Source organism: Pseudomonas sp. MWU318 (assembly GCF_016756945.1).
Taxonomy (GTDB): domain Bacteria; phylum Pseudomonadota; class Gammaproteobacteria; order Pseudomonadales; family Pseudomonadaceae; genus Aquipseudomonas; species Aquipseudomonas putida_A.
Window position 1 is genome coordinate 1 of the sequence record NZ_JAESJL010000015.1, and the last position, 57551, is coordinate 57551.

Below are 57551 nucleotides of genomic sequence, written 5' to 3' on the forward strand. Positions count from 1 at the left end.
GGACTACTCGACTTCGAGCGCGGCCGTGAATATCGACATCCGACCGGGCACCAGCCTGCCTGGCGTCGGTGGCGATTCGCAGGGCGTGACCCTGACCAATATCGAGAAAGTCATCGGTACGGCGTTCAACGATACCTTCACCACGGATGCCTACCTCTTTGCAACTTACGATGGTGGTGCGGGCGATGACATCTACTACGTCAACGGCGGAGGCGTAACGGTCATCGAGCAAGTTGGCGGCGGCAACGATGAAGTGCGCGTCAGCTACAAGGACCATACGCTGGCAGCCAACGTCGAGCGCCTGACCTACACCGGTACCGGCTCGTTCACCGGCGTGGGTAATGCGATCGACAACATCATCACCGGCGGCAATGGCAATGATCTGCTTTACGGTGGCGGTGGTGCCGACCAGTTCATCGGTGGTGGAGGCATGGACACGGTGTCCTACGACGACAGCACGGTAGGCGTCAGCATCAACTTGAAAACCGGTGTCAGTAGCGGGATCGCGACGGGCGACACCTACAACAGCATCGAGGCGTTCACAGGCTCGAAGTACAACGACATCTTCGTTGGCAACTCCGTAGCGCTGGCAATCAACGGCGGCACCGGCCTGGATATGGTCAGTTACGAGTCGTCAGACAGTGCCGTTACTATCGACCTGAAAACCAACGTCAATGCCGGTGATGCTGCTGGCGATACCTTCACCAATATCGAGATCTTCCAGGGCAGCGGCTTTGCCGACACCTTGTCCGGAACGGCGATCAACGACAATTTCATCGGTGGCGGCGGCGCCGACGTGATTGACGGGCGTGAAGGGATCGACACGGTCTGGTACATCAACAACACCACAGCGGTGAACATCAACCTGCAGACCGGCGTCAATCAGGGCGGTGATGCACAAGGCGATGTGCTCATCAATGTCGAAAGCATCATCGGTACCAACTTCAACGACACGCTGACCGGCAACGCGCTGGCCAACGGCCTTGAAGGTGGTCTGGGCAACGACACCATTTACGGTGGCGATGGCAATGATGTCATTTACGGCAGTTTCTACACCCAGCTCGGGCCGTTCGCGGTCGACGTCGCTGCCGCTGGGCCGCAGGCCGACATGCTCTACGGCGGCAATGGCAACGACCTCATCATCAGTGCGCCGGACGACCGTGGAACGTTCGCCTTCGGTGAAGCTGGCAACGACACGATCTACGTCGTCAGCGGCACTGCCGATGGTGGCGACGGTAGTGATGATCTGCTCGGTACCGGCGAAAACTTCGTACTGCTTGGCGGGGCGGGCAACGACGCGCTGACTTTCGGCGCCATCAATAATTACCCGTGGCAAAATAAAGCCACCGGTTTTGCCAACGGCGGCGAAGGCGGCGACACCTATGTCGTCAATACCGGCCTGCTGGTAACCATCCGTGATGATGGCACTAGCGGTACGGACACGCTGATCCTGAACAACATCCGTTCGGCTGATACGTTGCAACTGGAACGGGTGGGCAACGACCTGTACCTCAATGACGGCAGTTTCCCACCGTCTGATCCAACCGCCCAAGGCGTAAAACTGCAGGACTGGTTCGCTGGCTACAACACCATCGAGCACTTCATGGCAGCCAACGGTGATGTTCTGCCGATCAATGACGGGTTCAGCATGTTTGGCTGATCCGCTCCAATCGTTGAAATAGCTCGATGAAAGGGATGAGTCCGGTGACGGATTCATCCCTTTTTTCATGGCCGCACGTCCTGCCACACACTGCGCACCGAGCTGGCGCGTTTCCTGCAAGTCCCCCTCAAATCGCCATAAAACGAGCGCTTGCGGTCATCGCTGCGGCGTCGCAAGCGGCAAAAGGTTTAGCCAGATGGCCCGCATCGCTCAAGAAAGCTCTGCGCAGCCCGGTGAAGAACAAGAGGGGAGACGATGAAGGCAGTAATTTTGGCGGGTGGCCTCGGCACGCGCATCAGTGAAGAGTCGCACCTCAAGCCCAAGCCGATGATCGAGATCGGCGGCAAGCCAATTCTCTGGCACATCATGAAGCAGTATTCCGCTCACGGAATCCACGACTTCGTGATCTGCCTGGGCTACAAGGGCTACGCGATCAAGGACTTCTTCGCCAATTACTTCCTGCACACCTCCGACGTCACGTTCAACATGCGCGAGAACCGCATGGACGTGCATCAGAATTACAGCGAACCATGGAGTGTCACCCTGATCGACACCGGCGAGGAAACCATGACCGGTGGCCGTCTGTTGCGTGCCGGCCGTTATCTGAAGGATGAAGAGGCGTTCTGCTTCACTTACGGCGACGGTGTTTCCGATTTGAACATTCGCCAGTTGGTCGACTACCACAAGGCCCATGGCCGTCTGGCGACCGTGACGGCGGTGCAACCACCGGGTCGTTATGGCGCCCTGGAACGCCAGGGCGATCAGGTGCTCGGCTTCACCGAAAAACCCCGTGGTGATGGCGGCTGGATCAATGGCGGCTTCTTCGTGCTGTCGCCAAAAGTGTTGCCGTATATCGCGGGTGATGAAACCACCTGGGAGGCTGAGCCATTGGCACGGCTGGCCCAGGATGAGCAGCTCAAGGCGTTCGAGCACGACGGCTTCTGGCAACCCATGGACACCCTGCGCGACAAAAACCACCTCGAAGCGCTGTGGCAGAGCGGGGAGGCCCCATGGAAGCAATGGGCCTGAGTGCGGATTTCTGGCGCGGCAAGCGCGTACTGATTACCGGCCACACCGGTTTCAAGGGCAGTTGGCTGACCCTGTGGCTGCAAAGCCTCGGCGCGCAAGTCAGCGGTTTTTCGCTGGATCCGTCGACCGAACCGAGCCTGTATGAACTGGCGCGGGTTCACGAAGGGATCAACGATCAGCGCGGTGATCTGCGCGATCTCGGCGCGTTGCTGGAGATCATCGCCGACACCGAGCCGGAGATCGTCCTGCATCTGGCCGCGCAGCCGCTGGTGCGTGAAGGCTATCGCGACCCGCTGGGTACTTATTCCAGCAACGTCATGGGCACGCTGAACCTGCTCGAAGCGATTCGTCAGGTCGGTTGCGTGCGCGCCTGCGTGCTGGTGACCACCGACAAGGTTTACGCCAACAAGGAATGGTTGTGGCCGTACCGCGAAGACGAAGCCCTCGGCGGGCACGATCCTTACAGCAGCAGCAAGGCTTGCTGCGAACTGTTGGCGCAGTCTTATGCCGCGTCGTTTTTCCCGGCCGACAAGTACGCCGAGCACGGTCTGGCCCTGGCCACCGCGCGCGCCGGCAACGTGCTGGGTGGCGGCGACTTCGCCCCGGAGCGACTGATTCCCGACGTGCTCAAGGCCTGGACTGCAGACGAACCGGTGACCCTGCGTTACCCGCAAGCCGTACGCCCGTGGCAGCACGCGCTGGAACCGCTGGCCGGTTACCTGCAACTGGCTGCCGGCCTCTACGAACAAGGCCCGGAATACGCCGGGGCGTGGAACTTCGGCCCGGGCGAGGCGGACATGTGCAGCGTCGGCGAAGTGGTCGAGCTGCTCGCCAGTCGCTGGCCACAGGCACGCGGTTTGCGCATCGAAAAAAGCGAACTGCACGAGGCCGGCCTGTTGCGTCTGGATAGCAGCCGCGCCCGTCAGGTCCTGGGCTGGCAGCCACGCTGGACCTTGCAGCAATGCCTGACCCAGACCCTCGACTGGCACCTGGCGTGGCAGAACGGTGACGACATGCGCAACGTCACTCTCGGCCAACTGAACCTGTACCGAGGCGCGCTGTGAGCGAGTTTTCCTTGAAACCGTTGCCGCTGGCCGGGCTGTTCAGCGTCCAGCACAGACGCTTCGAAGATCAGCGCGGGCATTTCGCCCGACTGTTCTGCGAAGGCAGCCTGAGTGCGTTCGGCAGCGAATTTCACATCCGCCAGATCAACCATTCCTGCACCCGTGAAAAAGGCAGTGTGCGCGGTCTGCATTATCAGAATGCCAATGCGCCGGAAGCCAAGCTGATCACTTGCCTGCGCGGTGAAGTGTGGGACGTGGCGGTGGATCTGCGTCCTGATTCCGAAACGTTTCTGCACTGGCACGCCGAGCATCTCAAGGCTGGCGATGGTCGCAGTCTGTTGATTCCGGCCGGGTTTGCTCACGGCTTCCAGACTCTGACGGAAGACGCCGAACTGCTTTACCTGCACAGCGCCGACTACGCGCCGGAGCATGAGGGCGGCTTGTCGGTGAACGATCCACGGCTGGCGATTGCCTGGCCGTTGCCTGTCAATAATTTGTCAGCGCGTGATTCCAGCCATCCCGCGCTCGATCAACACTTTGCCGGAGTGCGTCTATGAACTGCCGTGGGTGCGCCGCACCGCTGAGCCTGCCGCTGATTGACCTCGGCACCTCGCCACCGTCCAACGCCTACGTGCATGCCGAGCGCCTGGAGCAGGCCGAGCAATGGGTGCCGCTCAAGGTCGCCGTGTGCCAGCAATGCTGGCTGGTGCAGACCGAGGACTACACCCGTGCCGACAGCCTGTTCGACGCCGAGTACGCCTACTTCAGTTCGTTCTCCAGCACCTGGCTGGCCCACGCCGAGCGTTATGTCGCCGAGATGGTCGAGCGCTTTGCGCTGAACGCCGACAGTCGTGTGGTCGAAATCGCCGCCAATGACGGCTACCTGCTGCAGTACGTCGCTGCTCGCGGCATTCCGTGCCTGGGTGTCGAGCCGACCCGCAGCACCGCGCAAGCGGCGCGGGAAAAGGGTCTGCAGATTCGTGAAGTGTTCTTCGGTCGCGATAGCGCAGCGCAGTTGAAAGGCGAAGGTTGGGGCGCCGACCTGATGGCCGCCAACAATGTGCTCGCGCATGTGCCGGACATCAATGATTTCCTCGGTGGTTTCGCCACGCTGCTCAAGCCGACCGGCGTCGCTACCTTCGAATTTCCGCAACTGCTGACGCTGATGGCCGGCGCGCAGTTCGACACGCTGTACCACGAGCACTATTCCTACCTGTCGCTGACCGCGGTGCAGACTTTGTGCGAGCGCAATGGTCTGGAAGTGTTCGACGTCAGTCAGTTGAGCACTCACGGCGGTTCGCTGCGGGTGTTCGTGCAGCGCCAGGACGGTGAGCGTCGTGCGGTGCAGCCGGCGGTGCAGCAACAACTGCAGGCCGAACTGGATGCCGGGGTGAAAACGCCGGAGTACTACGCGACCCTCGCGCCGGCTGCCGAACGTATCAAGCATGACCTGCTGCGTTTCCTGTTGCAGGCCAAGGCCGACGGCAAGCGAGTGGTCGGTTACGGCGCGGCGGCCAAGGGCAACACCTTGCTCAACTACGCCGGGGTCAAACCGGATCTGCTGGCGTGGGTGGCCGATGCCAACCCGCACAAGCAGGGCAAGTTTTTGCCGGGCAGTCGTATTCCAATTGTCGCGCCGGCACAAATCGACATCGAAAAACCGGACTACGTGTTGGTGCTGCCGTGGAACCTGCTGCACGAAGTCAGTCAGCAACTGGCGCAAGTACGTCAGTGGGACGGGCGCTTCGTGATCGCCGTGCCTGAGATGAAAGTCCTGTGAAAGTCCTGGTCACCGGGGCCACGGGCTTCGTCGGTCGGCATTTGGTCGCGGCGTTGCTCGCGCGTGGCTGCGCCGTGCGCGCGGTGGCGCGCAATACAGATACGGCTGCGACCATGCCATGGGTCAACCACGTCGAATTCGTCGCGGCGGATATTCATGCGGCGGAGCTGGACATTGCGGCGCTCACCGACGGCATCGACGTGCTTGCCCATCTCGCCTGGCCGGGGTTGCCGAACTATCGGGCGCTGTTCCATTTCGAGCACAACCTGATGGCCGACTACCGCTTTATCAAAGACGCGGTCGAGGCGGGTGTGCCGCAAGTGCTGGTGACCGGCACCTGCTTCGAGTACGGCATGCAAAGCGGCCCGCTCAGCGAAAGCGTCGAGCCGCGGCCGAGCAATCCTTACGGGTTGGCCAAGCACACCTTGCACCTGTTTTTGCAGAACCTTGCGCAAGAACATCCGTTCACTTTGCAGTGGGCGCGCCTGTTCTATTTGCATGGCGCAGGGCAGAACCCCAGCAGTCTGCTGGCAGCGCTGGATCGGGCGATCGATAGCGGCGACGCGTCATTCAACATGTCTGGCGGCGAGCAGTTGCGGGACTTTTTGCCGATCGCCAGCGCCGCCGATTACCTCGCCGCGATCGTCCATCAGCGCGATTTCAACGGCGTGATCAATTGCGCCAGCGGCCAGGCGGTTTCGGTAAGAACCCTGGTCGAGCAACGCCTGCGTGAACGCGGTGCTTCGATCGATTTGAATCTGGGGCATTACCCCTATCCGACACACGAACCCATGGCGTTCTGGGCGGTGGTCGACCGTTTGCAACAGTTGCTCGAGGTGCAGCGAACCCATTGATGCGCTTCGACGCGAATGCCTTTTGGCAGCGCGACTATCCAATGACTTTTCAGTGAGACCGGACAATGAGCGATAACGTAATCAAAGCTTTCGAGGCGGAGTGCCACGCCGAAGTCAATGCCCAGGGCCAGGACAAGGACCTGAAGGCGCTGGCCCAGGAGTTCTACAACCAGTCGGCCAGACACAAGTACACCTATCACTTCTCGTGGATGGGCCGTCCGATCATTCAATTGCCACAAGACATGATGGCGATGCAGGAACTGATCTGGCGCATCAAGCCTGACCTGGTGATCGAGTGTGGCATTGCCCATGGCGGTTCGATCATTTACTACGCCTCGTTGCTGGAGCTGCAGGGCCACGGCGAAGTGCTGGGTATCGATCGCGACATTCGTGCGCACAACCGCGAAGCCATCGAAAGCCACCCGATGATCAAGCGCATCAGCATGATCGAAGGCTCCAGCCTGGATCCGGCCGTGGTCGAGCAAGTGCGTCAGGCCGCTGCCGGCAAGAAAGTGATCGTGGTGCTCGACTCCAACCATACCCACGAACACGTCCTCGAAGAGCTGCGTTTCTACGCGCCACTGGTTTCGCTGGACAGCTACTGCGTGGTCATGGACACCGTGGTTGAAGACATGCCGGCCGATGCCTTCCCGGATCGTCCATGGGGGCCGGGTGACAACCCGAAAACAGCGGTCTGGGCCTACCTCAAGGAGAACGCTGATTTCGAGATCGACCAGCACATGCAGGACAAGCTGCTGATCACCGTTGCTGCGGATGGCTATCTGCGTCGGGTTCGTTAATCGGTTCCATCATCAAAGCGTTTTTCGGGCGGTTTCGCCGATTGTGGGAGAAGTTATGCAAGGCAAGTACGGTTCAGAAAACAGGCTGCCATTGAGCGAGTTGCTGACGGTGGTTCTGATCACCCACAACCGCCCGGCTTTTTTGCGTCGAGCGCTGCAGTACTACAGCAGCCTGCCTTGCAAGGTGCTGGTGCTGGACTCTTCTCCCGAGCGCCCGGAAGGTGACTTTTCCTCGGTCGATTATCAGCACCTGCCGCAATTCGCCTATTGGGGCATGCAGGCCAAACTGACTTACGGCGTCGAGCAGCTGACCACGCCGTATATGGTGTTCGCTGCCGACGACGATTTCATCCTGCATGAGTCACTGGCCGAGTCGGTGAGCTTCCTTGAAGCCAACCGCGACTACGGTTTGTGCCACGGCTATTGCCTGATGTACCTGGCGCTGGCCGGGAGTGTCAGTTACTACCGCCGCGACAAGAAAATCTGCGAAGACTACGCCTCGGAACGTGCCGAGGATCGCGTCCTCGACTTCATGCATCAGTACGTACCGCCGTTCTATGGCGTGTGCCGAACCGCGATCATCCAGGACTGGTATGCGGCATTGCCGGCGGGCACCAGTTTCGAATGGCAGGAGATTGGTCACAGCTACTATCTGCTGGCGAACGCCAAGGCGCGGGTGCTGCCGATCCCGTATGTCGTACGCGAAATCAACGTCGGTTTCTCTGACCACAACACCGAGGTGTATCACGCGCTGTCTTACACCGATGCCAAATCGGTGGCCGAGCGTGAAGCCTTCGCCGAATTCCTCGCCTCGCTGCCGACGGGCATCACCGACCTCGACCAGGCGCAGCGCAAGGCGTTCGCCCTGGAAAGCTTCGCGGCGATGACCGATAGCCTGGTGACCGGTCGCGCACTGACGGCCGAGCTGATTTTCCAGTCCATCTGGAACAACGTAAGCAAAACCCCGGAGCGCCGCTTCGGGCCACTGCAGTACGTCGAGATGCCGTTCTACAACCAGCGCTTTTTTGATTTGCTGGCCGAGTTTGAATTCCTGTTGCACGCGATGCCGGCCGGCCGTGTGCAACTGGAACAGCTCGAGGGTGTCTGGACCCGGCAGGAATACCTGCAGCAGGCCCGCAATAACGATACCCCGGAAAGTGTGCTCGATCGCTTGTGGCAGGCCCATGACAGCAATGCGTTCAACCGTCGTGTGGTCAAGCGTCTGGTCGAGCAACTGCAGGCGTCCGGCGATGACACACAAGCTCAGGAAATGGCTGCCTGGGACGCGCGTCTCGAGACGGTGTCGAAAGCCGATCACTACCCGGTCTTCAGCAAGATGCGTTCGGGGCGTTTGCTCGAATGGCTGGCGTGCCGTACGCCGGACGCCGAGCAGCGGGCGTTGATTGCCGCGCACCTGGCGGCGAACAACGGCGGGCCACAGTTCGGCATTTTCCTGCTGGACCTGGACAACGACGTCGACAAGTTGCAAGTGACCCTCGACAGCCTGGTTGAAGGCCACAGTAAAGCCTTCAAGATCGTGGTCTTCACCACGGGCGAACCGCAGGCTGCGACCACTGCGCAGAACACCTTGCACTTTGTCCGCGTCACCCCGGGCAATTTCGTCGACAAGCTCAACCTGAGTGCGGCCCAGTCGCCATGCGACTGGCTGCTGTTGGCACAAGTGGGCGATGAGTTCACGGCGGGTGGTCTGTTGCGCGCCGGCCTGGAATTGATGTCGGCCACGGGCCTTCGCGCGGTCGCCACCGATGAAATCCAGCGCAATGAAGAGGGCGCGCTGATCGACGTGTTCCGCCCCGGCTTCAATCTCGACTTGCTGCAAAGCAACCCGTCGTTGATGGCGCGCCACTGGCTGATTCGTCGTGACGTGTTCCTTGAGACGGGCGGTTACCAGGCTGATTTCAGCAAGGCGCTGGAGTTCGACCTGTTGTTGCGTCTGATTGAGCAGGGCGGTCTCGAGGGGCTGGCGCATCTTGACGAGCCACTGCTGATTACCCAGGTTCCGGCGCAGGAAGAGGTGGCCCACGAGCGTCAGGCGCTGCTGCGTCATTTGACCCATCGCGGCTACAAGGCCAAGGTCACGTCGTCGCTGCCGGGCACCTGGCAGGTTGATTATCGCCATACCGAACAGCCGCTGGTGTCGATCATTGTGCCGGCCATCGACGACCTGCCGGCACTGCGTCGTTGCCTGGAAGGCGTTTTGCTCAGAACCCGTTACAGCCGCTATGAAGTGCTGATTGCGGCGAATCCGAATCAGTCGGCCGAGGTCAATGACTGGCTGGGCACGCTGCGTAACCCTAAAGTCAATGTGCTGCGTGCCGATCAGCCGCTGAGCGAAGTCGCGTTGTACAACGCCGCCAGCGAGCAGGCGCGGGGTGAATATCTGGTGCTGTTGGCCGCTGACAGCGAGATCGTCAATCCGAACTGGATCGATTCGTTGCTCAACCATGCGCAACGGCCGGAGGTCGGTATTGTCGGCGCCAAACTGGTCGACCGCGACGGCAAGGTCTCTCAGGCCGGTTTGATTCTCGGGATGAACGGCGGCGTCGGCTCGGCCTTCATCGGCGAAAAACATGCGGCAGCGGGTTACATGCAGCGTCTGGCGGTCGAGCAGAACTACTCGGCGGTGTCGAAGGTGTGTCTGATGGTGCGCAAAGAGTTGTTCGACGCACTGGGCGGTCTGGACGAAGTCGATTTCGCCGGCGGTTTCAGCGATGTCGACCTGTGCCTCAAGGCCGGGCAGGCGGGCTACCTCATCGTATGGACGCCGTCGGTGCAGGTACTGCATACCGGCGAGCTGCCGCAAGCACCCGAGGCGCTGCAGGCTTTGCGGGAGAAATGGAGCGGCGCCTTCGCGCAGGATCCGGCTTACAACGCCAACCTGGCCCTCACCGGCAAAGGTTTTACGCTGGCTGAAAATACCTCGATCGACTGGTCGCAGTTACTCGCTTGAGTCCGCCGGACAAGGAACAGGAATCAGCACATGTTCAACGGTAAATCGATCTTCATCTCCGGCGGCACCGGCTCGTTCGGGCGCAAGTTCATCGCCCGTCTGCTTGAGCAATACCAGCCCAAGCGCGTGGTGGTGTTCTCCCGCGATGAGCTCAAGCAGTACGAAATGCAGCAGACGTTCAACGCGCCGTGCATGCGTTACTTCCTTGGTGACGTGCGCGACGCCGACCGTCTGCGGCAGGCCATGCGCGGCATCGACTACGTGGTGCACGCGGCGGCGCTCAAGCAGGTGCCGGCGGCGGAGTACAACCCGACCGAATGCATCCGCACCAACGTCAATGGCGCGGAGAACATCATCGCCGCCGCCATCGACAACGGCGTGAAAAAGGTTGTGGCGCTGTCCACCGACAAAGCGGCCAGCCCGATCAACCTGTACGGCGCGACCAAGTTGCTCTCGGACAAGTTGTTCGTCGCCGCCAACAACATTGCCGGTGAACAACAAACGCGTTTTGCCGTGGTGCGCTACGGCAACGTGGCGGGCTCTCGGGGGTCGGTGGTGCCGTTCTTCAGCAAGCTGATCGCCGACGGTGCGCAGGAATTGCCGATCACCGACGAACGTATGACCCGATTCTGGATCACCCTCGATCACGGCGTGCAGTTTGTCCTCGACAGCTTTGCGCGGATGCACGGCGGCGAAGTGTTCGTGCCGAAGATCCCGTCGATTCGCATCGTCGATCTGGCGCGGGGCATGGCCGAGCATCTGCCGCACAAGAACGTCGGTATTCGTCCGGGGGAAAAACTGCATGAACTGATGGTGCCTCTGGACGATGCGCGGATGACCCTGGAATTCGCAGACCACTACACCATCCAGCCTTCAATCCGCTTTACCAGCGTCGATGTCGATTTCTCCGAGGACAAGCTTGGCGAACGTGGCCGGCCCGTAAGTGAAGACTTCGAATACCGTTCCGACACCAATCCGCACTACCTCTCGATCGGGCAGATCGCCGAGCTGCACGCGAAGTTGTCGGCATGATTCCCTACGGTCGGCAGAGCGTTGATCAAGCGGACATCGATGCAGTGGTCGAGGTTTTGCAATCGGACTGGCTGACCCAGGGCCCGACCATCGAGCGTTTCGAGCAGGCAATGGCCGAGCGTTGCCAGGCCGACTTCGCCGTGGCGGTGTGCAACGCCACGGCGGCGCTGCACATCGCTTGCCTCGCGGCCGGCCTAGGCCCGGGTGATCGCTTGTGGACCACGCCGAACACCTTTCTGGCCTCGGCCAATTGCGGGCGCTATTGCGGCGCCGAAGTGGATTTCGTCGACATCGATCCGCTGACCTGGAACCTCGATGCCTTCGCCCTTGCCGCGAAACTCGATCAGGCCGAACAGGACGGCACGTTGCCGAAAGTGTTGGTGGCGGTGGCGTTCTCCGGGCAAAGCTGCGACCTGCGCAAGATTGCCGAACTGGCCGAGCGCTACAACTTCACCGTGATCGAAGACGCCTCGCACGCGGTGGGCGCCAGTTACGCCGGGCGCCCGGTGGGTTGCGGGGACTTTGCGGCGATGACCGTGTTCAGTTTCCACCCGGTGAAGATCATCACCAGCGCCGAAGGCGGCATGGTCCTGACCAATCGCCCGCAACTGGCGGAGCGTCTGCAACGTCTGCGCAGCCATGGCATGACCCGCGATCCGCAGCAGATGAGCGAGCCCAGCCACGGCCCGTGGTATTACCAGCAGATCGAGCTGGGTTTCAATTACCGGATCACCGATTTGCAGGCGGCGCTGGGTCTGTCGCAACTGGCCAGACTGGACGGCTTCATCGCCCGTCGCCGCGAACTGGCGGCGCGCTACGACCGGTTGCTGGCGTATCTGCCGCTGACCTTGCCCAGCGCGCAGCCGGAGGCGGAATCGGCGTGGCATCTGTATGTGGTGCGCCTGCAGACCGAGCGCATCGGCCTGACCCACCGTCAGGTGTTCGAAGGCTTGCGTGCCGCCGGCATCGGCGTGAACCTGCACTATATTCCTGTGCATTTGCAGCCGTACTATCGCGACCTGGGTTTTGCCGAAGGCGATTTCCCCGAAGCCGAACGTTATTACGCCGAGGCGATCAGCCTGCCGCTGTATCCGCTGCTCAGTGACGAGCAGCAGGATCATGTGGTCGAGCAATTGCGCCGGCTGACCGAATAAATCCCGCTGCGGCGGCGAATGAGACTGTGCAATGCGTGATCTGAGTGAACAGGAAAAATTCTGGCAGGGCGATTTCGGCAACCAGTACGTCGATCGCAACGTCGGTCAGCCGTTGGTCGCGGCCAACCTGGCGTTGTTCGCCAAGGCCCTGAGCCGCGCCGGGCGCATCGACAGTGTGCTTGAGCTGGGCACCAATGCCGGCAACAACCTGCAGGCGCTGCATCAACTGCTGCCGCACAGTGAATTGTTCGGCGTCGAGATCAATGAAAGCGCCTGTGCTCAGGCGCGGGCACTGGGCATCGCGCAGATCTGGCACGGCTCGCTGTTCGACTTTCCGCGCGAGCGCAGTTACGACCTGACTCTGAGCAAAGGTGTGCTGATCCATCTGGCGCCGGAGCTGCTGCCGACCGCCTATGCGCAGTTGTATGCGTTGAGCCAGCGCTACATCCTGATCGCCGAGTACTACAATCCGGCGCCGGTGGAAGTGGCCTATCGCGGCAACAGCGGCAAACTGTTCAAACGCGACTTCGCTGGGGAAATGCTTGATCGCTATCCGGATCTGCAACTGCTCGATTACGGCTTTGTTTATCACCGTGATCCGCAATTCCCGGCGGACGACGTCACCTGGTTCCTGCTGGAAAAACGTTCTTGAGCAGCGTTGCAATCATCCCGGCCCGTGGCGGCAGCAAGCGCATCCCGCGCAAGAATCTGCTGCCGTTCGACGGCGTGCCGATGATCGTTCGCTCGATCCGTACGGCGCTCGACAGTGGCCTGTTCGAACAGGTCGTGGTCAGTACCGATGACGCCGAAATTGCCGAGCTGGCGCTGGCACACGGTGCGCAAGTGCCGTTCCTGCGTCCTGCTGAACTGGCGGATGATTTCACCGGCACCGCTGCGGTGATCGTGCATACCTTGCAGCAACTGCCAGCCTTCGATTACGCCTGCTGCGTGTACGCCACGGCGCCGTTGTTGCAAGGTCGTTTTCTGCGCGAGGGATTCGATTTGCTGCAGCAGCACCCGGACAAAGCCTTTGCGTTCTCCGTGTGCAGCTTTGGTTTCCCGGTACAGCGGGCGCTGACGCTGGACGGGCAGGGCGCATTGACCGCGTTGTACCCGGAATTTCGCCAAACCCGCTCGCAGGATCTGCCCGAGGCCTTTCAGGACGCCGGCCAGTTCTACTGGGGCCGCAGCGAGGCGTGGTTGCGCGGTGAAGTGTTGTATTCGTCCGCGAGTCTGCCGGTCATTCTGCCGCGACATCTGGTGCAGGACATCGACACACTGCAAGACTGGAAACGCGCCGAATACCTCTACGCCGCGCTCAAGGCCGGCGGAGAACTGCAATGAGAGTGTTGATCCGCGCTGACGCTTCGCCGACCATTGGAAGTGGCCACATCGCCCGTTGTCTGACGCTGGCGCGAGTACTGCGCAAGCAAGGCAGTCATGTCGCCTTTGCCTGCCGGCGGTTGCCCGGGCATCGGCTCGATGCCTTGGCTGCCGAAGGTTTCGAGACCTTCGCCTTGCCGGACGTCTACCCCGACGAAGACCCGCAGCAAGCCATCGAATCGATGCTGCCGTGGCAGGCGGACATTGAGGCGCTGGACGCGCTGGCAGGTCACGCTGCATTCGACTGGATCATTGCCGACCACTACGGCCTTGACCATCAGTGGCAGACCGCTGCCCGTCGTTGGGCGCCTCGGATCGCGGCAGTGGACGATCTCGCCACCCGCCGTTACAGCGTTGATCTGCTGCTCAATCAGAACCTGTCCGGTCTCAGCGCAAACTATGCGCCGCTGCTGCCCGAAGGCTGCCGCACCTTGCTCGGCCCGCGCTACGCCATGCTGCGCGAAGAGTTCGTCTGCCCGGCCATTGCGATCAAACCCAAGGCGCGGCGGGTGCTGGTGAATTTCGGTGGTTTCGATGCGGCGATGCAGACCCACCACGCGATGTTGGCGCTGAAGGATTTCGCAGAGCTGGAAGTGGATTTCGTCGCCGGTGCAGACAATCCTGCGTGGGCGCAAATGCAGGCACTGGCCGCAACACGGCCGCATTGGCGCCTGCACAGTTTCGTCAGCGATTTCCAGCAACGCATGACCGCGGCCGATCTGTTTATCGGCGCCGGTGGCGGCACCAGTTGGGAGCGTGCAGCCCTCGGCCTGCCGACGATCTGCATCGCGGTATCGAATAATCAGCAGGCCAACGGCGAAGTCATGGCAGCGGCGGGGGCGCATGTGTTCATGGGCGCCCGCGAGCAGGTCAGCGTCGAACAACTGCGCGACGCCATTGGTTTTGTCGTCGACAATTTCTATCTGCGCCAGAGTCTGGCCGAGCGTTCACGGCAACTGGTCGATGGGCGCGGTGCGTTACGCGTGGCGGCGGCGCTGGCCGGTGCGGTGCTCAAGCTGCGCCCGGCGACCCTCGATGATGCGCAATTACTGTTCGACGGGCACAATGCCGAGGCTGTACCCCGTTGGTCACTGGACATTGGCGCAATCGAATGGCCGCAGCACCTGAACTGGCTGAATGCGAGCCTGCGCAATCCGCAGCGTCTGCTGTTGATTGCCGAGGCCGATGACGGCGCGGTCGGCGTCTTGCGTTATGACCTGCGCGGCTTTGAAGCCGAAGTGTCGCTGTATCTGCTGGAAGGACGGCTCGGTCTCGGCTGGGGCAGGGCGCTGCTGGCGCGAGGCGAGGCGTTCGTCCGCGAGCACTGGCCGCAGATGACCGTTATCACCGCTCAGGTGCTGCGGGGCAATCGCCCCTCTTTGAATGTGTTTCGTGACGCCGGATTCACCCAGAATGCCTGCGCGTTCACCAAGGTTTTGAAGGATCACCGCGATGAGTAGTTTCAAGATTGGCGAGCGTCTGATCGGTGCCGATGCGCCGCCTTTCATCATTGCCGAGATGAGCGGCAACCATAACCAGTCGCTGGAGGTCGCTCTGCAGATTGTCGAGGCCGCCGCCAAGGCTGGCGCGCATGCCTTGAAGTTGCAGACGTACACCGCGCAGACCATGACTCTGGATCTGGCCGAGGGCGAGTTTTTCATCAAGGACCCGAACAGCCTGTGGGCCGGTACTTCGCTGTACGACCTGTACGAGAAGGCCCACACCCCGTGGGAGTGGCACGCGCCGATTTTCGCCCGGGCCAAAGCGTTGGGCATGCTCGCGTTCTCGACGCCGTTCGATGACACGGCGGTGGACTTTCTCGAAAGCCTCGATGTGCCGGCTTACAAGATCGCCAGTTTCGAAAACACCGATCTGCCATTGATCCGCCGTGTGGCCGCGACCGGCAAACCGCTGATCATCTCCACCGGCATGGCCAGCATCGCCGAGCTCGACGAAACCGTGCGCGCCGCCCGCGAGGCAGGGTGCAAGGATCTGGTGCTGCTCAAATGCACCAGCACTTACCCGGCAACCCCGCTCAACAGCAATGTGCGCACGATCCCGCATCTGCGTGAACTGTTCGGTTGCGAGGTAGGTCTTTCCGATCACTCCATGGGCGTTGGCGTGTCCGTGGCCGCTGTGGCGCTCGGGGCGACGGTGGTGGAGAAACACTTCACCCTCGACCGTTCGGCGGGCGGGGTCGATGCCAGTTTCTCGCTGGAACCTGCAGAGCTGGCCAGTCTGGTGGTGGAAACCGAACGTGCCTGGCAGGCCATGGGCCAGGTGCATTACGGCGTCACCGAGGCCGAGCGCAAGTCGCTGATCTATCGCCGTTCGCTGTACGTCACTGCCGACATGGCGGCCGGGGAAGCCTTTTCCGGGGACAATCTGCGCGCCATTCGCCCAGGTCTCGGTCTGCCGCCCAAGCACACCGATGCCGTCCTCGGTCGCCGCGCTCGTCAGGCGATCAAACGTGGCACGCCGCTGGACTGGTCGTTGGTCGAATAACCCGATCTGCAACCGATTCGGCAAAATAGCGTGACCTGCGAGTCATAACGCGCATCTTCACTGTATTGTATTGACCGGGGAGATGGCGCCTGGCCGTGTAATCGGTTCCAGTGATAGCCCTTTGCGCTCCCCGTGGCTGCCCGTTGTGGCGGCCGTTTTCTGTTTGTCGGCGCCCCTCGAATCCTTGCGAGCGGTGGTTTTGGGCTGTTTTTTATTGGGAAGCCGTAATGATTGGCATAAAAAGCATTGCGAGCTACGTTCCTGTAGCCGGCGTGGACAATTACGCACAAGGTGCAAAATTCGAGAAGGATGAAGAATTCATCCTCGGCAAAATCGGTTCGGCCTTCCTGCCGCGCAAAGACGCTGAACAGGAAACCTCCGATCTGTGCGTGGAAGCGGCCAATGCGCTGTTTGCCAGCAACCCTGAACTGAAGCGTGAATCGATCGACGCACTGATCGTCGTCACCCAGAACGGTGACGAAGAAGGTCTGCCGCACACCGCTGCCATCGTCCAGGACAAGCTCGGTCTGCCGACTAATGTCGCGGCGTTCGACATTTCTCTGGGTTGCTCCGGTTACGTCTACGGCATTTACGCGATCAAGGGCTTCATGGAAGCCGCCGGCCTGAAGAATGGCCTGCTGATCACCGCTGACCCGTATTCGAAAATCGTCGACCCGGAAGATCGCAACACCACCATGCTCTTCGGCGATGCCGCCACGGCGACCTGGATGGGCGAAGATCCTTCATGGGCGCTGGGCAAGGCCAAGTTCGGCACCGACGGTTCGGGCGCACCGCACCTGAAAGTCACCGATGGCGTGTTCTTCATGAACGGCCGTCAGGTGTTCAACTTCGCGCTGCTCAAAGTCCCGGCGCACTTGCACGAATTGCTCGACGACTCCGGCCTGAAGGCTGATGACATCGACGCCTTCTGCATTCACCAGGGCAGTGCGGCGATTGTCGATGCGGTGGCGCGGCGTTTCGAAGGCGAGCCGGAGAAGTTCATCAAGGACATGGTCGAGACCGGTAATACCGTGTCGTCGAGCATCCCGCTGCTGCTGGAGAAACACGTACTCGATTCCGACTGGCAGCGCATTGCCCTGAGCGGTTTCGGTGTCGGTCTGTCGTGGGGCTCGGCGATCATCTATCGTCCTTGAGTCGGTCAAAAACGGCGGATACAAAAATAGCGTTCAAGGTTACCCTTGAACGCTATTTTTTTGCCCGAACGAAACGCGAGGCGTCATGAGCGAGTTTTTCCAACCCAACGCCCAGGTCATCCAGCAACGCTGGCCGGCGTTGTTCGAGCGGTTGCTGGCTGAAGACACCTCAGTCGTTCAAGCCGAACTGGTGCAGGGCTCGGGCTCGACGCTCAGCGTCAATGGCATTCAACTGACCAGCCGCCACGACCGGGTCCACGAAGCCCGCATCCAGGCGGCCAGCCTGGCGGAAAAACCGCAGTTGCATGTCTACGGCACTGGCCTCGGCGATTTGCCGACGGTGCTGCTGGAGCGCGCTGGCCTTGAGCGGTTGTACGTGCACATCCTCAATGGCGCGTTGTTTGCGCTGGTGCTGCAGCTGCTCGATCAGCGCCAATGGCTGGAAGATCCGCGCGTGCAGCTGTTCCATGCCGGTGATCTGTCAGACATCTGCACACCGTTTTTCGCCCTGCCGGCGGAGATGCTGCTGGCTGATGACTTCAATGCGAAGATCCGCGATCGGCTGGTCAGCGAAGTGCACCTGAGCTTCAACAATCGCGAGTTCGATCCAAACTTGCCGTTCATTCAACAGCGCTTGCAGGACTGCCTGCCGGTTTTGCTGGGCGATGACGATGTGGCGCAGTTGTTCGGCAGCGCCATTGGCCGGGAAATCTATGTGATCGGCACCGGGCCGACGCTGGAAGGGCATTTCCAGCGTCTGGCGGCGGTGCACGCGCAGGCTGAACGTCCATTGTTGATGTGCGTCGATACCGCTTACCGGCCACTGCGCGAACACGGCATCGTCCCGGATCTGGTGGTCACCATCGATCAGCGCATCAGCTTTCGGCATTTGCCGTTCGAGGACTCCGCTGGCATCCCGCTGGTGTATCTGCCCATGAGCGATCCTGCGGTGCTGACCGCGTGGAAGGGCAAGCGCTATGGCGGTTACTCGGCCAGCCCGGTGTACGCCGCGTTGCGTGAGCAATATCCGCGCGGGCAGCTGCATGTCGGCGGCAGCGTGATTCATCCGGCGGTGGATCTGGCGGTGAAGATGGGGGCATCGCGCATTACCCTGTTCGGCGCCGACTTCGCCTTCCCGATGAACAAGACACATGCTGGCTGGAATGACGGTGATCTGGGGCCGGGGGTCGATCAGGCGCGGCACTGGGTACAGGACGGCCATGGCCAGCGGGTCAGCACCCAACTGAACTTTCGCGGCTATCTGTGTGTGCTGGAGCGCTATATCGCCGCGCATCCGCAGGTGCAGTTTTTCAACAGCAGTCGCGCGGGCGCACTGATCGCCGGGACGCAGTTCAATCAGGAGTTTGTGCAATGAGGACGATTGAGCAGTGCGTCGACGAGTGCCGTCAGTGCGCCGGGCTGTTTCGTCTGGGGCGTGATGTCGAGGCGGCGCTGGATATGGTCGATGTGTTCGAGGGCGCTCAACAGTTGCTGATAGTTGCGCCTGCGCCGATTCAGCAGGACTGGGCCTTTGTACTCACGCACATGCTCGATTGTCAGGAGCGTCAGGACTGGTTGGGGCTGGCGGACTGGATGGAATACGAGCTGATCGAAGTGTTGCAAAAAGCACGATCGGCAAAGTGAGCGACCGCACTGGCCCGCGGCTTTACGCGCGGGTCGGTTTTATGGCGTCATTTTTTCGCAGGTGGGAGGGCGCTAAGCCCTTGTTTTCTCGGGGGTGGCAGGGTGATGGCAAATTTTTTTCAAAAAACCCTCAAGCAACCTGCCAACCCGACGATAACTATTACGAAGGTTCTCTAGGCCATTCCAGGCGGTTGCCAGGGCCGGAAGCCGCAGTACCCAACCAACGAGGAATTCGTCATGGCTTTAACAGTAAACACCAACACCACGTCGCTGAACGTTCAAAAGAACCTGAACCGTGCTTCCGACGCTCTGTCGACTTCGATGCAGCGCCTGTCTTCCGGCCTGAAAATCAACAGCGCTAAAGACGACGCTGCCGGCCTGCAGATCTCCACTCGTATGCAATCGCAAATCCGTGGTGGCAACCAGGCTATCCAGAACGCCAACGACGGTATCTCCGTTGCTCAGACCGCTGAAGGCGCTCTGCAAGCGACTACCGACATTCTGCAGCGTATGCGTGAACTGGCTGTTAAAGCACGTACCGGCACCAACGGCACTGCTGACCAAGCAGCGACCAACAAAGAATTCGCCGACATGTCGGACGAAATCACCCGTATCGCAGCTTCTACCAACCTGAACGGCAAAAACCTGCTGGACGGTTCGGCTGGTACTGTGACTCTGCAAGTTGGCGCAAACACCGGTACTGCCAACCACATCGACCTGGTACTGAGCTCCAAGTTCGACGCCGTCAGCCTGTCCGTGGACAAAGGTACTCTGGCTCTGACCGGTACTGACGCTGCTACCGCTGGCTCCAACATCGACAGCGCTATCACTGCAATCGACGCTGCTATCGCTGCGATCGGTGATACCCGTGCCAGCCTGGGTGCTTCGCAAAACCGTCTGACCAGCACCATCGCCAACCTGCAGAACATCGTTGAGAACACCACTGCTGCACAGGGTCGTGTACAAGACACCGACTTCGCCGCAGAAACTGCTAACCTGACCAAGCAGCAAACTCTGCAGCAGGCTTCGACCTCCGTTCTGGCTCAAGCCAACCAACTGCCTTCCGCTGTACTGAAGCTGCTTCAGTAATTTCGGAATGAGTTCGGGCGGGGGAGTGCGCTAGTCGTGCTCTCTCGCCTTTTTACGTTAGGAGGTGATGAGCATGGACATGAGCGTGAAGCTTAACCAGTCTTATCCGGCTCCCAGGCCAGTAACACCGGTTGCTGACAAACCGTCAGAGACGCCTGAAGTTGCCAAGGTGCAAGCGCCGGTCGCGGCCAAGAGTCAGGACACGGACGGTGCCAAGTTGAAACTGGCGGTGCAGGAGATCGAAAAGTTTGTTCAGTCGATCAAGCGCAATCTGGAGTTCTCTATCGACGAGCATTCCGGGAAGGTCATCGTCAAGGTGATCGCAAGCGAGACGGGTGAGGTCGTTCGACAGATCCCTTCCGCAGAAGCCCTCAAACTGGCAGACAGTCTCGCCAACGCGAGCCACGTATTGTTCGACGCCAAGGTCTGAGAGCTGGCATGAATAGTGTTTGTCTTTCTTGATGACGCCGGGAAGGGTCAAAAGAACGGCAGCAAATTGAAGGGAGATGCACATGGCAAGTCCAATTTTACCGGGTACGGGCCTGGGTTCCGGCCTGGACATCGGTGCGATCGTTACTGCGCTGGTCAATGCCGACAAGTCGCCGAAGCAGACGCAAATCGATACTGCGACCAAAGCCAATACGCTGAAGATTTCCGGCATCGGTTCGTTGAAGAGCGCGCTGACGGCGTTCCAGACGGCAATGACCAATCTGAGCAGCAAAACCAACCCTGCGTTTGCCGGCTTCACCGCCACTTCGGCCAATACGTCGGTTCTGAACGCCACTGCCGACAGCACCGCGGTAGCGGGAAGCTACAACGTTGTTGTGACTCAACTGGCCACGGGCTCGAAAGTCGCCAGTGCCTCTTTCGCCGGCGGCGCCTCCAGTGCCATTCCGAGTGGTACTCTGAAAATCAGTCAGAATGGCATTGATTACAATGTCGACATCCCGGCCGATGCCACGTTGCAGACCACCCGCGATGCCATCAACAAGGCTCAGGGCGCCAACGGCATTTCCGCCAACATCGTGACCGACGCTAATGGCGCTTCGCGTCTGGTGATCAGTTCGAGCAAGACCGGCGAAGGTTCCGACCTCACCGTCAGCGGTATTGCCGGTCTGGAAATCGATGGCACCAAGGCGATGAGCAGCACCCCGGCGGCAGGTGATTCGGGCGCCGTCAACGGCGTTGCAAAAAATGCCCAGTTGACCATCGACGGCCTCCAGGTCAGCAGCAAAAGCAATACGGTTTCCGGCGCAATCAGTGGCCTGACTCTGAATCTGACGACTGTCAGCGCTAACGCGAACTCCCCGACTGTTGTCAGCGTAGATGCCAACACCAAAGGCTTGCAGACCTCGATTCAGTCGTTTGTCGATGCTTACAACACGTTGAAGACCACCATCGATACGCTGTCCAAGGCGACGCCGGACGCCGATGGCAAGCTGACCGTGCAAGCGGCCTTCACTGGCGACGCGATGCCGCGCGCGCTGATTGCCGACGTGCGTGCCGAGTTGACGGCCAAGGGCGCTGGCGGTCCGTTGGCCGTACTGTCCCAGCTGGGCGTAATGACCGATCGCAACACCGGTAACCTGACGTTTGATACCGCTGCTTTCAACAAAACCATGGCCCAGCCAGGCATGACTGGCCAGGTTCAGCAGTTGTTCACCGGCACTGATGACACCAACGGTCTGTTGGCACGCATGAGCAAGGCCGTGGATCCGTACCTCAAGCCTGCGGCGGGTGATATCACCGGCAGCGGTCTGCTTGATCAGCGCATGGCCATCCTCAACAAAAACACGCGCAATCTTACCGATCAGCAATTGGCACTGGATCTGCGTGTAGCTAACCTGACCAAGACACTGACCGCGAAATACAACGCCATGGATCTGTTGGTCGGGCAGATGAAGGCCACGGCGAGCAATATCACGTCGTTCTTCAGCTCGCTGAACGCTCAGCAGTCCGCGAAGTAACAAGCAGGAACGACAAAAACCCGGCTACGCTTTATCGGCGTGCGCCGGGTTTTTGTCTTTTGATCTAAAGTTCTGTGGCTCGTTGGCGATACACTGGTTATACGAGTCAATGTGGCAAATGAGGTAGAACATGAATCCAATGTTAGCCCTTCGGCAATACCAGAAAGTCGGCGCGCACGCCCAGACATCCGAGGCGAGCCCGCACCGTCTGGTGCAAATGTTGATGGAAGGTGGTCTGGAGCGCATCGCTCAGGCCAAGGGCGCTATCGAGCGCAAGGATATTCCCGCCAAGTGCACGGCCATCAGTAAAGCCGTTGGCATCATTGGTGGGCTGTGTGAAGGCCTGGATCTGGAAAACAGTGCTGATTCGGTAGGTGAGCTCAACCAGCTTTACATCTACATGATGAAGCGACTCGCTGAGGCCAACGTCAAGAGTGATCCGAAGATACTTGACGAAGTTGCCGGCCTGCTGCGCACCGTCAAGGAAGGCTGGGACGGCATCGCTCCGCCAGGCCCCCAGTTTTAAGGAGAGCACCATGAGTCTTGTATTGCAGCGAATCGCCGACACCCGTGAAGCGCTGGTCAGTGCGCTGGCCGAACGCAACTGGGAAGCCATTGGCGAGCTGGATCTGGCTTGCCGTTCCTGCATGGAAGACGTCATGGCCGAGGCCTCGCTGGATGAGGAGGCCCTGCGCAGTAACCTTGAGGAATTGCTCCACGTTTACAAGGAGCTTCTGGAGGCGGCCATGGGTGAGCGGCAGGCGATAGCCAACGAGATGTCGCAGATCACCCAAGCGCAAAAGGCGGCAAAGGTTTACCATCTGTTTGGTTAATTAACCCCCAGTTAATCCAGACATGTGCGCCATAAATTTGACTGTGCACGGTTTTTTGACTTAACTAGTGGCTGTTTTCAGATTTCAGGCGTCTACAGGCACAAGGTGTCCTGCAAGCGTCTCGCTTGCCCCATTTTTCGGGCATTGAGTTGACTAGGGAAGTTGCTATTGCATGTGGCGTGAAACCAAAATTCTGCTGATCGATGACGATAGCGTCCGCCGCCGCGACCTGGCGGTGATTTTAAATTTTCTCGGCGAAGAAAATTTACCCTGCGGCAGCCATGACTGGCAGCAGGCTGTCGGCTCTTTGTCATCGAGTCGTGAAGTCATCTGTGTACTGATCGGGACGGTAAATGCTCCGGGTGCACTTTTGGGCTTGTTAAAGACACTCTCGACGTGGGATGAGTTCCTTCCGGTTTTGCTGATGGGCGATAATTCTTCCGTCGACCTGCCGGAAGACCAGCGCCGCCGGGTGCTTTCGACCCTGGAAATGCCTCCCAGCTACAGCAAACTGCTCGACTCCCTGCATCGTGCCCAGGTCTATCGCGAGATGTACGACCAGGCCCGCGAGCGTGGCCGTCATCGCGAGCCCAACCTGTTCCGCAGCCTTGTGGGCACCAGCCGGGCGATTCAGCACGTGCGTCAGATGATGCAGCAAGTGGCTGATACCGACGCCAGCGTGCTGATCCTCGGCGAGTCCGGCACCGGCAAGGAAGTGGTTGCGCGCAACCTGCATTACCACTCCAAGCGTCGCGACGCGCCATTTGTGCCAGTCAACTGCGGAGCGATCCCGGCAGAGCTGCTGGAAAGCGAACTGTTCGGCCACGAGAAGGGCGCCTTCACCGGCGCGATCACCAGCCGTGCCGGGCGTTTCGAGCTGGCCAACGGCGGTACGCTGTTCCTCGATGAAATCGGCGACATGCCCTTGCCGATGCAGGTCAAGCTGCTGCGCGTGCTGCAGGAGCGCACCTTCGAGCGCGTGGGCAGCAACAAGACCCAGAGCGTCGACGTGCGCATCATTGCCGCGACCCACAAGAATCTCGAAAGCATGATCGAGATCGGCACCTTCCGCGAAGACCTCTACTATCGCCTGAATGTGTTCCCGATCGAGATGGCGCCGCTGCGTGAGCGCGTCGAAGACATCCCGCTGTTGATGAACGAACTGATTTCGCGCATGGAACACGAAAAGCGCGGTTCGATCCGTTTCAACTCGGCGGCGATCATGTCCCTGTGTCGCCACGGCTGGCCGGGCAACGTCCGCGAATTGGCCAACCTGGTGGAGCGCATGGCGATCATGCATCCGTACGGGGTGATCGGCGTGGTCGAGTTGCCGAAGAAATTCCGCTACGTCGACGACGAAGACGAGCAGATGGTCGACAGCCTGCGCAGCGATCTCGAAGAGCGCGTGGCGATCAACGGTCATACACCGGACTTCACCGCCAACGCGATGCTGCCGCCGGAAGGCCTGGACCTCAAGGACTACCTCGGTGGTCTGGAACAGGGCCTGATCCAGCAGGCGCTGGACGACGCCAATGGCATCGTGGCGCGTGCCGCCGAACGCCTGCGCATTCGTCGCACCACGCTGGTGGAGAAGATGCGCAAGTACGGCATGAGCCGGCGCGAAGGTGATGAACAGGCGGATGATTGACGCCTGTTTTTCAACGCCTTCATTTATAAGCAGTTTTTTTTAGGCACGGGTATTGCTACAGCCCTCGCAACGTTCCGTTTAACTGACGGTCAGCCAAGCGAGAGAACACAATGCCCCACGCCCAGATGTCTTCTGCCTCCAATGTCGAGGGGCTACCGCCGTCAGTAGAGCAGGCGAGCCGTCAGGGTCTTGAGCAGGCGTTCGCGCTGTTCAATCAGATGTCCAGTCAGTTGACCGACTCCTACAGCATGCTTGAGGCCCGGGTTACCGAACTCAAGGGCGAGCTGGCGGTGGTCAGTGCCCAGCGCATGCAGGAGCTGGCCGAAAAAGAACGTTTGGCCAACCGTCTGCAAAACCTCCTTGATCTGTTGCCCGGTGGCGTCATCGTGATCGACGGCCACGGCATGGTTCGCGAAGCCAACCCGGCGGCAATCGATCTGTTGGGGCTGCCGCTGGATGGCGAGTTGTGGCGCCACGTCATCGCCCGTTGCTTCGCCCCGCGTGAAGACGACGGTCATGAAATCTCCCTGAAAAACGGTCGACGCCTGTCGATTGCCACACGCTCGCTGGATGCCGAGCCGGGGCAACTGGTGTTGCTCAATGACCTGACAGAAACCCGCCACCTTCAAGATCAACTGGCGCGCCACGAGCGTCTGTCATCGTTGGGGCGCATGGTCGCCTCGCTGGCCCATCAGATCCGCACGCCGTTGTCCGCCGCGTTGCTCTACGCCAGTCATTTGACTGAGCAGGAATTGCCGGTCGCCACCCAGCAGCGTTTCGCTGGCCGCCTCAAAGAGCGTTTGCACGAGCTGGAGCATCAGGTGCGCGACATGCTGGTGTTCGCCCGGGGCGAGTTGCCGCTGACCGATCGCATCACCCCCAATGCCTTGATGCAATCGCTGCAGGCGGCGGCGCTGACTCATGTGCAGGATTTGCCCATTCGCTGGCAGTGCGACAGTCATGTCGGCGAATTGCTGTGCAACCGCGACACCCTGGTCGGGGCGATTCTCAATCTGATCGAAAACGCGATTCAGGCCAGCGATGGCAACGTGCGCCTGAAGGTGCATTGCTACACCCGCGACAACAGCCTGCGCCTGTGCGTCAGCGACAGTGGCAGCGGCATCGAGCCGTTGGTGCTCGAGCGTCTCGGCGAGCCATTTTTCACCACCAAAGTGACCGGCACCGGGCTTGGCCTGACGGTGGTCAAGGCTGTGGCGCGGGCACATCAGGGAGAATTGCAGCTGCGCTCACGAGTCGGGCGCGGCACGTGCGCGCAGGTGATCCTGCCGCTGTTTTCCGCTGTACAGGGAGCTGAGTAAACGTCATGGGCATCAAGGTTTTGCTGGTCGAGGATGACCGCTCGTTGCGCGAAGCGCTGGCCGACACGCTGTTGCTGGCAGGCCACGACTACCACGCGGTCGGCAGCGCCGAAGAGGCGTTGCAGGCGGTCGAGCGCGAAGCGTTCAGTCTGGTGGTCAGCGACGTCAACATGCCCGGCATGGATGGCCATCAACTGCTCGGTTTGCTGCGTGCCCGGCAGCCGCAATTGCCGGTGCTGCTGATGACTGCGCACGGCGCGGTCGAGCGTGCGGTCGATGCGATGCGTCAGGGCGCGGCGGATTATCTGGTCAAGCCGTTCGAGCCCAAGGCTCTGCTGGACCTGGTGTCGCGCCATGCCTTGGGCAGCATCAGCATTACAGATTGCGAAGGCCCGGTGGCGGTCGAGCCGGCCAGTGCGCAGTTGCTCGAACTGGCGGCGCGGGTGGCACGCAGCGATTCCACAGTGTTGATCTCCGGCGAGTCCGGTACCGGCAAGGAAGTACTGGCGCGTTACATCCACCAGCAATCTCACCGTGCGAGCCAGCCGTTCATCGCGATCAACTGCGCGGCGATTCCTGACAACATGCTTGAAGCCACGCTGTTCGGTCACGAGAAAGGCTCGTTCACCGGCGCCATCGCAGCGCAGGCCGGCAAGTTCGAGCAGGCCGATGGCGGCACCATTCTGCTCGACGAAATTTCCGAAATGCCCCTGGGCCTGCAAGCCAAGTTGCTGCGGGTGCTGCAAGAGCGTGAAGTCGAGCGCGTCGGTGCGCGCAAGCCGATCACCCTGGACATTCGCGTGGTCGCCACTACCAACCGTGATCTGGCCGGCGAAGTGGCGGCGGGGCGTTTCCGTGAAGACCTTTTTTACCGTCTGTCGGTTTTCCCCCTGGCCTGGCGTCCACTTCGCGAGCGCACTGCCGATATCTTGCCGCTGGCCGAGCGGTTACTGAACAAGCACGTCAATAAAATGAAGCATGCGGCGGCGAAACTTTCGCCGCAAGCTCAGGCTTGCCTGACCCACTACCCGTGGCCGGGCAACGTGCGTGAGCTGGATAACGCGATTCAACGGGCGCTGATTCTGCAGCAGGGCGGTTTGATCCAGCCACAGGATTTCTGTCTGACCGGCGCAGTGACTTTTAGCGCAGCGCCGGCTGTCGCGCCGCCGCAACCGCAGGTGCGCGAGATTGAAGTCGAGACCGAGTCCGCCGGTGCGCTGGGCGATGACCTGCGCCGTCGGGAGTTCCAGATGATCATCGACACCCTGCGCACCGAGCGTGGCCGGCGCAAGGAGGCTGCGGAAAAGCTCGGTATCAGCCCGCGAACCCTGCGCTACAAGCTGGCGCAGATGCGTGATGCCGGGATGGACGTCGAAGGCTATCTGTTCGCTACCTGACACTGCGCCTTCGCGAGCAGGCTCGCTCCCACAGTTTTTTGCAGTGTTTGTAGTTGAGCCACAGCCTCTAGCCGCTTTTATGAAACAAGATCAGCCGAGCTGGCACCCTTGTTGCTAACACCTGTGTACCCGCCGAGTGAGTGTCAAAAAATTGCGGGCCGCCCAAGAGAGTAGACCATGAGCCAAGGTATTGAATTCAATCGGTTGATGATGGACATGAAGGCCATGAAAATGGACGCCATGGCCACGCCGAAATCGACTGCCGCCGTCCCTGAACTGGCAGGCAGCAGCTTTTCCGACATGCTCGGTCAGGCCATCAACAAAGTCAGCGATACCCAGCAGGCGTCGACTCAGTTGGCCAACGCATTTGAAATCGGCAAGAGCGGCGTCGATCTGACGGACGTGATGATCGCCTCGCAGAAAGCCAGCGTGTCGTTCCAGGCTCTGACCCAGGTGCGCAACAAACTGGTTCAGGCTTATCAAGACATCATGCAGATGCCGGTTTAAGGACGAGATTGAGTCATGGCAGAAGCAGTCGCCGATAACGTTCCGGCCAAGGCCACCCCGATAGACGGCAAACCGCCGCTGTTCGGCCTGTCCTTCCTGGAAAACCTCTCCGAGATGACCATGCTGCGTCAGGTGGGCCTGTTGGTCGGCCTGGCAGCGAGCGTGGCGATTGGCTTTGCCGTGGTGCTGTGGTCGCAGCAGCCGGATTACCGTCCGTTGTACGGCAGCCTTGCCGGCATGGACGCCAAGCAGGTCATGGACACCCTGGCCTCCGCCGACATCCCTTACACCGTCGAGCCGAACTCCGGCGCCTTGCTGGTCAAGGCTGACGACCTGTCCCGTGCGCGGATGAAACTCGCGGCCGCTGGTGTCACTCCCAGCGACGGCAACATCGGTTTCGAAATCCTCGACAAGGAACAGGGTCTGGGCACCAGCCAGTTCATGGAAGCGACCCGTTACCGTCGCGGCCTCGAAGGCGAACTGGCGCGCACCATCTCCAGCCTGAACAACGTCAAGGGCGCTCGCGTGCACCTGGCGATTCCGAAGAGCTCGGTGTTCGTGCGTGATGAACGCAAGCCAAGCGCTTCGGTACTGGTCGAGCTGTACTCCGGGCGTTCGCTGGAGCCGGGTCAGGTGGTGGCGATCATCAACCTGGTGGCGACCTCCGTGCCTGAGCTGAGCAAATCGCAGATCACCGTCGTCGATCAGAAGGGCAACCTGCTCTCCGATCAGGCGGAAAACTCCGAAATGACCATGGCCGGCAAGCAGTTCGATTACAGCCGCCGCATGGAAAGCATGCTCACTCAGCGCGTGCACAACATTCTGCAGCCGGTACTGGGCAACGATCGCTACAAGGCTGAAGTCTCGGCCGACATCGATTTCAGTGCCGTCGAATCGACCGCCGAGCAGTTCAACCCGGACCAGCCGGCGTTGCGCAGCGAGCAGTCGGTCAACGAACAACGCACCGCCAGCAATGGCCCGCAAGGTGTGCCGGGTGCCCTGAGCAACCAGCCGCCGGCGCCGGCTTCGGCCCCGCAAACCACCGGTGGCGCGCAGGGCTCTACCGGCATGATTCAGCCAGGTCAGCCACTGGTCGATGCCAACGGTCAGCAGATCATGGACCCGGCCACCGGCCAGCCGATGCTCGCGCCGTACCCGGCGGACAAGCGTCAACAATCCACCAAGAACTTCGAGCTCGACCGTTCCATCAGCCACACCAAACAGCAGCAGGGTCGCCTGAATCGTCTGTCGGTGTCGGTGGTGGTCGACGATCAGGTCAAGGTCAACGCGGCCAACGGTGAAACCACCCGCGCGCCGTGGAGCGCCGACGAATTGGCGCGCTTCACCCGCCTGGTGCAGGACGCGGTCGGATTCGATGCCAGCCGTGGCGACAGCGTCAGCGTGATCAACATGCCGTTCTCCGCCGAGCGCGGTGAAGTGGTCGCCGATATTCCGTTCTACTCCCAGCCATGGTTCTGGGACATCGTCAAACAAGTGCTGGGTGTGTTGTTCATCCTGGTGCTGGTGTTTGGTGTGCTGCGTCCGGTGTTGAACAACATCACCGGCGGCGGCAAGGGCAAGGAGCTGGCCGGTCTGGGCAGCGACGTGGAACTCGGTGGCATGGGCGGCCTGGACGGCGACCTGGCCAACGACCGCGTGAGCCTCGGTGGTCCGCAGAGCATTCTGTTGCCGAGCCCGAGTGAGGGTTACGACGCACAACTGAATGCAATCAAGAGCTTGGTGGCCGAGGATCCGGGTCGCGTGGCTCAGGTCGTGAAAGAGTGGATTAACGCAGATGAGTGATAACCGAGCCGCAACCGTCAAACTGAACAAGGTCGACAAAGCCGCGATTCTGCTGCTGTCCCTGGGTTCGACCGATGCCGCGCAAGTGCTGCGCCATATGGGCCCGAAAGAGGTTCAGCGGGTCGGTGTGGCCATGGCCCAGATGGGCAACGTCCATCGCGAGCAGGTCGAGCAGGTCATGAGCGAGTTCGTCGACATCGTCGGCGACCAGACCAGCCTCGGCGTCGGCTCCGACGACTACGTGCGCAAAATGCTCACCCAGGCGCTGGGCGAAGACAAGGCCAACGGCCTGATCGACCGCATCCTGCTCGGGGGCAACACCAGCGGCCTCGACAGCCTGAAATGGATGGAACCGCGCGCGGTTGCCGACGTGATCCGATATGAACACCCGCAGATCCAGGCCATCGTGGTGGCGTACCTCGACCCGGATCAGGCCGGTGAAGTACTGGGCAACTTCGACCACAAGGTGCGTCTGGACATCATCCTGCGTGTCTCGTCGTTGAACACCGTGCAACCGGCAGCCCTGAAAGAGCTGAACCAGATTCTCGAGAAGCAGTTCTCCGGCAACTCGAATGCCTCGCGCACCACCCTGGGTGGCATCAAGCGTGCGGCGGACATCATGAACTTCCTCGACAGCTCGATCGAAGGCCAGCTCATGGACTCGATCCGCGAAGTCGACGAAGACCTGTCCGGTCAGATCGAAGACCTCATGTTCGTGTTCAACAACCTGGCCGATGTCGACGACCGTGGCATTCAGGCGCTGTTGCGCGAAGTGTCCTCCGACGTGCTGGTACTGGCCCTCAAGGGTTCGGACGAAGGCGTCAAAGAGAAGATCTTCAAGAACATGTCCAAGCGAGCGGCCGAACTGTTGCGCGACGACCTCGAGGCCAAAGGCCCGGTGCGCGTCAGCGACGTGGAAACCGCGCAGAAAGAAATCCTCACCATCGCCCGTCGCATGGCCGAGGCCGGCGAAATCGTGCTCGGTGGCAAGGGCGGCGAGGAAATGATCTAAGCCCATGGACAAGCATGACGAGTCAGTGACGGATCTGATCCGCGCCCGCGATGTCCGTGGTTTCGAATCCTGGGCGCTGCCCAGCTTCGATCCGCCAAAACCGGAACCCGAGCCGGAACCGGAGCCCGAGCCGCCGGAAATGGAAGAAGTGCCGCTGGAAGAAGTCCAGCCACTGACCCTGGAAGAGCTCGAAAGCATCCGTCAGGAGGCTTACAACGAGGGCTTTGGCATCGGCGAGAAAGAGGGTTTTCACAGCGCCACGCTGAAGGTGCGTCAGGAAGCCGAAGTGGCGCTGGCGGCGAAACTGGCCAGCCTCGAGCAACTGATGACCCACCTGTTCGAGCCAATTGCCGAGCAAGACACTCAGATCGAAAAGTCGCTGGTCGACCTCGTGCAACACATCACCAGACAGGTGATCAAGCGCGAGCTGGCCATTGATTCCAGCCAGATCGAACACGTCATGCGCGACGCGCTCAAGCTGCTGCCGTTGGGCGTGGAAAACGTGCGTCTGTACGTCAATCCGCAGGACTTCGAGCAGGCCAAGGCCTTGCGCGAGCGTCACGAGGAATCCTGGCGCATCGTCGAAGACGACTCGCTGCTGCCGGGCGGTTGCCGGGTTGAAACCGAGCACAGCCGCATCGACGCCAGCATCGAGACCCGCGTGACTCAGGTCATGGCTAAACTGTTCGACCAATTGCACGAACAGGCTCTGCACCCGGCCGCGCCGGACCTGAGCCTGGACATTCCTGAAGAAAGCCAACTGGCGGCTGCGCCTGAAGAGCCGCTCGCGGACACCCCCGATGCGCCTTGAACGCACCAGTTTCGCCAAGCGCCTCAGCACCTATGCCGACGCCACTGAAATCGCCGGCGCGCCGATTCTCGAAGGCCGCCTGCTGCGCATGGTCGGCCTCACCCTTGAAGCCGAAGGCCTGCGCGCCGCCATGGGCACGCGCTGCCTGGTGATCAATGACGACAGCTATCACCCGTCCCAGGTGGAAGCGGAAGTCATGGGCTTCTCGGGCAGCAAAGTCTTTCTGATGCCGGTCGGCAGCGTCGCCGGCATTGCCCCGGGCGCCCGTGTGGTGCCGCTGGCCGAAACCGGGCGCCTGCCGATGGGCATGAGCATGCTCGGTCGCGTCCTCGATGGCGCCGGACGTGCGCTGGACGGCAAGGGCGGAATGAAGGCTGAAGACTGGGTGCCGATGGACGGCCCGACAATCAACCCGCTCAACCGCGACCCGATTCACGAACCGCTGGATGTCGGCATCCGTTGCATCAACGGTTTGCTGACGGTCGGGCGTGGTCAGCGTCTGGGCCTGTTCGCCGGTACCGGTGTCGGTAAATCGGTGCTGCTGGGCATGATGACCCGTTTCACCGAGGCCGACATTATCGTCGTCGGTCTGATCGGTGAGCGGGGTCGAGAAGTTAAAGAGTTCATTGAGCACATCCTCGGTGAAGAAGGCCTCAAGCGTTCGGTGGTCGTCGCCTCGCCGGCGGACGATGCGCCGCTGATGCGTCTGCGCGCGGCGATGTACTGCACGCGCATCGCCGAGTATTTCCGCGACAAGGGCAAGAACGTCCTGTTGCTGATGGATTCGCTGACCCGTTTCGCCCAGGCCCAGCGGGAAATCGCTCTGGCCATTGGCGAGCCGCCAGCGACCAAGGGCTATCCGCCCTCGGTGTTCGCCAAACTGCCGAAACTGGTGGAGCGCGCCGGTAATGCGGAGAAGGGCGGGGGTTCGATCACCGCGTTCTACACCGTATTGTCCGAAGGCGATGACCAGCAGGACCCGATTGCCGACTCGGCGCGGGGCGTGCTCGACGGCCACATTGTGTTGTCCCGGCGTCTGGCCGAGGAGGGGCACTACCCGGCCATCGACATCGAAGCGTCGATCAGCCGGGTGATGCCGGCCGTGGTTTCGGCGGAGCACATGCAGCGCGCGCAGTATTTCAAGCAGTTGTGGTCGCGCTATCAGCAGAGCCGCGATCTGATCAGCGTCGGCGCTTACGTCGCTGGCGGCGACCGCGAAACCGATCTGGCAATCTCGCTGCAACCGCAGCTGACTCGCTACCAGCGGCAGGGCCTCAACGACAAGATCAACATGGGCGAGAGCCAGGCTTACCTCGAAACCCTGTTCGCGCCTGCGGCGGGCGGGTAACCGGCCATGGCCGTGAGCCGAGCTGCGCGTCTGGCACCCGTGGTGGAAATGGCCGAACAGGCCGAGAAAACCGCCGTGCAACGCCTGGGTTATTTTCAGGGCCAGGTCAAAGTCGCTGAAAGCAAACTCGCCGACCTCGACGCCTTTCGTCTGGATTATCAGGAACAGTGGATCGTGCGCGGCAGCGACGGAGTTTCCGGGCAATGGCTGCTGGGGTATCACGGCTTTCTGGCGCAACTGGACACCGCGATCGACCAGCAGCGCCAGAGTCTGGTCTGGCACCAGAACAACCTGATCAAGGCGCGAGACGCCTGGCAGGAGGCGTTTGCCAAGGTCGAAGGCTTGCGCAAACTGGTGCAGCGCTACCGCGAAGAGGCGCAACGCCTCGAAGACAAGCGTGAGCAGAAGCTGCTGGACGAGTTGTCGCAGCGCTTGCCGCGTCACGATCCTCTTGAATAATGTCAAAAGATCGCAGCCTTCGGCAGCTCCTACACCGATCCTGTAGGAGCTGCGGCACGCTGCGATCTTTTGACTTTGCTCTGCACCTTGCCCCAACCCTGTCCAGGTGCTAAACCTTGTACACGTTCGTCAATGACAAGGAAGCCAGTCAATGTCAGTCGTTACAGAAGTCTCTCCGGATGGTCAAAAACTGACGATTTCGGTCAGGGGCCGGTTCGATTTTGGGCGCCATCAGGAATTTCGCGAGTCCTATGAGCGGCTTAACAGAAAACCCGACTCCATCGTGGTTGATCTGAAAGATGCCACCTACCTCGACAGCTCAGCGCTGGGCATGCTGCTCCTGCTGCGCGATCATGCCGGCGGCGACGACTCGGACGTGCGGGTGATCAACAGCAACTCCGACGTGCGCAAGATTCTCGCCATCTCCAATTTCGACAAACTCTTCGACATCAGTTGACGGCCATGCAGGCGCAAGAGCCGCTGACGATCCTGATCGCCGAAGACAGCGCCGCCGACCGGCTGCTGTTGTCGACCATCGTCCGCCGTCAGGGCCATGAAGTGCTGACCGCCGCCAATGGCGCCGAAGCGCTGGAGGTGTTTCGGCGTCAGCCACCGCATCTGGTGCTGATGGACGCGATGATGCCGGTGATGGACGGCTTCGAAGCGGCGCGGCAGATCAAGGCGCTGGCGGGGGAAACCCTGGTGCCGATCATCTTTCTGACTTCGCTGACCGAGAGCGAAGCGCTGGCTCGTTGTCTGGAGGCAGGTGGCGACGACTTTCTGGCGAAGCCCTACAATCAGGTGATTCTCGCCGCCAAAATCAAGGCGATGGATCGCTTGCGCCGTTTGCAGGCCACGGTCCTGCAGCAGCGCGACCTGATCGCCAGACATCACGATTACCTGCTCAACGAACAGCGCGTGGCCAAAGCGGTGTTCGACAAGGTTGCGCATTCCGGTTGCCTGAGTGCGCCGAATATTCGTTATCTGCAATCACCCTATGCGTTGTTCAACGGCGACCTGCTGCTGGCGGCCTACACCCCGGCCGGCGACATGCATGTGCTGCTCGGTGATTTCACCGGTCACGGTCTGCCGGCGGCGGTGGGAGCCATGCCTCTGGCAGAAGTGTTCTATGGCATGACCTCCAAGGGCTATGGCCTGGCTGAAACCCTGCGCGAGATGAACGCCAAGCTCAAGCGCATCCTGCCGGTGGACATGTTCTGCTGCGCGACCATGCTTTGCCTGAGCTTTCAGCGTCGCACTGTGGAAGTGTGGAACGGCGGCATGCCCGACGGCTATCTGCACCGCATCGCCACGGGCGAACGGCTGCCGCTGGCGGCGCGCCACTTGCCGTTGGGTGTGCTCAGTCCGCAGGCGTTTGACGATCGCACCGAAGTGCAGGCCATGGCGGTCGGGGATCGAGTGTTCCTGCTGTCAGATGGCGTGATCGATACCACTGACGCCGAGGACCGGTTGTTTGGTGTCGAGCGTTTGCAGCAACTGTTCGCCGCCAATCGCGAGCCGGACAACCTGTTCGCCGAGATCGAGCAGGCCTTGCACGCATTTCGCGGCGAGCCCCGCGACGATGTGAGCATGGTCGAGATCAGCCTGCTTGAGGCGGCGCACGTCGTGCCGTCGGCGCCGGTGTATTCCGACAGCGGCCAGTCGAGCCCGCTGGACTGGTCGGTGAGCTTCGAGTTTCGCGGGGCTACGCTCAGGCGCTTCAATCCATTGCCGTATCTGCTGCAGTTGTTGCAGGAAGTGCATGGTTTGCGCACCCAGGGCGGGGCGATCTACAGCGTGCTCGCCGAGTTGTACTCCAATGCGCTGGAACATGGCGTGCTGGGGCTCGATTCCAGCCTCAAGCGCGATGCGGCTGGATTCGCCCGCTACTATGAACAGCGCAATGCGCGCCTCGAAACCTTGCAGGACGGTTACGTGCGCGTGCATCTACAGGTCAAGCCGCAAGGTGCCGGTGGCTGCCTGCTCATCCGCGTCGAGGACAGCGGCAAGGGTTTTGACGTGGCGCGGGTGATGGAGCGGCCGCTGGACGGTGTCCGTCTGTCGGGGCGCGGCGTCAGTTTGATCCGGCAATTGGGGCATAACGCCAGTTGGTCGGACGAAGGTCGCAGTGCCTGCGTAGAGTTTTTCTGGGAGGTTAAGGCATAATTCGCCGATTCTTGATCAAGGAGTGAACAAGTGACTGACCAACATGTGGATCGCGAAGTACTCGATGCGTTGCGCGAAGTGATGGAAGACAGCTATCCGGATTTGCTGGATACCTTCCTGACCGATTCTGAAAGTCGCTTGCATCAATTGCAAAAGACCGCCGACGCCAAGGTGTTGGCGGAGGTCGCCCATAGTTTCAAGGGCAGCGCCAGCAACATGGGAGCTGTCCGGTTGGCGACGCTCTGTCAGGAGCTGGAGGCGGATGCCAAAGGCAAAAGCCCTGCGGAAATCGTCAAACTGGTGGCCGACATCAGTGGCGAATTCGCGGAAGTCCGTCCTGTCTACGAAGACGAACGCCAGCACGCCCTGACCCATTGAATCCTGCCATCCGGCGCTTTTCGCAAACGCCGGACAAAACTGGCCCGACACTTGCAATAATCCCCGTCAACTGTACCTACGATCCCAGTGCAGCGGAGACCGTGTCATGCCTGCGACCCCCAATGTTCTTCTTCAATCTGGCGCCCAGGCCAAGGCGCAAGCTGCTGCCGCGAAAACGCCGGTCATGGCCGCAGACACCGGGGACAAGGCCTCAAGCTTCGCTCAGGTGTTCGCCGATCAAGGACCGAAGAAGCCCCTTGCGAGCGCTGACAATTCGTTGAAACCGGCGCGCGACAAGGTGGCCGACAACAGCGACAAGAAAGATCTCGCCAAGGATAAGTCTGCCGCCACGCAACCGACCGTTGCCGATAGCGGCAATGCCTTGCCTGCCGACAAGACCGCTTCGACGACCTCCGATGATCAGGCTGCCGCCGACAAGGCCGCTGCCGATGCTGCCGCAGACAGCCTGCAGACCCCAGTGGCGGACACCCCCCCGGTGGATCCGGCACTGGATCCGGCACTGGCGCAAACCGTGCAACCGCTGGTGACCGCGCCAGTGGTGGCAGCACCAGTCGCTGCAGCACCGGAGCCTGTCAAGGCCGAAACACCGGTCGTGGCCGCAACCGTCGCGCCAGCCGTGGTCAAAGATCCGGCGGCATCGACCGACAGCGCTTTCGACCCGGCGGCCGATCCACTTGATTCGTTGCCGGCGCTGCGCATGGCGATGGAGCAGGGCGGGCACATTTCTGCCAGCAGCCAGGCCCAACCGAAAGCTACACCGGCCCAGGCTCAGGCCGACGGTGAATTGACTGCCGCGCAGAACTTCGCCGCCGGCATGGCCAGCATGCTCGACGTGCAGGCCGACAAGGACAGCACCAGTCAGAATGGCGAAAAAGCCTTCAGCGGCCTGATTGACGATGGCCTGAAAGATTTGAAAGCTGCTACCAGCGACACGCGCGTCGATGATTTCGCCAACCGTCTGGCGGCACTGACTCAGGCGGCCACTCCGAAAACTGCGAACGCGGTGCCGGTGAATCAACCGATCGCCATGCACCAGAGCGGCTGGACCGAGGAAATCGTCAACCGCGTCATGTACCTGTCCAGCGCCAACCTGAAGGCGGCGGATATTCAATTGCAGCCGGCGGAACTGGGGCGTCTGGATATCCGGGTAAACATGGTGCCGGACCAGCAGACCCAGGTGACCTTCATGAGCGCGCACCCAAGCGTGCGCGAAGCGCTGGACGGCCAGATGCATCGCTTGCGTGACATGTTCACCCAGCAGGGCATGGGCCAGGTCGATGTCAATGTCTCCGACCAGAGCCGTGGCTGGCAGGGACAGCAAGGTCAGGAACAGGCGCAGCAGGGCCAGAGTGGTCGCACCAGCGCCGCGGGTGGACGCCTTGATTCGGCGGAAGAAGAATTGGCGCCAGCGGCAGTGGCTGAAGCCGCTGCGCAAACCACCAGCGTGATTGGCAGCAGCGCGGTCGACTATTACGCCTGACGATTGCGGCAACACTAAAAGATCGCAGCCTTCGGCAGCTCCTACAGGGTGTACACCTCCCAATGTAGGAGCTGCCGAAGGCTGCGATCTTTTGCTTTTGGCTCTTGGCTATTTCTTGCAGGCCCCTTCCTCCGACACTTCTGGCATAACACTTGCTCTTGCCTTGCCGTGCGACTGTGAAAACCCGATTAGTGACGGATTATTGGCATGGCGAAGAGCGAAGCAGCAGCTGTAAAAGACCCCGCGACCAAAGGCAAACTCAAGATGATCATCCTGATCGTGGTGGCTCTGCTGCTGGCGATCGGTGTGTCCGTGGGCGCGACCTGGTACTTCATGCACAGCGCTCAGAGCAAGCCTGCCGCAGCGGCCGAGGCTGCGCCGGTCGGCAAGCAACCGGCGATCTTCGAGCCGATGGCGCCGGCGTTTGTCGCCAACTACAACCAGAACGGCCGTCAGCGCTACATGCAGGTGAGCATCACCATGCTGGCGCGTAACCAGGCCGATCTGGAGGCGCTCAAAGTGCACATGCCGGTGATCCGCAACAACCTGGTGATGCTCTTCTCCGGTCAGGATTTCGCCACCTTGGCGACTCCGGTCGGCCAGGAGATGTTGCGCCAGAAGGCCACCGCCAGCGTCCAGGAAGTGGCGCAGAAAGAGCTGGGCAAAGTGGTGATCGAACAGTTGCTTTTCACTAATTTCGTACTGCAGTAGGAACACGACATGGCCGTGCAGGATCTGCTGTCCCAGGATGAAATCGACGCGCTGTTGCATGGCGTCGACGATGGTCTGGTACAGACCGATAACGCTGCCGAACCCGGCAGTGTCAAAAGCTACGACCTGACCAGCCAGGATCGCATCGTCCGTGGACGCATGCCGACTCTGGAAATGATCAACGAGCGTTTTGCCCGTTACACCCGCATCAGCATGTTCAACATGCTGCGCCGCTCGGCGGACGTTGCCGTCGGTGGCGTCCAGGTGATGAAGTTCGGCGAATACGTGCACTCGCTGTACGTGCCGACCAGCCTCAACCTGGTCAAGATCAAACCGCTGCGCGGCACCGCGCTGTTCATCCTTGACGCCAAACTGGTGTTCAAACTGGTGGACAACTTCTTCGGCGGCGACGGCCGTCACGCCAAGATCGAAGGGCGTGAATTCACCCCGACCGAACTGCGTGTGGTGCGCATGGTGCTGGAGCAGGCCTTCGTCGATCTGAAGGAAGCGTGGCAGGCGATCATGGAAGTCAATTTCGAGTACATCAACTCGGAAGTGAACCCGGCCATGGCCAACATCGTCGGCCCGAGCGAAGCGATCGTGGTCTCCACCTTCCACATCGAACTCGATGGCGGTGGTGGTGACCTGCACGTGACCATGCCGTACTCGATGATCGAGCCGGTACGCGAAATGCTCGACGCCGGTTTCCAGTCGGACCTCGACGATCAGGACGAGCGCTGGGTCAATGCCCTGCGTCAGGACGTGCTCGATGTCGACGTGCCGATCGGCGCCACCGTAGCTCGCCGCCAGTTGAAGCTGCGCGACATCCTGCACATGCAGCCGGGGGATGTGATCCCGGTGGAGATGCCGGAAGACATGATCATGCGCGCCAACGGCGTACCGGCCTTCAAGGTCAAGATGGGCTCGCACAAAGGCAACCTCGCGTTGCAGGTGATCGAGCCGATCGAGCGTCGCTGAAGCGCCGCTCTCACCCCCACGCATTTAACTGAATTGTTGCCCGCCGAGGACACATGATGAACGACGAAATGAACGCCCAGGACGATCAGGCACTGGCCGACGAATGGGCTGCGGCCCTGGAAGAGACCGGTGATGGCAGCCAGGCTGACATCGACGCGCTGCTGGCCGCCGACGCTGGCGCTGCAAGCTCCAACCGTCTGCCGATGGAAGAGTTCGGCAGCGTGCCGAAGAACAACGATCCGGTGACCCTGGACGGTCCGAACCTGGACGTGATTCTCGACATCCCGGTGTCGATCTCGATGGAAGTGGGCAGCACCGACATCAACATTCGCAACCTGCTGCAACTGAACCAGGGTTCGGTGATCGAGCTCGATCGTCTGGCCGGCGAGCCGCTGGACGTGCTGGTCAACGGCACCCTGATCGCGCACGGCGAAGTGGTGGTGGTCAACGAGAAGTTCGGCATCCGCCTGACCGACGTGATCAGCCCAAGCGAACGCATCAAGAAGCTGCGCTGAGTGAAACGGTTTCTCTGGGCTTTTCTGGCACTGCCATTGAGCGTGCTGGCCGCCGAGCCGTCGACGGCGACGACCGTGCCTGCTGCCACCGCGCCGATGGTCAGCAGCGGCGTGGCCGGGCAACTGACGCAACTGGTGTTCGGCCTGTTGCTGGTGCTGGGGTTGATCTTCTTCCTCGCCTGGCTGCTGCGCCGGGTGCAGCAATCGGGGCCAGCAGGCAAGGGCCAGGTGATCGAGCTGATCGGCTCCCGTGCGCTCGGTCCGCGTGACCGCTTGATGCTGGTGCAGGTCGGCAACGAGCAGATTCTGCTCGGCTTGAGCCCTGGCACCATCACCGCGCTGCACGTGCTCAAGGAGCCGGTGCAAGTGCCGAGCAGCAGCGAAAAAGCGACCCCGGAATTTGCCCAGCATCTGCTGAAGATTCTCGGCAAGGATCAGAAGGATAAGAAGTAATGGGTGCGCTACGCATCGTCTTGACGCTGGCCCTGATGCTGGCCGCGCCGCTGGCGTTCGCCGCCGATCCGTTGTCGATTCCGGCGATCACGCTGGGCACCAACGCCGACGGCGCGCAGGAGTATTCGGTCAGCCTGCAGATCCTGCTGATCATGACCGCCCTGAGCTTCATTCCGGCGGCCGTGATTCTGATGACCAGTTTCACCCGAATCATCATCGTCTTCTCGATCCTGCGTCAGGCCCTCGGCCTGCAGCAGACGCCGTCGAACCAGATCCTCACTGGCATGGCCCTGTTCCTCACCATGTTCATCATGGCCCCGGTGTTCGACCGGGTGAACAACGATGCGCTGCAGCCGTACCTGGCGGAAAAACTCACCGCCCAGCAAGCGGTGGAAAAGGCCCAGGTACCGATCAAGGACTTCATGCTCGCCCAGACCCGCACCAGCGATCTGGAGCTGTTCATGCGTCTATCCAAGCGCACCGACATTGCCACCCCGGATCAGGCGCCGCTGACCATTCTGGTGCCGGCGTTTGTCACCTCCGAGCTTAAAACCGCCTTCCAGATCGGCTTCATGATCTTCATCCCGTTCCTGATCATCGACCTGGTCGTGGCCAGTGTGCTGATGGCGATGGGTATGATGATGCTCTCGCCGCTGATCATTTCGCTGCCGTTCAAGATCATGCTGTTCGTACTGGTGGATGGCTGGGCGCTGATCATCGGCACCCTGGCCAGCAGTTTCGGAGGTGTCTCGCCATGACGCCGGAAGTTGCGGTCGATATCTTTCGTGAAGCGCTGTGGCTGACCACTCTGATGGTCGCGATTCTGGTAGTGCCGAGCCTGTTGGTCGGTTTGCTGGTGGCGATGTTCCAGGCGGCGACGCAGATCAACGAACAGACCCTGAGCTTCCTGCCGCGTCTGCTGGTGATGCTGGTGACCCTGATCGTCGCCGGTCCGTGGATCGTGCAGACGTTCATGGAATACATCATTCAGCTGTACAAAAACATTCCGATGGTCATCGGCTAAGCCATGCAATCGCTGCTTCAGTTGACCGACACCCAGATCAGTACCTGGGTGGCATCGTTCATGTTGCCACTGTTTCGCGTTGCCTCGATGCTGATGGTCATGCCGGTGTTCGGCACCACGCTGGTGTCGCGGCGGATACGCCTGTATTTCGCCGTGGCCATCACCGTGTGCATTGCCCCGGGGCTGCCGCCGATGCCGGACGTCAGTCCGCTTGCTCTCAGCGGCTGGTTGCTGATTGCCGAGCAGATTCTGGTCGGTGCGGTGCTGGGGTTTTCCCTGCAACTGTTTTTTCAGGCGTTTGCCGTGGCCGGGCAGATTGTCGCGATCCAGATGGGCATGGGTTTCGCCTCGATGGTCGACCCGGCCAACGGTGTCTCGGTGGCAGTGATCGGCCAGTTCTTCACCATGCTGGTGACCTTGCTGTTCCTGTCGATGAACGGCCATCTGGTGGTCTTCGAAGTACTCACCGAAAGCTTCACCACGCTGCCGGTCGGCGGCGGCTTGATGACCGCGCAATACTGGGAGCTGGCCGGCAAGCTAGGCTGGGTTCTCGGGGCGGCGTTGTTGCTGGTGCTGCCGGCGGTCACTGCGCTGCTGGTGGTCAACATCGCCTTCGGCGTGATGACCCGCGCCGCGCCGCAGCTGAACATTTTCTCCATCGGTTTCCCGCTGACTTTGGTGCTGGGCCTGTTCATCGTCTGGGTCGGTCTGGCGGATATCCTCAATCAGTATCAACCGCTGGCCTCCGAGGCCTTGCAGTTGTTACGCGAACTGGCACGGGCGCGCTGAGCCATGGCAGAGAGCGAAAGCGGTCAGGACAAAACAGAAGACCCCACGGACAAACGGAAAAAGGACTCCCGTGAGAAGGGTGAAATTGCCCGTTCCAAAGAGCTCAACACCCTCGCCGTGATGATGGCCGGTGCCGGTGCGCTGCTGGTGTTCGGCGGCATGCTGGCCGAAGACCTGATGGAGCTGATGCGCCTGAACTTCACCCTCTCGCGCGAGGTGATCATGGATCAGGGGGCCATGGGCAGGTTCCTGCTGCAGTCGGGGCAGATGGCGCTGTTGGCGATCCAGCCGATCATGATCACCCTGTTGCTGGCGGCGTTGATCGGGCCGATCTCCCTCGGTGGCTGGCTGTTTGCCGCCGGTTCCATGGCGCCCAAATTCAGCCGGATGAACCCGGCGGCAGGCCTGAAGCGGATGTTCTCGTTCAAGGCTGTGGTCGAACTGCTCAAGGCGCTGGCCAAATTTCTGATCACCCTGGGGGTGGCGTTGGCAGTGTTGTCGGCGGATGTCGATGATTTCTTGCGGATCGCCCACGAGCCGCTCGAAATGGCGATCATTCACAGCGTCACGCTGGTCGGCTGGAGTACGTTGTGGCTGGCCTGCGGCCTGATCATCATCGCCGCCGTCGACGTGCCGGTGCAGCTCTGGGAAGCGCACAAGAAACTGCTGATGACCAAGCAGGAAGTGCGCGACGAGCACAAGGATCAGGAAGGTCGGCCGGAGGTCAAGCAGCGCATCCGTCAGACCCAGCGCGAGATGTCGCAGCGGCGGATGATGGCGGCGATTCCCGACGCCGACGTGGTCATCACCAACCCGACCCACTACGCCGTCGCGCTCAAGTACGACTCGGAGAAGGGCGGCGCGCCAGTGCTGCTGGCCAAGGGCAGCGACTTCCTCGCGCTGAAGATCCGCGAAATCGCCGTCGCCAACAACGTCATGCTTCTCGAATCGCCGGGGCTGGCGCGCTCGATCTACTACTCCACCGAACTCGAGCAGGAAATCCCCGGCGGCCTGTACCTGGCCGTCGCCCAGGTGTTGGCCTACGTCTACCAGATCCGTCAGTACCGCGCCGGCAAGGGCAAACGCCCGGACCCACTCAAGGACGATTTGCCGATCCCGCCGGATCTGCGTCGCGATTCCTGACGTTTGCCGTGATCAAAAAAACCGCCGCCCCGAACAAACGGAGCGGCGGTTTTTTATGCCAGATCCAAAGATATTTCGGCTCCTGCCGCAATCATTGTGGTGAGGGGATGAATCCCCTCACCACAGGTTCTTGCCTGCCTTCTTAGGCCGACAATTCCAGGTTATCCAGCGCCCGATTCACCGCCAGTTCGCCGAGCATGATCAGTTGTGCGATGCCCAGTAGCGTTCTGCGCTGCGACGCCGGTATCAGGTGGGCGAAGTCATTGGCGATGGTTCTGGCTGACGCGAGTGTTTCGCAGGCATCGGCCAGCAGTTCTTCGTTTTTGAAGTCTGCGGTCACGGCGTACATCGAGCGGGTTTTGCGTTGAATGGGCGTGGCGCCGGGCGAGCAGAGGTAGTGGTCGAGGGCGCGGTCGGCGGCTTTGTGGAGCTTTTTTGAATCGAGGGATTCGTAGGGGGAGGTGGCGTCGGTTTCGGGTGGGTTGGGTGTTGGTTTGATCATGCTGAAGCTCCTGAGTTATGGAGCCACTCTTCCCCTGTCGCTAAACAAGTGAAGGTGGCAGCTGTATGCAGGTTAGCGAACCGGTCTCAGGCACCCCGGTAGACCCGAAGGTCTCCCGCATACAGCCGCCATAACGTAATTGCGGACGAAGAGTCCCACAACGAAGCCATGAACGCTGATGCGCTGAGAAAGTTCGAGTCGCTAAACCCGATCGCTGATTCGTCAGCGACCGATCCACAATAGAACCCGACCCCAAGGCGCACAAGCCGGCGGATTCTGGCGTAGCTGTAGGCAATGGCGCAAGGATATGTAGCCCGCAAGGCGTGTCTGGAGGTGTCTTTTAAACACTGAAGTTTGAAGGGCGGCTGAGCGAGCAACTGTCAGGCTGAAGGTCTGGTTTGTCGCTGAAAGGATCTCAGGGACAATTTGTTGACTGCGCCGGGTTAACGGCACCATCCCAATAATTACCTTTCGTCTGGAAGCAGGTCGTACCTGTCAGGTTTTACAGGTGTGGATTAAGTGCATTTGCGGTTTGCTTGCTGGGTGGCGCCGCACAGTCGGTGCGCGCACTTCTGTGACAACAGGGAGAAGGACAATGAAAGGCAAATTCGACAGCTATGACCAAACTACGGGTAAGATCACCATTGTGGCGGACGAAGAAAGCACGGGTAAGGCCACCAATAAGGCGGGCAGTCTAGTCGACTCTATTCTCAAAAATTCCACTCCTTCCCGGCTGGTTACCAGGTTCGATTTTGATGATGAGTACGCCGAACTACGTAGTCCGGTCTATGAAACTAAAAATGAGAAAAAGAAATACGAGCTCATCGTTCCTGAGGCGCATAGGGGCATTATTAACATCGCACCGGGTGCGAGCGTTGAGTTTGAACTTGTGAGCGAGGGGTCAATGGAAGTGAAAGGTATCAGTTACTAAGTAGTCTGGTGTTTTAAAAAACTTTCCGATTTCATCGGATCTGCGCCGCGATTCCTGAACCTACCGATAAAAAACGCCGCCCCGATTGCGCGGGGCGGCGTTTTTTATGCCTGATCACGGATCCCCCCCCTGTAGGAGCTGCCGAAGGCTGCGATCTTTTGATCTTGCTTTGAACAACAAAAATCAAAAGATCGCAGCCTCCGGCAGCTCCTACATGGGGAGGGCAGAGAACCGTGTTACTGCGGCAATTGCAGATTATCCAGCGCCCTGCGCTGTGACGCCGGTATGAGATGGGCGAAGTCATGGGCGATGGTTCTGGCCGACGCGAGTGTTTCGCAGGCATCGGCCAGCAGTTCCTCGTTTTTGAAGTCTGCGGTCGCGGCGTACATTGAGCGGGTTTTACGTTGAATGGGCGTGGCGCCGGGCGAGCAGAGGTAGTGGTCGAGGGCGCGGTCGGCGGCTTCGTGGAGCTTTTTTGAATCGAGGGATTCGTAGGGCGAGGTGGCGTCGGTTTCGGGTGGGTTGGGTGTTGGTTTGATCATGGTGAGGCTCCTAGAGTCGACGGAGCTGCCACATTTCGCTGCGATACGAAAGGGAGGTGGCAGCTATACGCGGGTCGCAGACCGGGACTCTAGAACCGGCAGACCCAAAGGTCTCCCACGTACAGCCGCCATAAAACGAGGACGGAAGTTGTGCGTCTAGAAATCAGCGGGCTGCGAGACCCGATCGCTGATTTGTCAGCGACCGACCCACAATAGAACCCGCGCCCCAAGGCGCACAAGCCGGCGGATTCTGGCTTGGCTGTAGGCAATGGCGCAAGGATATGTAGCCCGCAAGACGTGTCTTGAGGTGTCTTTTAAACACTTGGGTTTAAAGACGCCGCGATTCCTTGATTACGCAAAATCAAAAGATCGCAGCCTTCGGCAGCTCCTACAGGGATCGGTGTAGGAGCTGCCGAAGGCTGCGGTCTTTTTGGTCTGCGCAAAAGTTGGAAGGCTTCTTGCAGTAGCCGCCGTGCGCCTGCTTTGGGCGTCAAAAGTTTGCTTTAAAGGAACGGGGAAAACCGGTGGATCGCTCTCAGTTATTCAACACTGCTCGCTCGAATGTTGCCGACCTCAGTCGAGGCAATCTGGGCGTGCCGTTGTTGCTGCTGGTCATGCTGGCGATGATGATGTTGCCGGTGCCGCCGTTCCTGCTGGACGTGTTCTTCACCTTCAACATCGCCCTGTCGATCGTCGTCCTGCTGGTCTGCGTGTATGCGCTGCGGCCGCTGGATTTCGCGGTATTCCCGACCATTCTGCTGGTGGCGACGCTGCTGCGGCTGGCGTTGAACGTGGCCTCGACGCGGGTGGTCATGCTCCACGGTCAGGACGGCCACGCCGCTGCCGGTAAGGTAATTCAGGCCTTCGGTGAGGTGGTGATCGGCGGTAACTACGTGGTCGGTATCGTGGTGTTCGCGATCCTGATGATCATCAACTTCGTCGTGGTGACCAAGGGTGCCGGGCGGATTTCCGAGGTGAGCGCGCGTTTCACCCTCGATGCGATGCCCGGCAAACAAATGGCGATCGACGCCGACCTCAACGCCGGTCTGATCGACCAGAACCAGGCCAAGGCGCGCCGTTCCGAAGTCGCTCAGGAAGCCGAGTTCTACGGTTCGATGGACGGTGCCAGCAAGTTCGTCCGTGGTGACGCCATCGCCGGCCTGCTGATTCTGTTCATCAACCTCATCGGCGGTATGGCTGTCGGTATCTTCCAGCACAACATGACCTTCGCCGACGCGGGCAAGGTTTACGCCTTGCTGACCATCGGTGACGGTTTGGTGGCGCAATTGCCATCACTGTTGTTATCGACAGCGGCGGCGATCATGGTGACCCGTGCTTCCGGTTCGGAAGACATGGGCAAGCAGATCAACCGGCAGATGTTCGCCTCGCCCAAAGCCTTGGCGGTGGCGGCCGGCCTGATGGCAGTCATGGGGCTCGTCCCGGGCATGCCGCACTTCTCGTTCCTGAGCATGGCCGCGCTGGCTGCCGGTGGCGCGTATCTGTTCTGGAAAAAGCAGAACGTTGCCAAGGTGCAGGCGCTGCAAGAGGTTCAGCGTCAGCAGGAACTGCTGCCGTCGCCGGCCCGCGCCATGGAAACTAAGGAGCTGGGCTGGGATGACGTGACGCCGATCGACATGATCGGCCTTGAGGTCGGTTACCGCCTGATCCCGCTGGTGGATCGCAATCAGGGCGGGCAGTTGCTGGCGCGGATCAAGGGCGTGCGCAAGAAGCTCTCGCAGGATCTGGGCTTCCTGATGCCGACCGTGCACATTCGCGACAACCTCGATCTGGCGCCGAGCGCCTATCGCCTGACCCTGATGGGCGTGATCCTCGCCGAAGCCGAGATCTACCCGGATCGCGAACTGGCGATCAACCCGGGGCAGGTCTACGGCACGCTCAACGGCATTACCGCCAAAGATCCGGCTTTCGGCCTGGAGGCGGTGTGGATCGAAGTCAGCCAGCGTGCGCAGGCGCAATCGCTCGGTTACACCGTGGTCGACGCCAGTACCGTGGTCGCGACGCACTTGAACCAGATTCTGTACAAGCACTCCAGCGAGCTGATCGGCCACGAAGAAGTGCAGCAACTCATGCAATTGCTGGCCAAAAGCTCGCCGAAACTGGCTGAAGAGCTGGTGCCGGGGGTGGTGTCGCTGTCGCAGTTGCTCAAAGTGCTGCAGGCGTTGCTGGCCGAACACGTGCCGGTGCGCGATATCCGCAGCATTGCCGAGGCTATCGCCAACAACGCCGCCAAGAGTCAAGATACCGCCGCCTTGGTGGCCGCAGTACGCGTCGGCGTATCCCGCGCCATCGTCCAAAGCATTGTAGGCACTGACTCCGAGCTGCCTGTGATCACCCTGGAACCAAGGTTGGAACAAATATTGCTCAATAGTCTGCAGAAGGCAGGACAAGGCTCTGAAGAGGGCGTTCTGCTGGAGCCAAGCATGGCCGAGAAGCTGCAGCGTTCGCTTATCGAAGCGGCGCAGCGCCAGGAAATGCAAGGTCAACCGGTGATCCTGTTGGTAGCAGGCCCGATCCGCGCGATGCTCTCGCGTTTCGGCCGCCTCGCAGTCCCAGGGCTGCACGTGCTGGCCTACCAGGAAATTCCGGACAACAAGCAAGTGACCATCGTTGCGACAGTAGGGCCCAACGGCTGAGGTAGTGGTTTATGCAAGTTAAGCGTTTTTTCGCCGCCGATATGCGTCAGGCCATGAAGCTGGTTCGTGATGAGCTGGGCGCTGATGCCGCCATCATTGGCAACCGCCGCATTGCCGGCGGCGTCGAGCTGACGGCGGCGCTGGATTACAAATTGTCGGCGCTGGCGCCACGGGTTCCGAACATGGAACTCGAGGACGAGCTGCGCAAGACCCAGTCGCGCATCGTGACCGCCCAGGCCGAACTGAGCCTGCGTGGCGAAGCCGACGGCAACACCAATCGCCAGTTGTTCGCCGGGCTTCCGTTGACGGCCGGCCTGCCGCTGACCGCTGCCGAACCGTTGAGCGAACCGACTTACGCCGCCCCGGCGCGTCCCGCGCCAGCGCCTGCACAGTCGTCCGCCGGCATCGATCCGCGTGCGCTGGATTCGATGCGTTTCGAATTGAACAGTCTGCGCGAACTGATGGAAGTGCAGCTCGGCACGCTGGCCTGGAATCAGCTGCAAGGCAGCCGTCCGGCACAAGCCAATCTGTATCGCCGTCTGCAACGAATCGGTCTGTCCGGGCCGTTGTCGCGCGATCTGCTGGCGATGATCACCGACATCGAGGAGCCGCGTCAGGCCTGGCGCATGCTGCTCGCGCACCTGGCGCGGATGATTGCTGTACCGGAAGTCGAGCCGCTGGAAGAGGGCGGGGTGATTGCCATGGTCGGTCCGGCCGGCATGGGCAAGACCACCACCCTGGCCAAACTCGCGGCGCGCTACGTGCTCAAGTACGGCGCGCAGAATGTCGCGCTGGTCAGCATGGACAGTTTCCGTATCGGTGCTCAGGAACAACTCAAGACGCTGGGGCGGATTCTCAATGTGCCGGTGACCCACGTCGATCCGGGCCAGTCGCTGGTGCAGGCGCTCGACCCGCTGCTGCGCAAGCGCGTGGTGCTGATCGATACCGCCGGCCTGCAAGCCAGCGATCCGGCCCTGCGCATGCAGCTGGAAAGTCTGGCCGGGCGTGGCATCCGTTCAAAAAATTATCTGGTGCTGGCAACCACCAGCCAGAAACAGGTTCTAACCGCCGCGTACCACAGTTACAAGCGTTGCGGGCTTGCCGGCTGCATCCTGACTAAACTGGATGAGACGGCCAGCCTTGGCGAAGTGTTGAGCCTGGCGATCAGTCATGAACTGCCGGTCGCGTACCTGACCGACGGCCCACGGATTCCGGATGATCTGCATCTGCCGCGCCGTCATCAACTGGTCAGCCGCGCCGTCAGCGTGCAAATGCAGGAAGAACCCAGCGAAGAAGCCATGGCTGACATGTTCGCTGATATCTACCACAGCCCGACCAAGCAGGTTGGCTGAGGTAATGAACAGTTTTTGTACCTACATCGATGGTCTGCCATGCATTGTTCCGGTTGTGAACGCGCAGCCAGTAATGTGGCCTCCGTCTATGCAAGACAAGGTAAAGAAATAACATGGGCAGCATGCATCCCGTACAGGTGATCGCGGTGACCGGCGGCAAAGGTGGCGTCGGCAAGACTAACGTGTCAGTGAACTTGTCTCTGGCGCTGGCAGAGCTTGGCCGTCGGGTCATGCTGCTGGACGCTGACCTGGGGCTGGCGAACGTTGACGTTCTGCTGGGACTGACCCCCAAACGTACTCTGGCCGATGTGATCGAAGGCCGCTGTGAGCTGCGCGACGTGTTGTTGCAGGGGCCTGGCGGGATCCGCATCGTGCCGGCCGCTTCCGGCACCCAAAGCATGGTGCACCTGAGCCCGGCGCAACATGCCGGTCTGATTCAGGCCTTCAGCGACATCGGCGACAATCTCGATGTGCTGGTGATCGACACCGCTGCGGGTATTGGTGACTCGGTAGTCAGTTTTGTCCGCGCCGCGCAGGAAGTGTTGCTGGTGGTCTGCGACGAGCCGACCTCGATCACCGACGCCTACGCGCTGATCAAACTGCTCAACCGCGATTACGGCATGAACCGCTTCCGCGTGCTGGCCAACATGGCGCAGAGCCCGCAGGAAGGGCGCAACCTGTTCGCCAAGTTGACCAAGGTCACGGATCGCTTCCTCGACGTCGCCTTACAATATGTCGGCGCGGTGCCGTACGACGAAAGCGTGCGCAAGGCAGTGCAGAAGCAGCGAGCAGTCTATGAAGCCTTTCCGCGTTCCAAGTGCGCGCTGGCGTTCAAGGCGATCGCGCAGAAGGTCGATACCTGGCCGCTGCCTGCCAACCCGCGCGGCCACCTTGAGTTTTTCGTCGAGCGCCTCGTGCAGCAAACAGCAGGGCCTGTGTTATGACCGCGAGCGGTATGAACTACTACAAGAAGTCGGCACGTGACGCGCAGTACGAGTTGATCGAGCGTTACGCGCCACTGGTCAAGCGCATTGCCTATCACTTGCTGGCACGCTTGCCGGCGAGTGTGCAGGTTGAGGACCTGATTCAGGCCGGGATGATCGGCCTGCTCGAAGTCTCGACCAAATACGACGCCAGCAAAGGCGCCAGTTTCGAAACGTACGCGGGCATTCGAATCCGCGGCGCGATGCTCGATGAAGTGCGCAAAGGGGATTGGGCGCCACGCTCGGTTCACCGCAATACCCGTATGGTCAGCGACGCAATTCGCGCAATTGAAGCTAAAACCGGCCGTGACGCTAAAGATCACGAGGTTGCGGCCGAACTCCAATTGAGTCTCGACGATTACTACGGGATTTTGAATGACACCCTGGGCAGTCGCTTGTTCAGTTTCGACGACCTGTTGCAGGACGGCGAACACGAAGGGCTGCACGAGGATGGCGCCAGTGCTCATCTTGAGCCGTCACGCGATCTGGAAGATGAACGCTTCCAGGCGGCGCTGGCGGACGCGATTGCCAATTTGCCGGAGCGTGAGCGACTGGTGTTGGCGCTGTACTACGACGAAGAGCTGAACCTCAAGGAGATCGGTGAAGTCCTTGGCGTCAGTGAATCGCGGGTCAGCCAGTTACACAGCCAGTGCGCGGCCCGTTTGCGGGGGCGTTTGGGGGAGTGGCGAGCGCGCTGAAGGCAGTGTGGGGACACTGCGAACGAGGCTGGTGCGGTGAGAACGGCACCGGTCTTGCTCTGTTGTGCTCCAGACAGTCTTCGAGTGCTGCGCCGATTGATTGAAGTGGCGCGTCCAGGTGCTGGGCGCGTTTAAGACTGCTTGGAGGTCGAATTGAACAAAGACATGAAAATCCTCATCGTTGATGACTTCTCAACGATGCGGCGGATCATCAAGAACCTGCTGCGCGATCTCGGGTTCACCAACACCGTCGAGGCCGACGATGGCACTACTGCCATTCCGGTACTCAACAGCGGCAGCATCGACTTTCTGGTAACGGACTGGAACATGCCGGGCATGACCGGTATCGACTTGCTGCGCCACGTGCGTGCCGATGAAAAACTCAAGCATCTGCCGGTGCTGATGGTGACCGCTGAAGCCAAGCGCGAGCAAATCATCGAGGCCGCTCAGGCCGGTGTGAACGGCTACGTGGTCAAACCTTTCACGGCTCAGGCGTTGAAAGACAAAATCGAGAAGATTTTCGAACGCATCGGCTGATGACGCGCGGGGGAGCTATGGAGCATAACGAATCTTCACAGGGCGATTTCGAGTCGACCCTGAAAAAACACGCGGTCGAACTGGTCGAGAGCCTTGAAAAAGGCAGGTTCGGCGACGCTGTGCAACTGATCCATGAGCTCAATCAGACCCGTGACCGCGGCCTGTATCAGGAAGTGGGCAAGCTCACACGCGAACTGCACAGTGCGATCGTCAACTTCCAGATCGATCCGCACATGCCGCAGGCCGAGGAAGTGTCGCAAATCACCGACGCCACCGAACGCCTGGGCTATGTGGTCAAGCTGACCGAAGCCGCGGCCAACCGCACCATGGATCTGGTGGAAAGCGCCACGCCGGTGGTCAATGGCCTGGCTGAAGAAGCCCAGGCTCTGAGCACCGATTGGGGCCGCTTCATGCGCCGCGAGGTCGGGGCTGAAGAGTTCCGCGAGCTGGCGCGCCGGGTCGACGGTTTTCTGTCACGCAGCAGCACGGACAACCGTGCGGTGTCGAGCAACCTCAACGACATCCTGCTGGCTCAGGATTACCAGGACCTCACAGGTCAAGTGATCAAGCGTGTGACTCAACTGGTCACCGAAGTCGAAAGCAATTTGCTCAAACTCGTCCTCATGGCCAGTCAGGTTGACCGCTTTGCGGGCATCGAACACGACCGCGCCGCGATGCTTGCAGAAAAAGATCCACAAAAACATCTCTCGCAGGGTGAAGGTCCGCAGATTCATGCCGATAAACGAGAAGACGTTGTGTCCGGTCAGGACGATGTGGACGATTTGTTATCCAGCCTCGGATTCTAGAGTTTTGGAATTTTAGGTTTTTTGGGTTTTTAGACCTGTAGGAGCACCCCATTAATGAGCTTCGGCGCCGATGAAGAGATCCTTCAGGATTTCCTGGTTGAGGCCGGCGAGATTCTTGAGCAACTGTCCGAACAACTGGTCGAGCTGGAAAGTCGCCCGGATGACGCAGATCTGCTCAACGCAATTTTTCGCGGTTTCCACACTGTAAAAGGGGGCGCCGGCTTCCTTCAGCTCAACGAGCTGGTGGAGTGCTGTCACATCGCCGAAAACGTGTTCGACATCCTGCGCAAGGGTGAGCGTCGCGTTGATGCAGAACTGATGGACGTGGTGCTTGAGGCACTGGACGCGGTGAACAGCATGTTCAGCGAAGTCCGTGAACGTGCACCGATCACGGCGGCCACCCCGGAACTGCTGGCCGCGCTGGCGCGTCTGGCCGAACCGCAATCGGCCGACGAAGCCCCGGCTTCGCCGGTGGCTGAGATGATCGAAGAACTGGTCGTCGAAGGCGATTCGAACGATTCGGGCGACATCACCGATAACGAATTTGAACAGCTGCTGGATTCGCTGAACGCCGTCAAGGCCGAAGCCGAAGCCCCGGCCGCTGCTGCACCTGCACCTGCGCCGGCTGCCGATGCGGCCGCCAGCGATGAAATCACCGACGCCGAATTCGAGTCGTTGCTCGATCAACTGCACGGCAAAGGCCAGTTCGCGCCGGACGCCGTGGCACCGACCGCTGCTGCTCCGGCGGCACCGGCGGCGGGCGACAGCTCGGACATCACCGACGACGAATTCGAAGCACTGCTCGATCAGTTGCACGGCAAGGGCAACTTTGCCGTGGAAGCGCTGGAATCGGCTATCGCCTCGGCACCGGCTGCACCTGCCGCACCGGTGGCTGCGGCTGCCGGCAGCGATCTGATCAGCGATCACGAATTCGAATCGCTGCTCGACGAGTTGCATGGCAAAGGCAAGTTCACCGACGTTGGCGCCGCTGCTGCAGGCACCGCGTCGACCTTGGCTGCGCCTGCCGCCAAGGCCGTCGCCGCTCCGGCTGCTGCGCCGAAGGCTGCGCCCAAACCTGAGCCGAAAGCCGAAGCGCCAAAACCGGCCGCCGCTGCTGCACCGGCCCCGGCCCGTGCCGCCGCTGCTCCGCCGCCGGAAAAACCGGCGAGCGAAGCCGAGACCACCGTGCGGGTCGACACCGCGCGTCTCGACGAAATCATGAACATGGTCGGCGAACTGGTGCTGGTGCGTAACCGCCTGGTGCGCCTGGGTCTCAACAGCGGCGACGAAGCCATGTCCAAGGCCGTGTCGAACCTCGACGTGGTCACGGCTGACTTGCAGACCGCGGTGATGAAGACCCGGATGCAGCCGATCAAGAAAGTCTTCGGGCGCTTCCCGCGTCTGGTTCGCGACCTCGCGCGTCAGCTCAAGAAAGAGATCAACCTGGAACTGGTAGGTGAAGAAACCGACCTCGACAAAAACCTTGTCGAGGCCCTGGCCGACCCGCTGGTCCACTTGGTGCGTAACGCGGTCGACCACGGCATCGAATCGCCGGAAGAACGCGAAGCTTCGGGCAAGGCCCGTGGCGGTCGCGTGGTACTGGCCGCCGAGCAGGAAGGCGATCACATCCTGTTGTCGATCTCCGACGACGGCAAGGGCATGGACCCGAACGTGCTGCGTTCGATCGCGGTAAAACGCGGTGTGATGGACAAGGACGCGGCCGATCGCCTGAGCGATACCGAGTGCTACAACCTGATCTTCGCCCCGGGTTTCTCGACCAAGACCGAGATCTCCGACGTGTCCGGACGCGGTGTTGGCATGGACGTGGTGAAAACCAAGATTTCCCAGCTCAACGGTTCGATCAACATCTACTCGACCAAGGGCCAGGGCTCGAAGATCGTCATCAAGGTGCCGCTGACGCTTGCGATCATGCCGACCCTGATGGTGATGCTCGGCAATCAGGCGTTTGCGTTCCCGTTGGTCAACGTCAACGAAATCTTCCACCTCGACCTGTCGACCACCAACGTGGTGGATGGCCAGGAAGTGGTGATCGTGCGGGACAAGGCGCTGCCATTGTTCTACCTCAAGCGCTGGCTGGTCAGCTCCGCCGCTCACGAAGAGCAGCGCGAAGGCCATGTGGTGATCCTTTCGGTGGGCACCCAGCGGATCGGCTTCGTCGTCGATCAACTGGTCGGCCAGGAAGAAGTGGTCATCAAGCCATTGGGCAAAATGCTGCAGGGCACTCCGGGCATGTCCGGCGCCACCATCACCGGTGACGGCCGCATCGCGCTGATCCTTGATGTTCCAAGCATGCTCAAGCGTTACGCGACGAAGCGTATTTGAATCCGGGGCAGCGGGGCGACGACGTCCCGCTGCACCTAATGGAGTGTTTATGGCAGTCAAAGTCCTGGTGGTGGACGATTCGGGTTTTTTCCGCCGCCGCGTCTCGGAAATTCTTTCAGCGGATCCGAGCATCCAGGTGGTCGGCACGGCCACCAACGGTAAAGAGGCGATCGATCAGGCCCTGGCCCTCAAGCCGGACGTGATCACCATGGACTACGAGATGCCGATGATGGATGGCATCACGGCGGTGCGGCACATCATGCAGCGCTGCCCGACCCCGGTGTTGATGTTCTCCTCGCTGACGCACGAAGGCGCCCGGGTTACCCTGGATGCGCTGGACGCCGGTGCGGTGGATTTCCTGCCGAAGAATTTCGAAGACATCTCGCGCAACCCCGAGAAGGTCAAGCAACTGCTGTGCGAGAAGGTTCACAGCATCTCGCGCAGTAATCGTCGTTTCAGTGCCTACAGTGCGCCGGCTCCGGCCGCTGCACCGACGCCTGCGCCAGCCCCGGCGGCTTCGAGCTTCAGCAGCCACAGCACTGCTGCACCGACGCGTCCGGCGCCTGCTCCAGCACCTGCGCGTGCGCCAGCCGCCAGCGCGTCGTCGCCGGCACCGAAACGCAAAGCCTACAAACTGGTGGCCATCGGTACCTCGACCGGCGGCCCGGTTGCCCTGCAACGGGTGCTGACCCAATTGCCGGCGAACTTCCCGGCGCCGATCGTGCTGATCCAGCACATGCCAGCGGCGTTCACCAAGGCCTTTGCCGAGCGTCTGGACAAACTGTGCCGCATCAGCGTCAAGGAAGCCGAGGATGGCGACATCCTGCGTCCGGGCCTGGCGCTGCTGGCGCCGGGTGGCAAGCAGATGATGATCGACGGCCGTGGCGCAGTGAAAATCCTGCCGGGCGACGAGCGTCTGAATTACAAGCCGTGCGTGGACATCACTTTCGGTTCCGCAGCCAAGTCCTACGGTGACAAAGTTCTGGCGGTGGTGCTCACCGGCATGGGCGCCGACGGCCGCGAAGGCGCGCGTCTGCTCAAGCAGGGCGGTAGCTCGGTATGGGCACAAGACGAAGCCAGTTGCGTGATCTACGGCATGCCGATGGCCATCGTCAAAGCCGATCTGGCTGACGCGGTTTACGGCCTGGACGACATCGGCAAGCACATCGTCGAGGCGTGTATCTGATGGATGTTCTAAGCCTTATCGGGATCATCATGGCGTTCGTCGCCATCATCGGCGGCAACTACCTTGAAGGCGGCCACCTCGGCGCGCTGGCCAACGGCCCGGCGGCGCTGATCGTGCTCGGTGGCACCATCGGTGCCGCGCTGTTGCAATCGCCGATGAGCGCCTTCAAGCGCGCCATGCAGATTCTCGCCTGGATCCTGTTTCCACCTCGTGTGGACCTGGCCGGCGGCATCGATCGGGTGGTCAACTGGAGCCTTACCGCACGCAAGGAAGGCCTGCTCGGGCTGGAAGGCGTCGCTGATGCCGAGCCGGACAACTACTCGCGCAAGGGCCTGCAACTGCTGGTCGATGGCGCCGAGCCGGAAGCGATCCGCAGCATCCTCGAAGTGGATTTCTACACCCAGGAAGCGCGCGACATCGAGGCTGCCAAAGTTTTCGAAAGCATGGGCGGCTATGCGCCGACCATCGGCATCATCGGTGCGGTGATGGGCCTGATTCATGTGATGGGCAACCTCGCTGATCCGACCCAATTGGGCAGCGGTATTGCCGTGGCATTCGTCGCGACCATCTACGGCGTGGCCAGTGCCAACCTGGTGTTGCTGCCGGTGGCGGCCAAGCTCAAGTCAATCGCGTTGCGGCAGTCGCGTTATCGCGAAATGTTGTTGGAAGGTATTTTGTCGATCGCCGAAGGTGAAAACCCTCGCTCTATCGAGCTGAAGCTTCAGGGCTTCATGGATTGATGGGGGTAATGGACTATGGCTCGCCGCAGGCATCAGGAAGAACACGTTAATCACGAGCGCTGGCTCGTGTCCTACGCGGATTTCATCACGTTGTTGTTCGCGTTCTTCGTGGTGATGTACTCGATCTCGTCGATCAACGAAGGCAAGTACAAGGTCATTTCCGAAGCGCTGATCGGGGTTTTCACTGACTCCGATCGCTCGCTCAAGCCGATCCCGATCGGTGAGGAACGGCCGAAAACCGTGACCCCGGCCAAGCCGCTGGTCAAGGACAGCGAGCAGGTCGATGCCGGTATCGCCGGGGCCAGCGATCCGCTGAAAAGCATTGCCGATGACATCAGTGCCGCGTTCGGCGACCTGATCGCTTCCAACCAGATGACCGTGCGCGGCAACGAGTTGTGGGTCGAGATCGAACTCAATTCCAGCCTGTTGTTCGGCAGTGGCGACGCGATGCCGAGTGATATCGCGTTCAACATCATCGACAAGGTCGCGGCGATCCTCAAACCGTTCGACAACCCGATCCACGTCGAAGGCTTCACCGACGATCAGCCGATCCGCACCGCGCAGTACCCGACCAACTGGGAACTGTCCTCTGCGCGTTCGGCGAGCATCGTGCGGATGCTGGCAATGCAGGGCGTCAACCCCGGGCGTCTGGCCTCGGTGGGCTACGGTGAGTTTCAGCCGGTGGCCAACAACGCCACCGCCGAAGGCCGGGCGAAAAACCGTCGTGTGGTGCTGGTGGTGTCGCGCAACCTCGATGTGCGCCGCAGTCTGACCGGTACCGGAACCGCCAATGCGCAACCGGACGCGGCATTGAAGCGCGCTGGCACACAAACTGCACCGACCCAGGTCAAGACGCCGGGACGCGAGAGTGCCGTCAATTCTCCGTCGCCCGCATTAATACGCTGAGCTATGTCTCGGTCGAGCATCTCGGCCGGGAGGAACGAACCGAATGAGAGTCTGGGCAGTCGCCAATCAAAAGGGTGGTGTCGGTAAAACCACATCTTCCATCGCTTTAGCCGGATTGCTGGCGGAGGCGGGCAAGCGCGTGGTTGTGGTCGATCTCGACCCGCACGGCTCGATGACCAGCTATTTCGGCTACGACCCCGACAGCCTGGAGCACAGCAACTACGACCTGTTTCTGCACAAGGGCAGCGTGCCGCAAGGCTTGCCCGGGCAGTTGCTGCTGTCGACCAGCGACGAACGCATTTCCCTGTTGCCGTCGAGTACCGCACTCGCCACCCTTGAGCGCCAGTCGCCGGGGCAGAGTGGTCTGGGTCTGGTGATCGCCAAGAGTCTGGCGCAGCTGTGGCAGGATTTCGATTACGCGATCATCGACAGCCCGCCGTTGCTCGGCGTGTTGATGGTCAACGCCCTGGCCGCGAGCCAGCAACTGGTG

57 protein-coding genes (1 of these 57 running past the window's edge) are annotated in these 57551 nt (G+C 60.7%); 55 read left to right on the forward strand and 2 right to left on the reverse strand.

The genetic code is table 11. The features are described from left to right. From JN524_RS25720 to flhB, 43 genes are all read left to right on the forward strand, one after another. A partial coding sequence (locus tag JN524_RS25720; RefSeq protein WP_272929700.1) for a calcium-binding protein occupies positions 1–1660 on the forward strand: 1660 nt, incomplete at its 5' end. Positions 1661–1915: 255 nt separating this feature from the next. Then, positions 1916–2689 (forward strand): glucose-1-phosphate cytidylyltransferase, encoded by a 774-nt coding sequence (gene rfbF / locus JN524_RS25725; RefSeq protein ID WP_034153269.1) that lies wholly within the window; start codon positions 1916–1918, stop codon positions 2687–2689. Further along, the gene (rfbG, locus tag JN524_RS25730; protein WP_098967814.1) at positions 2671–3753 is read left to right on the forward strand and encodes a CDP-glucose 4,6-dehydratase; all 1083 of its coding nucleotides are present in this window, start codon (positions 2671–2673) and stop codon (positions 3751–3753) included. Before rfbF ends, rfbG begins: the two co-directional genes overlap by 19 nt. Continuing rightward, a complete protein-coding gene (locus JN524_RS25735) occupies positions 3750–4310 on the forward strand; it encodes a dTDP-4-dehydrorhamnose 3,5-epimerase family protein (protein ID WP_202371154.1) in 561 nt (186 codons plus the stop codon). Before rfbG ends, JN524_RS25735 begins: the two co-directional genes overlap by 4 nt. Next, complete coding sequence (locus tag JN524_RS25740) at positions 4307–5533, forward strand: class I SAM-dependent methyltransferase (protein ID WP_202371155.1); 1227 nt, start codon at positions 4307–4309, stop codon at positions 5531–5533. The genes JN524_RS25735 and JN524_RS25740 overlap by 4 nt, the downstream gene beginning before the upstream one ends. After that, positions 5530–6387, forward strand: a complete 858-nt coding sequence (locus JN524_RS25745) for an NAD-dependent epimerase/dehydratase family protein (RefSeq protein WP_202371156.1) — start codon at positions 5530–5532, stop codon at positions 6385–6387. The genes JN524_RS25740 and JN524_RS25745 overlap by 4 nt, the downstream gene beginning before the upstream one ends. Before the next feature lie 65 nt (positions 6388–6452). After that, a complete protein-coding gene (locus JN524_RS25750; RefSeq protein WP_145593079.1) occupies positions 6453–7187 on the forward strand; it encodes a cephalosporin hydroxylase family protein in 735 nt (244 codons plus the stop codon). A 55-nt stretch (positions 7188–7242) separates the two neighbouring features. After that, a complete protein-coding gene (locus JN524_RS25755; RefSeq protein ID WP_202371157.1) occupies positions 7243–10158 on the forward strand; it encodes a glycosyltransferase family 2 protein in 2916 nt (971 codons plus the stop codon). 30 nt (positions 10159–10188) lie between these two features. After that, positions 10189–11190 (forward strand): UDP-N-acetylglucosamine 4,6-dehydratase (inverting), encoded by a 1002-nt coding sequence (gene pseB / locus JN524_RS25760; protein ID WP_007966209.1) that lies wholly within the window; start codon positions 10189–10191, stop codon positions 11188–11190. Next, positions 11187–12344: a UDP-4-amino-4,6-dideoxy-N-acetyl-beta-L-altrosamine transaminase gene (gene pseC / locus JN524_RS25765; RefSeq protein ID WP_202371158.1), complete on the forward strand. Its 1158-nt coding sequence runs from the start codon at positions 11187–11189 to the stop codon at positions 12342–12344. Before pseB ends, pseC begins: the two co-directional genes overlap by 4 nt. 31 nt (positions 12345–12375) lie before the next feature. Then, positions 12376–12996, forward strand: coding sequence for a pseudaminic acid biosynthesis-associated methylase (locus JN524_RS25770; protein WP_202371159.1), 621 nt, complete (start codon positions 12376–12378; stop codon positions 12994–12996). Further along, positions 12993–13688, forward strand: coding sequence for a pseudaminic acid cytidylyltransferase (gene pseF / locus JN524_RS25775; protein ID WP_202371160.1), 696 nt, complete (start codon positions 12993–12995; stop codon positions 13686–13688). Before JN524_RS25770 ends, pseF begins: the two co-directional genes overlap by 4 nt. Next, the gene (pseG, locus tag JN524_RS25780) at positions 13685–15187 is read left to right on the forward strand and encodes a UDP-2,4-diacetamido-2,4,6-trideoxy-beta-L-altropyranose hydrolase (protein ID WP_202371161.1); all 1503 of its coding nucleotides are present in this window, start codon (positions 13685–13687) and stop codon (positions 15185–15187) included. The genes pseF and pseG overlap by 4 nt, the downstream gene beginning before the upstream one ends. Continuing rightward, complete coding sequence (gene pseI / locus JN524_RS25785; RefSeq protein ID WP_202371162.1) at positions 15180–16232, forward strand: pseudaminic acid synthase; 1053 nt, start codon at positions 15180–15182, stop codon at positions 16230–16232. The genes pseG and pseI overlap by 8 nt, the downstream gene beginning before the upstream one ends. A gap of 227 nt (positions 16233–16459) precedes the next feature. Continuing rightward, a complete protein-coding gene (locus tag JN524_RS25790; protein ID WP_096796272.1) occupies positions 16460–17386 on the forward strand; it encodes a ketoacyl-ACP synthase III in 927 nt (308 codons plus the stop codon). 85 nt (positions 17387–17471) lie between these two features. Then, positions 17472–18761 carry a motility associated factor glycosyltransferase family protein gene (locus JN524_RS25795; protein WP_202371163.1) on the forward strand — a complete coding sequence of 430 codons (1290 nt, stop codon included), beginning with the start codon at positions 17472–17474 and terminating at the stop codon, positions 18759–18761. Next, positions 18758–19030, forward strand: a complete 273-nt coding sequence (locus JN524_RS25800; RefSeq protein ID WP_202371164.1) for a hypothetical protein — start codon at positions 18758–18760, stop codon at positions 19028–19030. The genes JN524_RS25795 and JN524_RS25800 overlap by 4 nt, the downstream gene beginning before the upstream one ends. A gap of 237 nt (positions 19031–19267) precedes the next feature. Beyond that, positions 19268–20119 (forward strand): flagellin domain-containing protein, encoded by an 852-nt coding sequence (locus JN524_RS25805; protein WP_145593068.1) that lies wholly within the window; start codon positions 19268–19270, stop codon positions 20117–20119. 73 nt (positions 20120–20192) lie between these two features. Beyond that, complete coding sequence (locus JN524_RS25810) at positions 20193–20549, forward strand: flagellar protein FlaG (protein WP_115987107.1); 357 nt, start codon at positions 20193–20195, stop codon at positions 20547–20549. Positions 20550–20631: 82 nt separating this feature from the next. Next, entirely contained in the window at positions 20632–22086 is a 1455-nt protein-coding gene (gene fliD, locus JN524_RS25815; RefSeq protein ID WP_202371165.1) for a flagellar filament capping protein FliD, read from the forward strand. A 130-nt stretch (positions 22087–22216) separates the two neighbouring features. Further along, entirely contained in the window at positions 22217–22612 is a 396-nt protein-coding gene (fliS, locus tag JN524_RS25820; RefSeq protein WP_007966231.1) for a flagellar export chaperone FliS, read from the forward strand. Positions 22613–22622: 10 nt separating this feature from the next. Further along, positions 22623–22919, forward strand: coding sequence for a flagellar protein FliT (gene fliT / locus JN524_RS25825; protein ID WP_007966233.1), 297 nt, complete (start codon positions 22623–22625; stop codon positions 22917–22919). Between the two features lie 172 nt (positions 22920–23091). After that, the gene (locus tag JN524_RS25830; protein ID WP_003222863.1) at positions 23092–24567 is read left to right on the forward strand and encodes a sigma-54 dependent transcriptional regulator; all 1476 of its coding nucleotides are present in this window, start codon (positions 23092–23094) and stop codon (positions 24565–24567) included. A gap of 125 nt (positions 24568–24692) precedes the next feature. Continuing rightward, positions 24693–25886 carry a sensor histidine kinase gene (locus JN524_RS25835; RefSeq protein WP_202371194.1) on the forward strand — a complete coding sequence of 398 codons (1194 nt, stop codon included), beginning with the start codon at positions 24693–24695 and terminating at the stop codon, positions 25884–25886. A gap of 5 nt (positions 25887–25891) precedes the next feature. Then, entirely contained in the window at positions 25892–27283 is a 1392-nt protein-coding gene (locus JN524_RS25840; protein WP_202371166.1) for a sigma-54-dependent transcriptional regulator, read from the forward strand. Positions 27284–27460: 177 nt separating this feature from the next. Continuing rightward, positions 27461–27790, forward strand: coding sequence for a flagellar hook-basal body complex protein FliE (fliE, locus tag JN524_RS25845; RefSeq protein ID WP_003222869.1), 330 nt, complete (start codon positions 27461–27463; stop codon positions 27788–27790). Between the two features lie 15 nt (positions 27791–27805). Further along, positions 27806–29593, forward strand: coding sequence for a flagellar basal-body MS-ring/collar protein FliF (fliF, locus tag JN524_RS25850; protein ID WP_027614236.1), 1788 nt, complete (start codon positions 27806–27808; stop codon positions 29591–29593). Further along, on the forward strand, positions 29586–30605 hold the full coding sequence (gene fliG / locus JN524_RS25855) for a flagellar motor switch protein FliG (RefSeq protein ID WP_007920042.1): 1020 nt from the start codon (positions 29586–29588) through the stop codon (positions 30603–30605). Before fliF ends, fliG begins: the two co-directional genes overlap by 8 nt. Positions 30606–30609: 4 nt before the next feature. Then, positions 30610–31416 carry a flagellar assembly protein FliH gene (gene fliH, locus JN524_RS25860; RefSeq protein WP_183781883.1) on the forward strand — a complete coding sequence of 269 codons (807 nt, stop codon included), beginning with the start codon at positions 30610–30612 and terminating at the stop codon, positions 31414–31416. Next, positions 31406–32764: a flagellar protein export ATPase FliI gene (gene fliI, locus JN524_RS25865; RefSeq protein ID WP_007966241.1), complete on the forward strand. Its 1359-nt coding sequence runs from the start codon at positions 31406–31408 to the stop codon at positions 32762–32764. Before fliH ends, fliI begins: the two co-directional genes overlap by 11 nt. Positions 32765–32770: 6 nt before the next feature. Next, complete coding sequence (gene fliJ, locus JN524_RS25870; RefSeq protein ID WP_202371167.1) at positions 32771–33223, forward strand: flagellar export protein FliJ; 453 nt, start codon at positions 32771–32773, stop codon at positions 33221–33223. A 151-nt stretch (positions 33224–33374) separates the two neighbouring features. Then, entirely contained in the window at positions 33375–33680 is a 306-nt protein-coding gene (locus JN524_RS25875; RefSeq protein ID WP_007966243.1) for an STAS domain-containing protein, read from the forward strand. A gap of 5 nt (positions 33681–33685) precedes the next feature. Then, complete coding sequence (locus JN524_RS25880) at positions 33686–35389, forward strand: ATP-binding SpoIIE family protein phosphatase (protein WP_202371168.1); 1704 nt, start codon at positions 33686–33688, stop codon at positions 35387–35389. Between the two features lie 30 nt (positions 35390–35419). Beyond that, positions 35420–35767, forward strand: coding sequence for an Hpt domain-containing protein (locus JN524_RS25885; protein WP_202371169.1), 348 nt, complete (start codon positions 35420–35422; stop codon positions 35765–35767). 106 nt (positions 35768–35873) lie between these two features. Continuing rightward, on the forward strand, positions 35874–37268 hold the full coding sequence (locus JN524_RS25890; RefSeq protein ID WP_202371170.1) for a flagellar hook-length control protein FliK: 1395 nt from the start codon (positions 35874–35876) through the stop codon (positions 37266–37268). A 207-nt stretch (positions 37269–37475) separates the two neighbouring features. Then, positions 37476–37979, forward strand: coding sequence for a flagellar basal body-associated protein FliL (gene fliL / locus JN524_RS25895; RefSeq protein ID WP_047599975.1), 504 nt, complete (start codon positions 37476–37478; stop codon positions 37977–37979). A 9-nt stretch (positions 37980–37988) separates the two neighbouring features. Beyond that, positions 37989–38957 carry a flagellar motor switch protein FliM gene (gene fliM / locus JN524_RS25900; RefSeq protein ID WP_003222890.1) on the forward strand — a complete coding sequence of 323 codons (969 nt, stop codon included), beginning with the start codon at positions 37989–37991 and terminating at the stop codon, positions 38955–38957. A gap of 56 nt (positions 38958–39013) precedes the next feature. Next, on the forward strand, positions 39014–39472 hold the full coding sequence (gene fliN, locus JN524_RS25905) for a flagellar motor switch protein FliN (protein WP_003222891.1): 459 nt from the start codon (positions 39014–39016) through the stop codon (positions 39470–39472). Next, positions 39473–39925: a flagellar biosynthetic protein FliO gene (fliO, locus tag JN524_RS25910; RefSeq protein WP_202371171.1), complete on the forward strand. Its 453-nt coding sequence runs from the start codon at positions 39473–39475 to the stop codon at positions 39923–39925. Beyond that, the gene (gene fliP / locus JN524_RS25915; RefSeq protein ID WP_003222895.1) at positions 39925–40683 is read left to right on the forward strand and encodes a flagellar type III secretion system pore protein FliP; all 759 of its coding nucleotides are present in this window, start codon (positions 39925–39927) and stop codon (positions 40681–40683) included. The genes fliO and fliP overlap by 1 nt, the downstream gene beginning before the upstream one ends. Continuing rightward, positions 40680–40949 carry a flagellar biosynthesis protein FliQ gene (gene fliQ, locus JN524_RS25920; RefSeq protein ID WP_007920026.1) on the forward strand — a complete coding sequence of 90 codons (270 nt, stop codon included), beginning with the start codon at positions 40680–40682 and terminating at the stop codon, positions 40947–40949. The genes fliP and fliQ overlap by 4 nt, the downstream gene beginning before the upstream one ends. A gap of 3 nt (positions 40950–40952) precedes the next feature. Then, on the forward strand, positions 40953–41738 hold the full coding sequence (gene fliR / locus JN524_RS25925) for a flagellar biosynthetic protein FliR (RefSeq protein WP_027613914.1): 786 nt from the start codon (positions 40953–40955) through the stop codon (positions 41736–41738). Positions 41739–41741: 3 nt separating this feature from the next. Next, the gene (flhB, locus tag JN524_RS25930) at positions 41742–42881 is read left to right on the forward strand and encodes a flagellar biosynthesis protein FlhB (RefSeq protein ID WP_097090136.1); all 1140 of its coding nucleotides are present in this window, start codon (positions 41742–41744) and stop codon (positions 42879–42881) included. A gap of 142 nt (positions 42882–43023) precedes the next feature. Here flhB and JN524_RS25935 read toward each other — a convergent pair whose 3' ends face one another. After that, a complete protein-coding gene (locus JN524_RS25935; RefSeq protein WP_202371172.1) occupies positions 43024–43383 on the reverse strand; it encodes a DUF6124 family protein in 360 nt (119 codons plus the stop codon). Between the two features lie 595 nt (positions 43384–43978). Here JN524_RS25935 and JN524_RS25940 point away from each other — a divergent pair. Beyond that, a complete protein-coding gene (locus JN524_RS25940; protein WP_202371173.1) occupies positions 43979–44314 on the forward strand; it encodes a hypothetical protein in 336 nt (111 codons plus the stop codon). A 236-nt stretch (positions 44315–44550) separates the two neighbouring features. Here the strand turns inward: JN524_RS25940 and JN524_RS25945 are convergent, their stop codons facing one another. Next, positions 44551–44856, reverse strand: coding sequence for a DUF6124 family protein (locus tag JN524_RS25945; protein ID WP_202371174.1), 306 nt, complete (start codon positions 44854–44856; stop codon positions 44551–44553). A 524-nt stretch (positions 44857–45380) separates the two neighbouring features. Between JN524_RS25945 and flhA the strand changes: the two genes are divergently transcribed. The 11 genes from flhA to JN524_RS26000 form a co-directional block, all read left to right on the forward strand. Beyond that, positions 45381–47510, forward strand: coding sequence for a flagellar biosynthesis protein FlhA (gene flhA / locus JN524_RS25950; protein WP_098967853.1), 2130 nt, complete (start codon positions 45381–45383; stop codon positions 47508–47510). 11 nt (positions 47511–47521) lie between these two features. Beyond that, positions 47522–48862 carry a flagellar biosynthesis protein FlhF gene (gene flhF, locus JN524_RS25955; protein ID WP_003222914.1) on the forward strand — a complete coding sequence of 447 codons (1341 nt, stop codon included), beginning with the start codon at positions 47522–47524 and terminating at the stop codon, positions 48860–48862. A gap of 113 nt (positions 48863–48975) precedes the next feature. Further along, positions 48976–49806, forward strand: a complete 831-nt coding sequence (fleN, locus tag JN524_RS25960) for a flagellar synthesis regulator FleN (protein WP_003222917.1) — start codon at positions 48976–48978, stop codon at positions 49804–49806. Further along, on the forward strand, positions 49803–50543 hold the full coding sequence (gene fliA, locus JN524_RS25965; protein ID WP_003222919.1) for an RNA polymerase sigma factor FliA: 741 nt from the start codon (positions 49803–49805) through the stop codon (positions 50541–50543). Before fleN ends, fliA begins: the two co-directional genes overlap by 4 nt. Before the next feature lie 165 nt (positions 50544–50708). After that, positions 50709–51080 (forward strand): chemotaxis response regulator CheY, encoded by a 372-nt coding sequence (locus JN524_RS25970; RefSeq protein WP_024012118.1) that lies wholly within the window; start codon positions 50709–50711, stop codon positions 51078–51080. A gap of 17 nt (positions 51081–51097) precedes the next feature. Further along, positions 51098–51886, forward strand: a complete 789-nt coding sequence (locus JN524_RS25975) for a protein phosphatase CheZ (protein WP_027613919.1) — start codon at positions 51098–51100, stop codon at positions 51884–51886. Positions 51887–51940: 54 nt separating this feature from the next. Next, a complete protein-coding gene (locus JN524_RS25980; protein WP_202371175.1) occupies positions 51941–54229 on the forward strand; it encodes a chemotaxis protein CheA in 2289 nt (762 codons plus the stop codon). A gap of 49 nt (positions 54230–54278) precedes the next feature. Further along, complete coding sequence (locus JN524_RS25985; RefSeq protein ID WP_041072948.1) at positions 54279–55415, forward strand: protein-glutamate methylesterase/protein-glutamine glutaminase; 1137 nt, start codon at positions 54279–54281, stop codon at positions 55413–55415. Continuing rightward, positions 55415–56155: a flagellar motor protein gene (locus JN524_RS25990; RefSeq protein WP_003222929.1), complete on the forward strand. Its 741-nt coding sequence runs from the start codon at positions 55415–55417 to the stop codon at positions 56153–56155. Before JN524_RS25985 ends, JN524_RS25990 begins: the two co-directional genes overlap by 1 nt. A 15-nt stretch (positions 56156–56170) precedes the next feature. After that, positions 56171–57061 (forward strand): flagellar motor protein MotD, encoded by an 891-nt coding sequence (gene motD, locus JN524_RS25995; RefSeq protein WP_202371176.1) that lies wholly within the window; start codon positions 56171–56173, stop codon positions 57059–57061. A 43-nt stretch (positions 57062–57104) separates the two neighbouring features. Next, positions 57105–57551 carry the 5' portion of a ParA family protein gene (locus tag JN524_RS26000; RefSeq protein WP_003222933.1) on the forward strand. It continues 342 nt past the right edge of the window, so only the first 447 of its 789 coding nucleotides appear in the window; it begins with the start codon at positions 57105–57107; the stop codon falls past the right edge of the window.

Coding starts and splice junctions, on each gene's coding strand:
- rfbF (WP_034153269.1), top strand. CDS start 1,916: ATGAAGGCAGTAATTTTGGCGGGTGGCCTCGGCACGCGCATCAGTGAA.
- rfbG (WP_098967814.1), top strand. CDS start 2,671: ATGGAAGCAATGGGCCTGAGTGCGGATTTCTGGCGCGGCAAGCGCGTA.
- JN524_RS25740 (WP_202371155.1), top strand. CDS start 4,307: ATGAACTGCCGTGGGTGCGCCGCACCGCTGAGCCTGCCGCTGATTGAC.
- JN524_RS25750 (WP_145593079.1), top strand. CDS start 6,453: ATGAGCGATAACGTAATCAAAGCTTTCGAGGCGGAGTGCCACGCCGAA.
- JN524_RS25755 (WP_202371157.1), top strand. CDS start 7,243: ATGCAAGGCAAGTACGGTTCAGAAAACAGGCTGCCATTGAGCGAGTTG.
- pseB (WP_007966209.1), top strand. CDS start 10,189: ATGTTCAACGGTAAATCGATCTTCATCTCCGGCGGCACCGGCTCGTTC.
- pseC (WP_202371158.1), top strand. CDS start 11,187: ATGATTCCCTACGGTCGGCAGAGCGTTGATCAAGCGGACATCGATGCA.
- JN524_RS25770 (WP_202371159.1), top strand. CDS start 12,376: ATGCGTGATCTGAGTGAACAGGAAAAATTCTGGCAGGGCGATTTCGGC.
- pseG (WP_202371161.1), top strand. CDS start 13,685: ATGAGAGTGTTGATCCGCGCTGACGCTTCGCCGACCATTGGAAGTGGC.
- pseI (WP_202371162.1), top strand. CDS start 15,180: ATGAGTAGTTTCAAGATTGGCGAGCGTCTGATCGGTGCCGATGCGCCG.
- JN524_RS25790 (WP_096796272.1), top strand. CDS start 16,460: ATGATTGGCATAAAAAGCATTGCGAGCTACGTTCCTGTAGCCGGCGTG.
- JN524_RS25795 (WP_202371163.1), top strand. CDS start 17,472: ATGAGCGAGTTTTTCCAACCCAACGCCCAGGTCATCCAGCAACGCTGG.
- JN524_RS25800 (WP_202371164.1), top strand. CDS start 18,758: ATGAGGACGATTGAGCAGTGCGTCGACGAGTGCCGTCAGTGCGCCGGG.
- JN524_RS25805 (WP_145593068.1), top strand. CDS start 19,268: ATGGCTTTAACAGTAAACACCAACACCACGTCGCTGAACGTTCAAAAG.
- JN524_RS25810 (WP_115987107.1), top strand. CDS start 20,193: ATGGACATGAGCGTGAAGCTTAACCAGTCTTATCCGGCTCCCAGGCCA.
- fliD (WP_202371165.1), top strand. CDS start 20,632: ATGGCAAGTCCAATTTTACCGGGTACGGGCCTGGGTTCCGGCCTGGAC.
- fliS (WP_007966231.1), top strand. CDS start 22,217: ATGAATCCAATGTTAGCCCTTCGGCAATACCAGAAAGTCGGCGCGCAC.
- fliT (WP_007966233.1), top strand. CDS start 22,623: ATGAGTCTTGTATTGCAGCGAATCGCCGACACCCGTGAAGCGCTGGTC.
- JN524_RS25830 (WP_003222863.1), top strand. CDS start 23,092: ATGTGGCGTGAAACCAAAATTCTGCTGATCGATGACGATAGCGTCCGC.
- JN524_RS25835 (WP_202371194.1), top strand. CDS start 24,693: ATGTCTTCTGCCTCCAATGTCGAGGGGCTACCGCCGTCAGTAGAGCAG.
- JN524_RS25840 (WP_202371166.1), top strand. CDS start 25,892: ATGGGCATCAAGGTTTTGCTGGTCGAGGATGACCGCTCGTTGCGCGAA.
- fliE (WP_003222869.1), top strand. CDS start 27,461: ATGAGCCAAGGTATTGAATTCAATCGGTTGATGATGGACATGAAGGCC.
- fliF (WP_027614236.1), top strand. CDS start 27,806: ATGGCAGAAGCAGTCGCCGATAACGTTCCGGCCAAGGCCACCCCGATA.
- fliG (WP_007920042.1), top strand. CDS start 29,586: ATGAGTGATAACCGAGCCGCAACCGTCAAACTGAACAAGGTCGACAAA.
- fliH (WP_183781883.1), top strand. CDS start 30,610: ATGGACAAGCATGACGAGTCAGTGACGGATCTGATCCGCGCCCGCGAT.
- fliI (WP_007966241.1), top strand. CDS start 31,406: ATGCGCCTTGAACGCACCAGTTTCGCCAAGCGCCTCAGCACCTATGCC.
- fliJ (WP_202371167.1), top strand. CDS start 32,771: ATGGCCGTGAGCCGAGCTGCGCGTCTGGCACCCGTGGTGGAAATGGCC.
- JN524_RS25875 (WP_007966243.1), top strand. CDS start 33,375: ATGTCAGTCGTTACAGAAGTCTCTCCGGATGGTCAAAAACTGACGATT.
- JN524_RS25880 (WP_202371168.1), top strand. CDS start 33,686: ATGCAGGCGCAAGAGCCGCTGACGATCCTGATCGCCGAAGACAGCGCC.
- JN524_RS25890 (WP_202371170.1), top strand. CDS start 35,874: ATGCCTGCGACCCCCAATGTTCTTCTTCAATCTGGCGCCCAGGCCAAG.
- fliL (WP_047599975.1), top strand. CDS start 37,476: ATGGCGAAGAGCGAAGCAGCAGCTGTAAAAGACCCCGCGACCAAAGGC.
- fliM (WP_003222890.1), top strand. CDS start 37,989: ATGGCCGTGCAGGATCTGCTGTCCCAGGATGAAATCGACGCGCTGTTG.
- fliN (WP_003222891.1), top strand. CDS start 39,014: ATGAACGACGAAATGAACGCCCAGGACGATCAGGCACTGGCCGACGAA.
- fliP (WP_003222895.1), top strand. CDS start 39,925: ATGGGTGCGCTACGCATCGTCTTGACGCTGGCCCTGATGCTGGCCGCG.
- fliQ (WP_007920026.1), top strand. CDS start 40,680: ATGACGCCGGAAGTTGCGGTCGATATCTTTCGTGAAGCGCTGTGGCTG.
- fliR (WP_027613914.1), top strand. CDS start 40,953: ATGCAATCGCTGCTTCAGTTGACCGACACCCAGATCAGTACCTGGGTG.
- flhB (WP_097090136.1), top strand. CDS start 41,742: ATGGCAGAGAGCGAAAGCGGTCAGGACAAAACAGAAGACCCCACGGAC.
- JN524_RS25935 (WP_202371172.1), bottom strand. CDS start 43,383: ATGATCAAACCAACACCCAACCCACCCGAAACCGACGCCACCTCCCCC.
- JN524_RS25940 (WP_202371173.1), top strand. CDS start 43,979: ATGAAAGGCAAATTCGACAGCTATGACCAAACTACGGGTAAGATCACC.
- JN524_RS25945 (WP_202371174.1), bottom strand. CDS start 44,856: ATGATCAAACCAACACCCAACCCACCCGAAACCGACGCCACCTCGCCC.
- flhF (WP_003222914.1), top strand. CDS start 47,522: ATGCAAGTTAAGCGTTTTTTCGCCGCCGATATGCGTCAGGCCATGAAG.
- fleN (WP_003222917.1), top strand. CDS start 48,976: ATGGGCAGCATGCATCCCGTACAGGTGATCGCGGTGACCGGCGGCAAA.
- fliA (WP_003222919.1), top strand. CDS start 49,803: ATGACCGCGAGCGGTATGAACTACTACAAGAAGTCGGCACGTGACGCG.
- JN524_RS25970 (WP_024012118.1), top strand. CDS start 50,709: ATGAAAATCCTCATCGTTGATGACTTCTCAACGATGCGGCGGATCATC.
- JN524_RS25975 (WP_027613919.1), top strand. CDS start 51,098: ATGGAGCATAACGAATCTTCACAGGGCGATTTCGAGTCGACCCTGAAA.
- JN524_RS25980 (WP_202371175.1), top strand. CDS start 51,941: ATGAGCTTCGGCGCCGATGAAGAGATCCTTCAGGATTTCCTGGTTGAG.
- JN524_RS25985 (WP_041072948.1), top strand. CDS start 54,279: ATGGCAGTCAAAGTCCTGGTGGTGGACGATTCGGGTTTTTTCCGCCGC.
- JN524_RS25990 (WP_003222929.1), top strand. CDS start 55,415: ATGGATGTTCTAAGCCTTATCGGGATCATCATGGCGTTCGTCGCCATC.
- motD (WP_202371176.1), top strand. CDS start 56,171: ATGGCTCGCCGCAGGCATCAGGAAGAACACGTTAATCACGAGCGCTGG.